The organism is Aquitalea sp. S1-19 (genome assembly GCF_024343515.1).
This window is the reverse complement of the sequence record NZ_RJTZ01000010.1, coordinates 1-51,529: the sequence shown is the minus strand read 5'-3', so window position 1 is coordinate 51,529 and position 51,529 is coordinate 1. Positions and strand designations below refer to the sequence as shown.

Here is a 51,529-nt window from a genome sequence, read left to right as displayed (position 1 = left end):
TTTCAGCCAGCATACGGCGCTGGGCAGCGCGTGGACGGAATCCGGGCAGGTTGTCGGACAAGGTTTTGTAGTGGTCGCGGATCGCGTCTTTTTCGGCATCGGTAAGCATGGCGCGATTGTAACGTATGGGGGCTATGTGCGGTCGCAAAATGACGGCGCCCCCACAACTGGATACGATAGCCAAACGGCATTGATTGTCACAATAATGAAGCTGGACGAGATGGTGCGGTTGCTGCCGCCTACGTTCGCAGGAGAACCAGAATGAATCCTGTAAGTCGCGTGTTGATCGTCAGTCACGATGCGGTGCTGGCCCGCGCCATGAGCAAGGGGCTGCAACTGGCCGCACAGACGCTTCCCAACCTTTTTGGCCTGTGTTTTTCCACGGCGGCGTCGCCACAAAATGCGCTGGCGGATATTGCCGCAGATGGCGAGCTGCAGATGGTGCTGGTTGACCGTTATTTGCAGAGCGGCGGCTCCTATGGTGATGTGGTGGCGCTGCTTAATGCGATCGGCGAGTACCGCCCGGAGTTGTCGTGTTATGTCTTGCTGGGGGACGAGGACGAAAAGCTGCAGATAGACGAGCTGGCCAGTCATGCGCTGAGCGGCTATTTCTATCGGGACGAGGCGGATTATCCGGGGTGGTTTCGCATTCTGAGTGCCGAGCTTGCCGAGAAGTCGGCAACGCCTTTTTACGACGCTTTACGGCGCTATGTTTCCATGGCCAAGGATTCCTGGCATACGCCGGGCCACTGTGGCGGCGAGTCCTTGCGCGGCAGTCCGTGGGTCGGAGATTTTCACGAGTTTGTCGGCGAGAACATGCTGCGTGCCGATTTGTCGGTGTCGGTGCCCATGCTGGACTCGCTGATGCACCCGACCGGGGTGATTGCCGAAGCGCAAGCGCTGGCGGCCAAGGCGTTTGGTGCGCGCGAAACCTATTTCGCCACCAATGGCACGTCGACTTCGAATAAGGTCATCTTCCAGACGTTGCTGGCACCGGGTGACAAACTGCTGCTGGACCGTAACTGCCACAAATCGGTACACCACGGCGTCATCCTGTCCGGCGCACGACCGGTTTATCTCGATTCTTCAGTCAATCGCCAGTACGGCATCTTCGGGCCCGTGCCCAAGGCCACCATTTTTCAGGCGATGGCCGACAATCCGGATGCGCGGGTACTGATCCTGACTTCATGTACCTACGACGGTCTGCGTTATGACCTGGCACCCATCATCGAGGCCGCACACGCGGCTGGCATCAAGGTGATTATCGATGAAGCCTGGTACGGCCATGCGCGTTTTCACCCCGCTTTGCGTCCGACCGCGATGGAGGCGGGGGCCGATTACGCGACGCAAAGTACGCACAAGGTCCTGTCGGCGTTTTCGCAGGCCAGCATGATCCATGTCAACGACCCGGACTTTGATGCACATCTGTTTCGCGAAAACTTCAATATGCACGCTTCGACCAGCCCGCAGTACAACCTGATTGCCAGTCTGGATGTGGCGCGTAAGCAGGCGCAGATGGAGGGCTACCGCCTGCTGGCGCGCACGCTGAAGCTGGCGGAAGAGCTGCGCCTTAAAATTGATGCCACGGGCGTGTTCCGGGTGCTGGGGCTGGACGAGTTGCTGCCGGAGGAGGTGAAGGGTGATGGTGTCCGGCTGGATCCGACCAAGCTGACCATCGATATCTCGCGCTCGGGTTATGGTGCAGGGGAATTGCAGCGCGAATTATTCGAGCGTTTCAATATTCAGGTTGAAAAATCGACGTTCAACACCCTGACGCTCTTGCTGACCATAGGGACGACCAAGAGCAAGGTGTCGCGCCTGATGGATGCCATGCTGCGTCTGGCGCGCGCACAAAAACCGCCGCGCCCGCTGGTGCGCCTGCCCGAGATGCCGCGTTTTACCCGTCTGGCCTGCTTGCCGCGCGAGGCCTATTACGAAGCCGGAGAGCGTCTGGCGCTGTTTGACGACGAGGGTCGTCCGAATGGTGCCTTGATCGGTCGTGTCGCCTGCGACCAGATCGTGCCTTATCCACCGGGTATACCGGTGCTGGTGCCCGGCCAGCTGATAGATGAAAGCGTGCTGACCTACCTTGCGCGCCTGATGAAGGCACAAAAAGGGATAGAAATGCATGGACTCGCTGATTTGCAAGGGGAAATGGCCATCCGCGTGCTCGGTGAGGAAGAGCTTTCCAGGGTGCACTGCAATATAAATATGTCATGAGTGCTTGCCACGCCTTATGAATTGGGATACATATATAACTGTCGCAATTCTATAAAACATGCCGATGCATTGTTTGGGATTGTCGGCATCTGGACGTGAACAACTTGAATCTTGCGTATCGCAAAGTGCCGTCGTGACCTGCCGCGTGCTGGCATGACTGCCGTTTTTTGGAAGATCTGATGAAAGAGCCATGGCAGTACCTGAAATCCAGTACCCCTTTATCTGCCGCAGGCCTTGGTGCTTGCGAACGGGTCGGGCTGCTGCGACGACGAAGCATCGCGGGCGAACTCTATCGTCCGCTGCCGGGTCAGGGTGCGCCCATGGTATTCGGCAAAAATTCGGCCTGACACCTTGCGTGACCGGTAAGTCGCCCATGCGACTGCCGGGACACAGGGAATAGCTTCATCCAACCGGGTTTTGTTTGCCTGCCGCACAAGGCGCAAACAGCCAAGACTTCTGAAAGACAAGACAATGAACAGCATCAAAAAAGTGGTACTCGCTTACTCCGGCGGCCTGGATACCTCCGTTATCCTGAAATGGCTGCAGGATACCTACCAGTGTGAAGTCGTCACCTTTACCGCCGACATCGGCCAGGGCGAGGAAGTTGAACCGGCACGCCAGAAAGCCATTGCGCTGGGGATCAAGCCGGAGAACATCTATATCGATGATCTGCGCGAAGAGTTCGTACGCGACTTTGTGTTCCCGATGTTCCGTGCCAATACCGTCTATGAAGGCGAGTATCTGCTGGGCACGTCTATAGCCCGCCCGCTGATCGCTAAACGCCAGATCGAAATTGCGCGTGCGGTGGGGGCCGATTCGGTCAGCCATGGTGCCACCGGCAAGGGCAATGATCAGGTGCGTTTCGAGCTGGGCTACTACGCGCTGCAGCCCAATATCCATGTGATCGCCCCGTGGCGCGAATGGGATCTGCTCTCGCGTGAAAAGCTGCTGGCCTACGCCGAAACCCACGGTATCGATATCAGCAAGCGCAAGAGCGGTGCCAGCCCCTACTCGATGGATGCCAACTTGCTGCATATCTCCTATGAGGGCTTGGCGCTGGAAAACCCGGCTGCCGAGCCGGAAGAAGATATGTGGCTGTGGTCCAACTCGCCGGAGAGTGCACCGGATCAGGCAGAATATCTGGAGCTTGAATACCTGCACGGCGATATCGTCGCGATTAACGGCGTCGCCATGAGCCCGGCTCAGGTGCTGACTATGCTGAACCAGATCGGCGGCAAGCACGGCATCGGCCGCCTGGACATCGTCGAAAACCGTTATGTCGGCATGAAGTCGCGTGGCTGCTACGAAACCCCGGGCGGCACCATCATGCTCAAAGCGCACCGCGCCATCGAGTCGATCACGCTGGATCGTGAAGTGGCGCATCTGAAGGACGAGTTGATGCCCAAGTACGCCAAGCTGATTTACACCGGCTACTGGTGGAGTCCTGAGCGCGCGATGATGCAAACCATGATTGATGCGTCGCAGGCGACGGTAAACGGCTGGGTACGCCTGAAACTGTACAAGGGCAATGTGATGGTGGTCGGGCGCGAGTCCAAGACTGACTCCTTGTTCGACCCGAATATCGCGACTTTCGATGAAGACGGCGGTGCTTACAATCACGCCGATGCAGCCGGCTTCATTCGCCTGAATGCACTGCGGATGCGTATCGCGGCCAACGCCAAACTCAAGCGCGGCTAAGACTTAAGCGCAGAAACAACAAAGCCCCGTACGCTGCAAGGCGTACGGGGCTTTCGTATGGGCAGGCTTAGTTGTGATAAGCAGTCACGCGCGCGACTTCTTCTTTCGAGCCTAAGAATACCGCGACGCGTTCATGCAGGGCGGCCGGCTGAATGTCCAGAATACGCTGGTGGCCGTTGGTCGCCATGCCTCCGGCTTGCTCGACGATAAAGGCCATCGGGTTGCCTTCATACATCAGGCGCAGTTTGCCCGGCTTGGCCGGATCGCGCGCATCTTTCGGATACATAAATACGCCGCCGCGAACCAGGATGCGGTGAACTTCGGCCACCATGGATGCAACCCAGCGCATATTGTAATCCTTGGCCAAAGGCCCGGTCTTGCCGGCCAGGAGCTCGCTCACATAGCGTTGCACCGGTGCTTCCCAGTGACGCATGTTCGACATATTGATGGCGAACTCGCCGGTTGCTTGCGGGATCTTCATCTCGGGGTGGGTCAATACGAAGCTGCCGTTTTCTCTGTCCAGGGTAAAGCCGTATACGCCGTTGCCGAAAGTCAGCACCAGCATGGTCTGCGGGCCGTAGACGGTGTAGCCGGCGGCAACTTGGCGTGTGCCCGGTTGCAGGAAGTCGGCTTCGGTCGGGTGGCCGGTGACCGATTCGTCGCATTCCAGTACCGAGAAGATGGTGCCGACCGAGATGTTGACGTCGATATTGGACGAGCCATCCAGCGGGTCGAACAGCATCAGATAGCGTCCGCGCGGCAGACCGTCCGGAATCGAGTACGGCAACTCCATCTCTTCGGAGGCCATTGCTGCCAGATTGCCGCCCCATTCATTGGCCTCCAGCAAGACATCGTTGGCGATCACATCCAGCTTTTTCTGCGCTTCGCCTTGTACATTGCCGGTGCCGGCTTCGCCCAGGATGCCAGCCAGCGCACCTTTGTTGACCGAGTGCGAGATCGCCTTGCAGGCGCGGGCGACGGTTTCTATCAGGTGACGCAGATCCGGCGGCAGCGTGCCGGCCTTGCGTTGCTGTTCAATCAGGAAGCGGGAAAGGGAGGTGCGGCTCATGAAAACCTCGGGTGTTTTAACGATGACAGGTTAGCTTTGCGCGGGATTATACCCGTGCGGGATGATGGCTGTCTTGCAGTGAAGCCGCGCCGGCTGCCGTAGCTATTGAAGTCGGCACGCTTAAGACCCAGAGACAGTAGGTATTGCCCGGCGGGCGTGGTTTCGCCGAATGAACCGGCCGGCGAGATATGGTCGGTGGTGACCGAGTCGCCCAGCAGCAGCAGGGTGCGGGCGTCCCGAATGTCGGTGATGGGTTTTTCTTGCATGGAAAAGCCGTCGAAAAAAGGCGGGCGGGCGATATAACTGCTGACAGGCCAAGGATAGGTTTCGCCTTGCGGCGCGCTGATTTCATTCCATAAGTCGTGGTCGCGGGTGAAATCGGCGTACAGCCGGCGGAAGGTGTCCGGGTCGAAGGCGGTGGCCATCAATGCCGCAATTTCGCCCGATTCCGGCCAGATGTCCCTGAGGTAAACCGGTTGGCCATCCTTGCCTGTGCCCAAGGGATCGCGCGTGAGGTCGATATTGACGCGCCCGGCGATGGCGAAAGCGACCACCAGAGGCGGCGAGGTCAGATAGTTGGCGCGCAAATTGGGGTGGATGCGTGCTTCAAAATTGCGGTTGCCGGACAATACTGCCGCGCATACCAGATCATGCCGGGTAATGGTGTTGTTGAGTTCGGGGGAAAGGTCCCCGGCGTTGCCTATGCAGGTGGTGCAGCCATAGGCCGCCAGCGCAAAGCCCAGCTTGGCCAGAGGCGCAAGCAGGCCGGCCGCTTCCAGATAGGCGGTGACGACGCGAGAGCCCGGCGCCAGGCTGGTCTTGATGCGCGGATGAACCTGCAGGCCCTTGGCCACCGCTTTTTGCGCCAACAAGCCGGCGGCCAGCATTACGCCGGGGTTGGAGGTGTTGGTGCAGCTGGTAATGGCGGCAATCAGGATGTCGCCATGCCCCAGATCACCTTGCCCGTTTGCGTAGGGGGTATGGTCCGGGGTCGGGCGGTTGTCGACCATTTCCACAACATCGCGCGCCAGGCTTTTGCCTTGCAGGCGCTGGCCATTGTCTGTGCTTTGCTCGCTTCCTTGTTGTGACAGCGGGTAGCGTCTGGCGAGATCGGCCGGTGCTTTGTTAAAGCCGTTTTCCGATGTTGGCATAGAAAACAAGAGGGTGAAATTGTCCTTCATCGCGGCAAGGCCGATACGGTCTTGCGGGCGCTTGGGGCCGGCAAGGCTGGGCGTGACGCTTGCCAGATCCAGTTGCAGGGTGCGGCTGTAAGCGATATCACCGGATTTGGGCATGCCGAATAGCCCTTGTGCCTTGAAGTAGCTTTCGAAAGCCAGAATGTCGGCCTCGCGGCGACCGGTGCCGCGCATATAGGTCAGCGTATTGTCGTCTACCGGAAAGAAGCCCATGGTGGCGCCGTACTCCGGTGCCATATTGGCGATGGTGGCGCGGTCGGTGACGGACAGGCTGGCGCTACCCGCGCCAAAAAACTCGACAAAGCAGCCGACGACTTTTTCGTGGCGCAGCATCTGGGTCAGGGTGAGCACCAGGTCGGTGGCAGTGATGCCTTCGGCTAACTGGCCATCAAGCTCGACGCCGACCACGTCGGGTGTCAATAAATAGACCGGTTGTCCCAGCATGGCCGCTTCGGCCTCTATCCCGCCTACGCCCCAGCCGACTACGCCCGCGCCATTGATCATGGTGGTATGGCTGTCGGTGCCGACCAGGGTATCGGGAAAGACCACGCCATCTTGCTCGCGCAAACCGTGAAACAGATACTCAAGATTGACCTGGTGCACGATGCCTATGCCCGGCGGCACAACCTTGAAGGTATCGAAGGCCTGCATGCCCCACTTCATAAACTGGTAGCGCTCGCGGTTGCGGGCAAACTCGTGTTCCATATTGTGTCTGAGCGCTTGGGGGCTGGCGAACTCGTCAACCATCACCGAATGATCCACCACCAGGTCGACCGGCACCAAAGGCTCGATGCGCCTGGGGTCTAGCCCCATTTCGATGGCGACGCTACGCATGGCGGCCAGATCTGCCAGAAGCGGCACGCCGGTAAAATCCTGCAAAATAACGCGCGCCACGGTAAACGGAATCTCGCCGTGACGCTCGGCCCCTGGCTGCCAGTTGGCCAGCGCCCTGACGTGCTCGGGCGTGACTTTCAGACCGTCGCAGTGGCGCAGCACCGATTCCAGCACGATGCGGATGGAAATTGGCAGGGTGGATACCGACCCGATGCCGGCAGCTTCCAGTGAGGGCAGGCTGAAATAGTCGAGAGCCCGTCCATCACTCAGGGACAGGGTTTGGCGGGTCGCAGCGTAGGGGTGGTGCATGGCAGGCTCCTGGGGACGGTCGATCTGGACGCGATCACTCAAGTCTAGAGCGCCAAGGCGCCTGCTGCGCCAAAGATCAGGGGCTTGGTGTTTGCGCTTCCTGTTCCAGCCACTGGCAGAAGGCGTTGATGGCCATGTCGCTGATGGCGGCGCGCGGAGCGACCCAGCAGTAACCGCGTACCGGTACGGCGGGGCCATTAAGCGGGGCGATCAGCGTGCCTTGCGCGATCAGCCGCTCGGCCATCGGGCGTGGCCCAAGTACAATGCCTAGGCCCTCTGCGGCCGCTTGCAGTGCAAAAGAAAAGCGGTCGAAGTGCAAGGTATGGGCAGCTTTAAGCTCGGGTACGCCGGCAAGGGTCAGCCAGCGCTGCCAGGCGGTCGGACGGGTGTCGGCATAAAGCAGGGTGTGGCGGGCCAGATCGGCCGGGCTGTGGATGGCATGGCTGCCTAACAGGTCGGGATGGCACAAGGGCAACTCCCATTCGTCCAGAAAAGGCTTGGCAATATGGCCGGGCCAGTCGCCGGGCCCGCGCCGGATGGCGATATCGAATGGGGTATCCAGCCGGCTGATGTCGCGGTCCGAGTTGACCAGATGCAACTCGATATCGGGGCAGGCGGCACGAAAGCGCTTGAGTCTGGGCAGTAGCCAGTACATGGCGAAAGTCGGCGTCGCGTTGATGGTCAGGCGGCGCAAGCGGTCGGCCTGCATCAACTGGCTGGTGGCGTTGGCAATCAGGTCCAGGCCGTCCTGTACCTGAATCAGGTAGCGCCAGCCGGCATCGCTTAAGCGCACACGACCACCGCTGCGCGTAAATAGTGTAACGCCCAGCCAGGCTTCCAGTTGCTTGATCTGCTTGCTCACAGCGCCATGCGTGACAAACAGCTCTTCGGCGGCGGCAGAAAAGCTCTCCAGCCTTGCTGCCGCCTCGAAAATACGCAGTGCATTCAGGGGTGGGTAGGTGTTCATGCTGTGATTTTATCTCACAAACACTGTGGCGAATAATCCTTTGTATCTGTGAGGCATAGCGCGTACGCTAACGCCATCTCGGTGTAATGGGTTTTCCCCGTGCGCCGGAGGCTGGACGCCCCGTGTGCCAGCATTATCTGCAAATACAATTAAGCAAAAAGGTCAGAAGCCATGCTCGTAGCCTACCGTCAGCACGTTGCCGAGCGCGCCGCGCTGGGTATTCCGCCCCTCGCACTTTCCGCCTCCCAGGTTGAAGAACTGGTCGAGCTGCTGAAAGCCCCGCCTGCAGGCGAAGAAGATTTTCTGGTTGAACTGATTACCCACCGTGTACCGCCCGGTGTGGATGATGCGGCCAAGGTCAAGGCCTCCTTCCTCGCGGCCGTAGCCGAAGGGTCGGTCGTGTCGCCTTTGCTGTCGCGCGCGATGGCAACCGAACTGCTGGGCACCATGCTCGGCGGCTACAACGTCAAGCCTTTGATTGATCTTCTGGACGATGAGGCCGTGGCCGAAGTTGCCGCGGCCGGCCTGAAGAAAACTCTGCTGGTGTTCGATTACTTCCACGACGTCAAGGTCAAGGCCGACGCTGGCAATGCCTACGCCAAGGCCGTGCTGCAAAGCTGGGCCGACGCCGAGTGGTTCACTTCGCGCCCTGAAGTCGCACAAAAAATCACCGTGACCGTATTCAAGGTGCCGGGCGAAACCAATACCGACGATCTGTCGCCGGCGCCGGATGCGACCACCCGTCCTGACATCCCGATGCACTATCTGGCGATGCTGAAGAACACCCGTCCGGATGCGGCGTTCAAGCCGGAAGAAGACGGCAAGCGCGGCCCGATGCAGTTTATCGAAGACCTGAAGAAAAAAGGCCATCTGGTTGCTTATGTTGGCGACGTGGTCGGCACCGGCTCTTCGCGCAAATCCGCCACCAACTCGGTGGTGTGGGCGACCGGTCAGGATATTCCGTTTGTACCGAACAAGCGTTTCGGCGGCGTGACCCTGGGCGGGAAAATTGCGCCTATCTTCTTTAATACCCAGGAAGACTCCGGCTCGTTGCCGATTGAAGTCGACGTTTCCAAGCTGGAAATGGGTGACGTGATCGATATCTACCCGTACGACGGCAAGATCGAGAAAGACGGCGTCGTACTCGCCGAATTCGCACTCAAGAGCCAGGTGCTGCTGGACGAAGTGCGCGCCGGTGGCCGTATTAACCTGATTATCGGTCGTGGCCTGACCTCCAAGGCACGCGAAGCGCTGGGTCTGCCGGCGTCGACCGAATTCCGCCTGCCAAAAGATCCGGCCGGCTCGAGCAAGGGCTTTAGCCTGGCGCAGAAGATGGTTGGCCGCGCCTGCGGTCTGGCCGAAGGGCAGGGTGTGCGTCCGGGCACCTACTGCGAACCTAAAATGACCACCGTCGGTTCGCAGGATACCACCGGCCCGATGACCCGTGATGAGCTGAAAGACCTGGCTTGCCTGGGCTTCTCCGCCGATCTGGTGATGCAGTCTTTCTGCCATACCGCCGCTTATCCAAAGCCTGTGGATGTGCGCATGCACAAGGAACTGCCGGCCTTTATCAGTACCCGTGGCGGTGTATCCCTGCGTCCAGGCGATGGCGTGATCCACTCCTGGCTTAACCGCCTGCTGCTGCCGGACACCGTCGGCACCGGTGGCGATAGCCACACACGCTTCCCGATCGGTATTTCCTTCCCGGCCGGCTCCGGTCTGGTCGCCTTTGCCGCAGCCACCGGCGTGATGCCGCTGGATATGCCGGAATCGGTACTGGTGCGCTTCAAGGGCGAACTGCAGCCTGGCGTCACTCTGCGTGACCTCGTGGGTGCGATTCCGCTGTATGCGATCAAGGCCGGCTTGTTGACCGTGGCCAAGGCAGGCAAGAAAAACGTGTTCTCCGGCCGTATCCTGGAGATTGAAGGCTTGCCGAATCTGAAGGTCGAGCAGGCGTTCGAATTGTCCGACGCCGCGGCCGAGCGTTCGGCTGCTGCTTGTGCCATTGCACTGGACAAGGCACCTATCGCCGAGTACATGCAGTCCAACATCACGCTGATGAAGTGGATGATCGCCGAAGGCTATCAGGATGCGCGCACGCTGGAGCGCCGCATCCAGGCGATGGAAGAGTGGATTGCCAATGGCGAACTCCTGAAGCGCGACGAAGATGCCGAGTACGCCGCCGTGATCGAAATCGATCTGGCTGACATCAAAGAGCCTATCGTGGCCTGCCCGAACGACCCGGATGACGTGAAGTTCATGTCCGAAGTGGCTGGCACCCAAATCGATGAAGTGTTCATCGGTTCGTGCATGACCAATATCGGTCACTTCCGCGCCGCCTCCAAGCTGTTGGAAGGCAAGCAGGACATTCCGGTGAAATTGTGGGTGGCTCCGCCGACCAAGATGGACGCCAAGCAGCTGACCGAAGAAGGCCACTACGGCGTGCTGGGTCGTGCCGGCGCGCGCATGGAAATGCCGGGCTGCTCCTTGTGCATGGGTAACCAGGCGCAGGTGCGCGAGGGCGCAACCGTGATGTCGACTTCGACCCGTAACTTCCCGAACCGTCTGGGTAAAAATACCAATGTGTTCCTGGGTTCGGCCGAACTGGCTGCGGTATGCTCCAAGCTGGGCAAGATCCCGACGGTGGAAGAGTATCTGTCCAATGTCGGTATCTTGAACGCCAGCAGTGCCGAGGTGTACAAGTACCTGAACTTCAACCAGATCAAGGATTATCAGGATGTCGCCGACGGCGTGTCTGCCTGATTCTGTGATGGTCTAAGCGAAACGGCCCCTTGCGAGGGGCCGTTTTTTTACTGGAGAATCCTATGTTTGGCAAATTGACTGTTGTGTGCCTAGCGCTGGGCCTTGCTGGCTGTGCCGGTACGATGCCCGGCCATCTTGGCGTAAAGGATGGCAAGCTGGCCGCTTGTCCGGCTTCGCCCAACTGCGTGTCCAGTCAGGCGCTGCAAAGTGACGGCCAGCACCATATCACGGCGCTGGATTTACGTGCAGCCGGTGTGCGTTGGCAGGAGGTGGTGGCGATCGCGGCGGCCTTGCCGCGTACCCGGGTGATCCGGCAGCAGGAAGGCTATCTGCATGCCGAGAGCCGTAGTGCGTTGCTGGGCTTTGTCGATGATGTGGAGTTGTACCGGGCGCCCGGCGCGAACCGCCTGGAGTTGAGATCGGCGTCGCGCCTGGGGTATAGCGATCTGGGTGTCAATCGCTCGCGTATGGATGCGCTGCGTTCAGCTCTGGATAGGGCCGGTCTGTTGCAGGAGTAAGTGGTTTTTCCTGATCGTGGCCGGCGGGAATCGGTTATGATCCTGATCAAATTTTGTCGGAATAATGCAAGCCATGGATCTGTCACATTTGAGCGAAGAGCAGTTTACCAATCTTTCCATGATCGTCTTTTTGGGCGGCCTGATCCTGTTCATGGGGTTTATCATCTGGGATCTGGGCAAGAAATCCAAGGCCGGCAAGTTCGGCACCTTTGTCCTGTTTCTGGCACTGGGTACCGGCGTCGCCGGTTTTGTATTCAAGAATGCGCTGGTCGAATTTATCCTGCTCAAATAGGTGCTAGCCTAGGGGCTTAGCCGGTCAGCGTTGATAGCAGTTGCGACAGCGTCTGCAGCAGGCCGCTGTCGCCGATCAGGTCGAAAACCAGTTGCACCAGCCAGGCCAGCAGCAGAGCCAGCCCCAACCCGGTGACGAACAGGGTGGCCAGCAAGGCCAGCCCCAGCTTGATCCATGTACCGCGCTGTATCGCGGTCACGCGTGGCAGCACTTTAGCCAGGTAGGGTGCATAGCGCAGCAAAAAGCTGGCGGCAGTCAGTATTTTCATTTCTTTACTTCCGGTTTCAATGTTCAGCCGAGTGACGCCAGCAGGGCGCTTGCACTACTGATGGTGCCCAGGCTGCCCAGCAGCACTGCATCGCGCCGGTTGTCATCACGAAATTCACGCCAGGCTGCGATCAGCAGCGGGGGTGACAGCAGCGCGGCCATGATGGCGAATTCAGTCATGCAACCTGCCTCCCTGTTGCCTGCCTGCCTGTGTATCCTGATCGGCAAGGCACTCCCCAGCGTGCGAGCACGGAAGTCAGCAGTTCGCAGTCCGCATCGGCAATGTGCCGGTCCGCTTCGATGACTTGGGCGCATAGCTGCAGTACGGTCAGGCGCAAGTCTGCGTCGTCGACCTCGGCCAGATAGCTGTTAAGTGCCTGCGGGCTGAATGAACGGGCATCCGCCCAGCTAAGGGATGGCAGCATATCCTCGCAGAAGGTGTGCAGCAGCGTATGCAGTTCGGTGCGGCTCAGGCCCAGCCGCGGGTAGGCATCCATCTTTTCCAGTACATCCAGTTCGGCCTGGGATAGGTGACCATCGGCCAGCATGGCCAGAATGACGATGCGGGCAGCAGATTGCGGGCTGTTGTTTGGGTAGGTGCGCATGGTGTACTCCTCGCTGTTAACCCGCATCAATTTGTGTGGGCAAGCAGAATATAGGGTGTTGTATTTGTATAAAAAAGCAGACAATAACGAAACAATAGTTCTGGAAAACAGAAAATGAGCCTGGATTTCAGTTACCGCCATCTTTACTATTTCTGGGTGGTGGGCAAGGAGGGTGGGATGTCCCGTGCGGCAGAGCGCCTGGGGATGGCGGTACAGACCGTGAGTACGCAGGTGCGCGAGCTGGAGCGCAGTCTGGGTGTTGAGTTGCTGAAGCCTGCCGGACGCAAACTGGTATTGACCGAGGCTGGGGTTGCCGCATTGCAGCAGGCGGATCTGATTTTCCAGTTGGGTGAGCAATTGCCGGCGCTTGTTCGTGATGCAGTGAGTGTGCCTGTGTTGCGCTTATCCATCGGTACATCGGATGGCTTGTCCAAGCTGATGGTACACCGGCTATTGCAGCCGGTGATGGGTGTGCCGGGTATGCGTCTGCATTGTCACGAAGGCGAGTTTGACGACTTGTTGGCTGATCTGGCTTTGCATCGGCTGGATTTGGTGCTGGCGGACAGGCCTGCTCCTGCCAACCCCAATATCAAGGTGTATAGCCATGCTTTGGCGGTGTCTGCGCTGGCCTGGTATGGCACGCCGGCCTTGGCCGCCGAGGCCAGTGCGGATTTTCCGCACTCACTGGCGCGGGTGCCGGTGCTGCTGCCCAGTGCTCACAGCGCCGTGCGTGCCCGGCTAGAGCTATGGTTCGAGCGTGAGGGTGTCAAGCCTTGCGTGGTGGGCGAGTTTGAGGATAGTGCCTTGCTCAATACCTTTGCCGCCGGCGGAATGGGAGTATTTCCTGCGCCGGAGCGGGTGCATGAGGAGTTGACACGCAGTGTCGGTGTTGAACGTATCGCGACCTGCCACGGGGTGGAGGAGTGTTTTTTTGCCATCGGCAATGAAAAAAAGGTGCAGCATCCTTTGCTGCAGCGGATTTTGCAAAAAGAAAGTTAACCGTTTTTACTCAGCCACGGTGTATGCGTGGCGCTGACAAGTACAGGGGCGGGCGCTAGAATGTGCAGCCTCATTATGAAGGAAGCCATCATGCCATCGTTTGATATTGTCTCGGAAGTGAATCTGGTTGAAGTGCGCAATGCGGTTGATCAGGCCAGCAAGGAAGTCGCCACCCGTTATGACTTCAAGGGCTCCAGTGCGCGTCTTGAACTGACGGAAAAGGTCGTAACCTTGTATGGCGACTCCGAGTTCCAGATCGAGCAGGTCAAGGATATTCTGGTTAATAAACTGGCCAAACGCGGTCTGGATGTACGCTGCCTCGATTACGGCAAGCTGGAAAGCGTGGGTGGCAACAAGGCCAAGCAGGTGATCACGGTCAAGGAAGGCATAGAAACTGAACTGGCCAAGAAAATCACCCGCATGATCAAGGACTCCAAGGTCAAAGTGCAGGCCAGTATTCAGGGCGAGTCCGTGCGCGTCAGCGGTGCCAAGCGCGATGTTCTGCAAGAGGTCATTGCCATGATGAAAAAGGAAGTGACTGATTTCCCCTTGCAGTTCAATAATTTCCGTGACTAAATCAGACTGACCCATCAGATTTTATTGTAGATTGTATACAATATTGCGCGAGATCAAGGTCGTTTGCGATAGCGGATTTTACTATCCGCTATCGCCTTTTGTTTGTTTGGTTTCAACCATGGATTCCCGTTCTTCCAGCAGCACCGCGCATGCGGTGCTGCTTGTCATTTGTGCCATTGTGTTCTGGGCCAGTAATGTGGTGATTGCGCGCGCCTTTCGCGCCGAATTAACCCCTTTCTGGCTGGCATTCTGGCGCTGGTCCTGCGCGACACTGGTATTGTTTCCCTTTGTCCTCAAGCCCTTGTGGCGGGAGCGTGCGCTGCTGTGGGCGGTGCGCGGGCGGCTGTTCTGGCTGGCACTGTTCGGCATTATGGGTAACAACGCCTTTATCTATCTTGGGGTCGCCAGTGCCAGTGCTACGAGCGCGGCCGCCTTGCAGACCTTTACTCCGGTGTGGATTATGCTGCTTGGCGCACTGGTACTGAGGCGGCGTCTGCCTTTACTGGCATGGGCCGGGGTGGTGTGTGCGGTAATGGGGGCGTTGACCATTGCCTCCGAAGGAAATCTGGCTGCTATTGTGGCGCTGCAGATGGGGGCAGGAGAGGCCTGGCTGATTGCGGCTAGCCTGTGCTGGGCGATTTACACACTGATTGTGATGACCCTGCCACGCGAACTGAATGCCGGTGCCTTGCTGGCTATTCAGATGGCGCTGGGGTCTTTGCTTTTGCTGCCCTTGGCGCTTGTGTTCGAGCCGGCGACGTTGGCACCGGCCTTGTGGAGTAGCGAAACCATGGTGGCCGTGCTGTATCTGGGCGTCTTCCCTTCGGTTCTGGCCTATGTGTTCTACAACCGTGCGGTTAAGGTGCTGGGCGGCGAGCGTACCGGCAACTTTATGAATCTGTTGCCGGCAGCCTCAAGCTTGCTGTCGTTTGTTTTTTTGGGTGAGATGTTGCAAGGTTTTCACCTGCTGGGCTTTGCCGGAATTATGGGCGGGATCGTCTTGTCGGCAGGTGTTAAGCCCAGTTTTCCGCGCTGGCTGCGCGAACTGGTGCGCGGCGATATATTGCCGATGTCGCGTTAAGTTAAAAACCGGCGGCAGGACGCCGCCGGCTGGTATCAGCCTACGCGGCCAACAATGGCTGCGGTGGCAATCAGCTCTTCAAGCAGAGCCATCGAGGCCTTGCCGCTGACCACAAAAGGGTTCAGTTCGGGCTTTTCCGAGTACTTAAGCAAAGTGCCTGGATTGACCTTGGCCAGGTTGACCTGACCCATGGTCCAGTTGGCAAAGCGTCGCTCACTGATCTCTTCGAAATGCAGCAGTTCGACGCCATGATGGCGCGTGTCGGCAGAAATACGGCTGTAAAGTGCAGAAACCTCGGCACGGCCGCCCTCCAGAACCTGCATGAAAATATCCCCGCTAAAACACAAAATGCCGGTCAGGCCATTGGCCGGGTTGTGTGCATGCGACTGGGCCAGAATGGAGTCTAGCAGATCCTGAGTATGGGGCTGAACGGCACGACTAGCGTAAAGCAGGCGAACGAGCATGGAGTGGGTCCTCAGTTTTTATTGGGAAGCAGGGCAAGGAATTCACGGCGCAGGTCGGGATTCTTCAGGAAAGAGCCACGCATCACGCTATTGATCATCTTGGAATCCATATCTTTTACGCCGCGCCAGTGCATGCAGAAATGGTCCGCTTCCATCACGATAGCCAGCCCGTCCGGGCTCATCTTGTCTTGCAGTAAATTGGCCAGTTGGATAACAGCTTCTTCCTGTATCTGCGGACGGCTCATCGTCCACTCGGCCAGGCGCGCATACTTGGACAGGCCGATCAGGTTGGAATGCTCGTTGGGCATGATGCCTATCCACAGACGGCCGATAATCGGACAGAAGTGGTGCGAGCAGGCGCTACGCACGGTGATCGGGCCGACTATCATCAGCTCGTTCAGGTGCTCGGCATTGGGGAACTCGGTCACCGGCGGCTGCTCGACATAGCGGCCTTTGAATACCTCGTTCAGGTACATCTTGGCCACGCGCCGTGCCGTGTCCTGCGTGTTGTGGTCGCTCTCGGTATCGATTACCAGGCTTTCCAGAACGCCCTTCATCTTGAGTTGAACCTCATCCAGCAGCTCTGCCATTTCACCCTGCTCGATAAAGGCAGAAATATTGTCGTTGGCGTGAAAACGCTGACCGCTACGACGGATGCGTTCGCGGATGCGGCTGGAGACAGGTGTTTTGTATTCAGTGTTGCCGTTTGCTTCCGGCTTGATGTCAGTGCTCACGCGCAAGGTCCTGTTCAGATGTCGCTAACTACGGCAGGGCTGGAGTAGACCGTGCCGAACGGATGACAGCGAGTGTAGGGCAAATGCCGCATGCCGTCGATTAGCAGGGTGGGGGCTTACTTTAAGAACACAATATGGGGTATGGATTGCTTGGTATTCAGCGTAGCCAGTATTGGAAGGGCTGCTTGCACGAATTCGCACGGCAAATTTTTTATTTATCGGTGGACGTCACTGAGGGGGGAGCTTATCGGTATGCATTCTGCATGCTTTTGTAGCGGGTGAACTGCTCTTTAGTATCTGCAATGTCCAGGCTCATGCATGCCAGCGGGCCAATATGGTGGTGCTGGCTATGCCTGTTTTCGTACTTACTGTGTTCAGCCCCAGTGCAGACAGTTGCGCCCCGCATGCTTGGCTCGATAAAGCGCATCGTCAGCCCGTTTGTAAGCCGCCTCAATCGTATCGTCATGATGCAATATGGTTGCACCGACAGAGCAGGTGTAAAACCAGTCAGGATATTCCGGAAAGTAGCGTTGTGAACGCAATTGTCCAAGCACACGTTCTAGCAACTCGTTTGCGGCCTTTGATCTGGCACCTCTCAATACCAGCATGAATTCTTCCCCGCCCAAGCGTCCGAAGCCATCTGATCGGCGCACCATACTCTGCAGGAGGGTGGCAAACTGACGCAGTACGCGATCTCCAAAAGGATGGCCATAGACATCATTGACTCGTTTGAAGTGGTCCAGATCAAAAATGGCGATACAACTTCCTTCTGGGTGAGGGGCGCGTAACTGGTGTGTCATAACTTCTAGAATATGCCGCCGGTTACTGACTCCGGTCAGTTCGTCGGTCTGGGAAACGCGGATGGCAATATCTCGCTCAGCTCGCAGTACCCGGCCCTGGGTTTGCCATGCTGAAATGTCGACACCACAACACAGCATCCAGCCCTCGGCATCTACACTCTCGGTCATCATGATCCAGCGGCCGTCATACATCTCGACCTCAAAGGCGCGATATGGAAGTTTGCCACGACGAGACAGTGCGGAAGCAAGCCAAGCTTCAAAATTTTCCGTTACTATCGCAGTGCCTGTGCCAGCCCGATAGTTATCACGTATTAACTGTACCCAAGTCGGAAAGTCGTGATCGGCTAGAGAGAGTGATTGGCGAAATGCGGGATTGGCATAGCGCAAACGATCAGTTGCGTCGAAGAGCGCAATCATCAAGGGACTGGTGTAGTACAGCAACTCAAGTTGCGAGGTCATGCCAGATAAAACATACCCTTTAGGTATTGCTTCGTGCTCAACACTGGAATCAGTCCACATAGATATACGAATCTCCTGAGGCCAAAAGCTTAGCGTGCCCGTCCCGTAAAAAAGCGGGTCTGCTCGAGGCTTGGCAGATAGTGTGTATCGATGTGCTTGGCTGGGCGGTGCAAGCAATTTTTCAGTCTCGTTTTGCAAATAATACCCTTGCTTGACGAACTGAGCCTCTTATCAGCCGGGCTGATGCGGTTGCTGTAGATGGCCTTTACCCATGCCGTTGCATGGTTGAGGGCGTAGCTTGCAACTATTTTTAATGACATTAGTATATATACTATATCTTGGTTAAAATTCTTGCCTGAAAATTTTGACCGTCAAGCCGTCCGAGCAGCAGGCAATGTCGGCGTTGCTCCGGTTGCGCGAGGCGTGCATCGGCGAGCGCACGCAGGCGGGCAACCAGATCTACGTGCTCTTGCTCGAACTCGGCGTGGCCTTGCCGCTTGGCGTGCGTGGCATCAAGCAGGTTCCAGCTTGGCTGGCAGGAGGAAAGCGGTTTGCCGGCCTTGGTGTGGCGAGTGCTGGAGCGTCACTTCGATCATTGGAGCTACCTGAACCGGCAGATTGCCGAACTGGACGTCGAGATCGTGGTCTAGGCCAAGTCCGACGATGTCGCCAGCCGGCTGATGACGATGCCAGGCATCGGCCCGATCACCGCCAGTCTACTGGCGGCAGATGCGGGCAACGCTAAGGGTTAAGGCTCGGCACGCGACTTCGCCGCCTCTTTGGGGCTGGTGCCGCGACGCCACAGCAACATCGTGCCTGTGCGCTGGCGAACAAGCTGGTGCGGGTGGTGTGGGCGATTCTCGCCAAAGGCGGCGAGTATCGCCCCTAGCCCCGCGCCTTGAATTGAAACCAAACCGCCGGAAGAATCCCGGCGGTGAAGGGAAGCCTGCTTTTGCTTGCGACAGACACTGATGACGACAACCGACCCACGGCCTGACGGACAACCTGGCACAACAAACAGTCTTCTAGACTGAGGTTTTTTTGAGGACCGTCAGGAGCGGCTTACACCATGGATCGAGCTTAGCTGCCCATCAGAAATCCGGAGAGATTAGAGCAAGCCTTCCTTGTCATTGTTCATCACGATTCTGTCCTTGCAAAGTTCAGGCTGACCATAGATTGCGGATACGGCTGTTTTACAGGCCGGCTTCGATCAGGTCTTCGCGCGTCAACAGGAAGACAAAGCCATCGCCGCCACTGGTTTCCAGCCAGACAAATGGCAGCTGTGGGTAGGCGGCTTCCAGTACGTCGCGGTTGTGGCCGATTTCGACCAGCAGTACACCCTTGGGGTTAAGCAGGCGGCTGGCTTCGGCCAGAATGACGCGGGTTGCATCCAGCCCGTCACGGCCGGAGCCCAATGCCAGTTCCGGTTCGTGCAGATACTCTTCCGGCAGTTCGTCTACCGACTCCTGATCGACGTAAGGCGGGTTGGAGATGATCAGGTCGTAAGGCTCTTCCAGTCCTTCGGTCATGTCGGAGTGGATGAGCTGGATGCGTTCTTGCAAGCCGTAGTTTTCGATATTGATGGATGCCACTTCTAGCGCGTCCAGCGAGATATCGACGGCATCGACTTGTGCGTCCGGATAATGGTGTGCCAGCTGGATGGCTAGGCAGCCCGAACCGGTGCACAGATCCAGCGCGCGATGCACCAGTTCCGGGTGTTCGATCCACGGCTCAAGCGGTTCGCCCATTAGCTCGTAGATAAAGGAGCGCGGTACCAGTACGCGCTCGTCCACATAGAAATTGAACTCACCCTGCCAGGCTTCGTGGGTCAGATAGGCCGCCGGTACGCGCTCGACGGCGCGTCGCGCAATGATGTCCAGCACGGCTTCGACTTCGCCCTGCAATAGTCGTGCGTCCAGATAAGGGTCCAGTGTGTCGATAGGCAACTTGAGGGTGGACAAAATCAGGTAGGCGGCCTCGTCATGTGCATTGCTACTGCCGTGTCCATAGGACAATTCTGCTTCGTTGAAGCGGGAGATGGCAAAGCGCAACAGGTCGCGGATAGTCAGCAAGGTGCTGGCGGCTTGTGTGTACATAATGGTGTTCCGGCTAGGGCTTAATAGGGAAGGGCGTGCATCGCGCACGCCCTGTCATTCAAGCGGATAAAAATCAGAATGGAAGCGCAGCCTCGGTGACGGCAGAAAGCGTGCGGCGGAAATCCGCCTTGATGCGCTCCAGCGCCTCTTCGCTGTCGGCTTCGAAGCGCAATACGATAACCGGCGTGGTGTTGGATGCGCGCGCCAGACCGAAACCATCGCGGTATTCGACGCGCAGGCCGTCCATGGTGATGATTTCTTCGGCGCCATCAAAGACGGCCGTTTCCTGCAGCCTGGCGATGAGTGCATGATTTTCGCCCTCGGCCGCGAGCTTGATATTCAGCTCAGGGGTAGAGATGGCGTTAGGCAGAGCATTCAAAAGCGCGCTAGGGTCATCGACGCGCGACAGGATTTCCAGCAGGCGGGCACCGGCATAGAGACCATCGTCAAAACCGTACCAGCGCTCTTTGAAGAACACATGGCCGCTCATTTCGCCGGCCATCAGCGCGCCGGTTTCCTTGATCTTGGCTTTGATAAAGCTGTGGCCGGTACGCGCCATTACCGGAATGCCGCCATTGTCGCGTATCCACGGCGCAAGCAGGCGGGTGGACTTGACGTCGTAAATGACCTTGGCGCCTTGGTTGCGCTCCAGCACGTCGGCGGCAAACAGCATCAGCTGGCGGTCCGGCCAGATGATATTGCCTTCCTTGGTGACGACGCCGAGGCGATCGCCATCGCCATCGAAGGCCAGACCGATTTCGGCATCCGTCTTGTTCAGCGCCGTGACCACATCGGCCAGGTTTTCCGGTTTGGCCGGGTCGGGGTGATGGTTGGGGAAGGTGCCATCCACATCGCAAAACAGCTCGCGCACCTTGCAGCCCAGGCGGCGATATAAGGTGGGCGCAAAAGCACCGGCTACGCCGTTGCCGCAGTCGATGACGATATTCATCGGACGCGACAGCTTGATATCGCCGGTGATGCGCTCAAGATAGGCATCGGCAATATCGTGTTCGCGATAGCTGCCTTCGCCACTGGCCAGATCCTTGGTCACAATGCGCTGGTACAAGGCCTGAATGTCTTCGCCGGACAGGGTGTCACCGGCGAGCATCATCTTGAAACCATTGTATTCCGGTGGGTTATGGCTGCCGGTGACCATCACGCCGGACAGCGTGCCCAGTTCGTAAGCGGCGAAATACAGCATGGGCGTGGCCACCATGCCGACATCGATGACATCGATACCGGCCGAGCGTATCCCTTTGGCAATGGCTGCGGCCAGATCCGGGCCGGACAGACGTCCATCACGACCGACCACCATGGCCTTGACGTGACGGGCGCGGGCTTCCGAACCCAGTGCCTGGCCAATCAGCTGGGCGGTCTCCTGGGTCAGCGTCTTGCCGACTACACCGCGAATATCGTAGGCCTTGAAAATTTCCTTGGAAAGTTTGGTCATTCCGGGCTCTTTCAGGTACATAAAGCCGCCCACAGGCAGCAATTGAAGGGTTAGTTGGCTAATCGGGTGCTCAATTGTACCAGTTCGGTCAGCTTTTCATGTGCCCGGCCGCTGTCTATTGCCCTGCGTGCGTCGGCGATGCCTTCTGCCAGCGTAGGAGACACGCCGGCGCAGTAAATGGCGGCGCCGGCATTGATTAAAACGATATCGCGCGCCGCGCCGCTTTTGCCTTCCAGTACCGATAGCAGCAAGGCTTTGGATTGTGCAGCATTATCGGCACGGATCTGCGCCGGATTGATGTAATCAAGACCGTAGTCGCGCGGGTCCAGTTCGTATTCGGTGATGTGGCCGTCTTTCAGCTCAGCGACCAGGGTCGTGCCGGCCAGGCTGATCTCGTCCAGCCCGTCCCGGCCATGCACCACCATCACATGGCGGCTGCCCAGTTGCTGCAGTACGCGCGCCTGAATGCCGACCAGATCGGGGTGGAAGACCCCCATTACCTGATTGTCGGCGCAGGCGGGGTTGGTGAGCGGGCCCAGAATATTGAAAATGGTGCGCACCCCCAGCTCTTTGCGGATGGGTGCGACATGGCGCATGGCCGAGTGATGGTTGGGCGCAAACATAAAGCCGAGGCCGACTTCATCGATGCAGCGCCCCACGGCGGCGGCATCCAGCTGCAGGCTGACGCCTAGTGCTTCAAGCACATCGGCACTGCCCGAGCTTGAGCTGACCGAGCGGCCGCCATGTTTGGCAACGCGCGCACCGGCCGCTGCCGCAACAAAAGCGGAAGTGGTCGAGATATTGAAGGTATGCGATTTATCGCCACCGGTGCCGCAAGTGTCGACCAGAAAATTTCGTTCCTTGACCGGAACCGGCGTGGCAAACTCGCGCATTACCGTAGCGGCGGCGGCAATTTCGGATACGTTTTCCACCTTGACCCTAAGACCGATCAGAATGGCGGCGGTCAGCGCCGGCGAGATTTCGCCGCGCATGATCTGGCGCATCAGGTCCAGCATTTCGTCGTAGAACAGCTCGTTCTGGTCTATCAGGCGGTTAAGGGCGGCTTGCGCGGTAATCATGATGGTTTCTCCGGTTTGTTATTGTTGTGTTGCACGCAGTTGTGCCGGGGCTCAGGCGAATTCCTTGAGGAAATTGTCCAGCATGCGGTGGCCATGTTGCGTCAGGATGGCCTCGGGGTGGAACTGCACGCCTTCGATAGGCAGCGCTTTGTGACGCACGCCCATGATCTCGCCATCGGCTGTCCAGGCGGTGATTTCCAGGCAGTCGGGCAGCGTTTCGCGTTCGATCACCAGCGAGTGATAGCGGGTACAGACCACCGGGTCGGGCAGCTCGCGGAACATGCCGGTATTGTTGTGAAATACGTCGGACACTTTGCCGTGCATCAGTTGCTTGGCGTGTACGATTTTGCCGCCAAACGCCTGCCCTATACTCTGGTGCCCCAGGCAAACGCCCAGAATAGGCAGCTTGCCGGCAAAGTGATGGATGGCGGCAACCGAAATGCCGGCCTCGTTGGGAGAGCAAGGGCCGGGAGAAATCACCAGAAACTGCGGTGCCAGTTCTTCGATTTGCTCCAGCGTGATCTCGTCGTTGCGGAAAATTTTGACCTCTTGCCCCAGCTCGCCAAAATACTGGACGAGGTTGTAGGTGAATGAGTCGTAATTGTCGATCATAAGCAGCATGGTCGTGTCCTCTGTATAAAAGGTTGACGGTGTTTAGTCTTTTTTATGCGCTCTGGGGTGCGCCTTGTCGTAGACCTGTGCCAGATGCTGGAAGTCCAGCGCAGTATAAATCTGGGTGCTACTGAGGTTGGCGTGGCCCAGCATTTCCTGTACGGCGCGCAGGTCGCCCGATGATTGCAGGATATGGCTGGCAAACGAGTGGCGCAGCATATGCGGGTGGACGCGCCGGTCCATACCGGCTTGTGCTGCCCAGCTGGCGAGGCGGTTTTGCACCTGGCGCGCGCCAAGCCGGGTGCCGCGCAGGCTGACAAACAAAGCTTCTCCTGCATTCATGCTTTGGCGTGCTTCAAGCCAGGCGCAGATGGCTTGTGCCGCCTGGCTGCCGACCTGACACAAACGTGCCTTATTGCCCTTTCCCATGACACGAACCAGCCCTTCATTCAGGCTGAGGTCGCTAAGATCCAGTGCACACAATTCGGCCAGTCGCAATCCGCCCGAATACATCAGCTCGAACATGGCCTGGTCACGCATGATCAGGCGTGCATCACCTTGCCCGGGGCTTTCGTCCAGCAGGTGCATGGTTTTATCGACTGGCAAGGCCTTCGGTAGGCGCTTGGCAGACTTTGGCGCTTTCAGCCCTAGAAAGAGGGCGTCGCTGATGGCCTCTTTCTGGCTGATGAAGCTGAAAAATCGTCGCCATGCCGACAGTGCGCGTGATAGCGATTTGCCATTTAGGCCACGTGCGGCCAGGCGTGCCAGTTCGCGGGCGAGTTGTTCCCGCGTCAGGCTGGCGGGCGGCTGTGCCGGATAGCTTTGTTGCAAAATGGCAAGATCGCGCTTGTAATCCGCGACAGTGTGGCTACTGAGTCCTTCCAGTTGCAGGTGCGAAACAAAGGCGGCACGCGCGACTTGCCAGTCCATGTCAGGCACCACGGCGCAAGCGCGCCATCTGCATCAGGCGCTCGAACAACTGTATGTCCTGCTCGCTTTTAAGCAAGGCACCGGCCATGGGCGGCAGTGTTTGTGCGGCATGCTGGGCGCGCAAGGTTGCGGGGGCGACCGATTCGGCTGCCAGCAGGCGTATCCAGTCCAGCAGTTCTGAGGTAGATGGCTTTTTTTTCAGGCCGGGCAAGTCGCGTACCGAAAAAAATACATTCATCGCTTCTTGCACCAGTTGCTGCTGCAACTGCGGATAATGCACATCAATAATGGCCTGCATGGTGTCCCGTTCGGGAAAGCGGATGTAATGGAAGAAGCAACGGCGCAGGAAAGCGTCCGGCAGTTCCTTTTCATTATTGGAGGTGATCAGAATGATGGGGCGGTGACGCGCCCGCACGAATTCCTGCGTCTCATGCACAAAAAATTCCATCTGGTCCAGTTCACGCAGCAAATCGTTCGGGAACTCAATATCGGCCTTGTCTATTTCATCAATCAGCAATACTGGTGCGACTTCCGCATCAAAAGCCTGCCACAGCTTGCCTTTAACGATGTAATTGCGGATGTCGCTGACCTTGGCGTCTCCCAGTTGCGAGTCGCGCAGGCGGGAAACCGCATCGTATTCATACAGACCGTGTTGTGCCTTGGTGGTGGATTTGATGGGCCAGACGATCAGTTCGCGCCCCAGACTCTTGGCAACCTGCTCTGCCAGCATGGTTTTGCCGGTGCCGGGCTCACCCTTGATCAGCAAGGGGCGCTCCAGAGTGATGGCTGCGTTGACCGCCATCATCAGGTCATCGGTGGCGACATAATCATGGGTGCCGGCAAAGCGTGGTTTCATCTCGTGGTTTCCTGTTGTTTTTTGATAAGGAAAGAGCCGCTCTTTGGCGGCTCTTGGCTGGACGCGGAAGTGGGCTAGCGGCGAATCAGCTCGGCCTCTACATCGTCCAGCGTAATGCGCCAGGCTCCAAGCATATAGCGCAGCAGGGCCATCTCGGCATCGCTGATCACACCGTCCGATTTGCAGACGTCAATCGCCAACGCTGCGGTCAGCAGGCGTTTTTGCCGGTCGGTAATGGCATCCAGGTAGCCATCGATCCGGTCTTTGTCGAACATGCTGATGAGGCCATCATCCTGGGCTTCATCCGAAATTTCGTCGCAGAGCTGGGTAAGGGTGGCGACAAAACGCTTGCGTGACAGCCCGAGCAGGGAATACACATGCAGGTTTTCCAGTGCGTCGAGCTCTCTTTCATCCATATTGCCATCGGTAATCATGAACATGGCAAGCAGTCTTGCCATGGACTCCGGACTGTTGGGCGCGTAACGGTTCAAGACATGTCTCCTGTATCTATACCGAATCGCCGGGCAAAAGCCTCAGGCATACGGGCTACTTTTTGTTGCGGATAATCAAAAAACACAATACCTGTCTTCAATCTTGCCACTTCCTTACCAGTATTGTCATCGTTTACTTGGTAAAGAATGTCACAGCCATAGCGATTGAAGTCGGTCAGTCCGATGGAAAAGGATAGCGTGTCGCCGTGGAAGGCCTGGCTTTTGTAGCAAATGGCCGCATCCGTCATGATAATGCCCAGCCCTTCCGTGTCCATTTCGCTATGGCCTAGCGATTTGAGGAACTGCAGCCTTGCTTCATGTGCCAGCGATAAAACAGCGTCGTTGGCCAGATGTGCGCCGTAGTTGATGTCACCGATACGAACCGTGATCCGGGTGTTGAAAAGGATAGGGTCGGGGAGGGGTAACTGCAGGCGGGCCATGTCGAACTTTCGTTTGCTTATCGGCTGCAGAATAATGATCTATTTAATTTGAATCAAGTCTCGGGCGTGCCGCTTTGTTAGACTAGGCTCATAACATGACAAACCCCGTATGGAGAACAGCATGTACAAACGTATCTATGTCCCGGTTGATGATAGCCAGACGTCCAACCTGGCCTTGAATGAGGCTTGCCGCTTGGCGAAGGAAATGTCGGCTGCTGTCAGGCTGGTACATGTGGTTGATCTGGCACAGTTTGGCTGGGGTGGTACCGAGTTTCTGGATGCCAGCGAGTTGCAGCAGTCAATCAAGCAGGCTGGTTCTCAGGTGTTGGCGCAGTCGGAAAGCCTGGCCGCAGGGCTGGGTGTGGTGGCGGAAACGCAGATACTGGAAAGCTGGGGCGACAAGATTTCGTCAGTGCTTATGGATGATGCGGGCGAGTGGGGGGCAGATTTGATTGTGATGGGCACCCACGGTTACAGCGGGTTGATGCATATTCTGATGGGGAGTGTTGCCGAGGGCCTGCTTAAGCTGGCGGATGTGCCGGTACTCTTGGTGCGAAACAGCGAGCAGGAATAACAGGACTTGATGTTGTGTGCTACCGCTATGGCCGGCAGAGCCGTCATGACGGTAGCGCAGGAAAAGCCGAACCTGTTTCACCATGAAACAACACGCTTGGTTCGGCTTCTTTGCTTTAAATATCAGCTATGGGCAGCTGCAGCATCGCCGCCTTCGCCTTCCAGCGCTTCAATACGAGCGCGTACAGCCTTGCGCAGGCTCTTGTACAGGTCGGGATGGGTCTCTTTCAAGTACTCGACGATCTCGAAGTCTTCGCGCTTGACCTTGGCAAGATCAATCTGTTCGATATGAACCAGACGCAGCAGCTCGCGTACAGGCTTAGGCATATTGCGGCCGCTTTCGTAGCGGGAGCCGCCGGACTGGGTGACGCCGATACGGCTCCAGAATTCCTGCTGGTTCAGGCCGAGCTTGCGGCGGATTTCGCGTGGGTTGGCGATTTTTTCGAAGAGTTTCATGGTGATTTCCTCAGCTTATGAAAAGGTAATTATCGTTATGGGCGTTGCACACCCTGTACCATAGCAAAAAACTACATTCCACCAAGTCAAATGCAGGTGGATTTGTTTTTATATTGTATAAGTCTTATTTTAGCGCTAGCTAATACAGAAGTACAGCGGTATATGCTGAATGTGTCGCAAATGAAAATGCGTCTGTCGCCATGACGAAAGAATTGGGGGCATATCTGGAAAAACAAGAGGGAGGGGTGGCGAGCCCGACCCCCGGCACTTGCACTAAATAGCTGTGGCTGCTTCCTTCCGGACCTGACCAGGTTCACTACCGTGCAATGCGGGGAGGCCCGCCATAGAAACTACGGGGCGGACTATAGCGGGAATTCATCGCCAAGGCAAGCCTCGTCGATGTCTTCATGCTAGCCTGTGCTTTGTTTCTATCTTTTTATCCTAGCTTGTGCCGGTTAGCGGAGGTGGTGTACTCGCAATGACGTGTCATGCGTTTACGCCATGTGCGTGCTCAAGCACAATAGAAGGGACGGCGTGCCGGGCAAAAGTCGGCATGTTTATATTTGGATCAACGACAAGAGCGATCATGACGCAACAGAACACAACCACAAGTAGTGCCAAGCTGGCCCGGGACGGTTTTACCTCCAGCTTCGGTGTATTGGCCGCCACGCTGGGCTCGGCGGTGGGTTTGGGCAATATCTGGAAGTTTCCTTATCTGACCGGTGCGAACGGTGGTGCGGGCTTCCTGCTGGTTTATTTGCTGGCGACCTTGCTGGTTGGCCTGCCGGTTATGATCTCGGAAATTATGCTGGGGCGAGCGGCCAAGCGTGATGCGGTGTCCAGCCTGAAAATGCTGGCGCCAGCCGGGCAGCCATGGTGGCTGATCGGCGCATTCGGCGTATTGGCCGCCTTTCTGATCATGTCGTTTTATTCGGAAGTGGCAGCATGGGTATTTGCCTATGTATTTAAGGCCATGGGGGGCAGCATCCTGTCCAGTGACCCCGCCGTGACATCGGCCGCTTTTGCTGCTTTGGTGGCTGACCCGGTCCAGTCGCTGTTGTGGCAATGGGGGGTGTTGCTGTTTATTGGTGGTATTTTGCTGCTGGGCGTGTCCAAGGGGATTGAAGCTGTCACCAAAAAGCTGATGCCGGTTCTGTTCCTGTTGTTGATTGTGCTGGGTGTGCGCAGCCTGATGTTGCCAGGTGCCGCCCAAGGCTTGAGTTTCCTGTTTACGCCGGACTTCTCCAAGATCACCGCCGGTGTGGTACTGACGGCAATGGGTTTGGCTTTCTTTAAGTTGTCCATCGGTATGGGTACCATGATTACCTATGGCAGCTACTTCAAGGATGACCAGAATATCCCGCTGACCACCTTGCGTGTGATGGGCGCCGACCTGTTTGTCTCCATGCTGGCTGGTATTGCCATTTTCCCTGCCGTGTTCTCGTTCGGCTTCGAGCCTGCCGCCGGCCCTTCGTTGGTGTTCATAACCATCCCTGCCGTGTTTGCCAGCATGCCGTTCGGCCATGTGTTTATGGTGCTGTTTTTCGTCCTGACGGCTATCGCCGCGACCGGTGCCATGCTGTCCATTCTGGAGGTGCCGGTATCGGTCATGGTTGGGCGCTTTGGTGTCAGCCGGCCGCGTGCTGTGCTGTTTACCCTGTTGCTGCTGGCGGCAATCGGTTCGACCTGCGCGCTGTCCGGCAGTCTGCTGGCAGACTTCAAGCTGTTCGGCCTGAATATGTTTGATCTGTTTGACGAGGTGAGCTCCAAACTGATCATGCCGGCTGGTGGTATTGCCTTGTGCCTGTTTGTGGGTTGGGTATGGGGTTTTGACCGTATGCGTGATGCGCTGAGCAACCATGGCCAATTGCAGAACGAGGGCTTGCTGCGTGCGCTGTTCTTTGTTATCCGCTACGTCACGCCTTTGCTGGTGCTGTTGGTGATGTTGAGTGGTCTGGGGGTGTTCTGATTATCTGCTTGCTTCCGCTTTGATTGATGCCCGCGCTTGCGCGGGCATTTTCTTTGGGCGGAGCGGAGACCTTGCTGCCTGTGTTTAATGATAAAAGTGGAGTTGTTTTATTTTGCTTATATAGCATGCCTTGTGGATTTTGTGCTTCTTGTGGCAAGAGTGGGCAGATAGAAAATAAGCTGGCGTGCCGGTCGTGATGGCCTGCGTTTGCTGTGAAAAATCAGGCTGGATGGTCTGTGTGTGGTGCGGCTTGCGTAGCAGGAATGCCACACTGCAAAAAATCTGCTGGAACCTTGGTTTTACCTGCATTCAGGGGGTATTCACACTGTATAAAATGCGCTACAGTTCGCGTGTCGGTCATTCAAACGACCGTTTAGAACGATCAATCTAAAAAGTGGTGGAAATACTCTAGCGCTCTGGTAGTATCTCGGATGACTGCAGTTTGCAGTTCAAATAGGCAAACAACATTAAAGCTGCAAAGCATAAGAGGGACACATAATGAAGCTCAAACACCTCAGCCTGTCCGTGATGCTCATCGGCGCCGTTTCCACCGTGCATGCTTCCGGCTACCACTTCGGTACCCAGTCGGTTAGCTCGCAGTCGACGGCCAACGCAAGCGCTGCCGAAGCGTCCGATGCATCGACCATCTTCTATAACGCAGCCGGTATGACCAAGCTGCAAGGCACCAATTTCTCCGGCGCACTGAATCTGGTGGCACCGAGTGTAAAGTATGAAAATGCCAAGGGTTATTACTCTAATGGTCAAGTTGCCAACGGACCAGGAATCACCAAAGGGCCGAACGGGGAGCCTGTACAGACCAGCGGCAAGATTACTGACGATGTGATCGCCGTGCCGCATTTGTACATGACGCACCAGTTGAATGACAAGGTGACCGCCGGTCTGGGTATCTATGTGCCGTTCGCATCAAAGACCGAATACGACCGTAACTCGGTGCTGCGTTACAACCTGAACGCGACTGAACTGACCACGGTCGACATCAATCCGACCATCGCGTTCAAACTTAACGAACAGCATTCGGTCGCTGTCGGCGTGATTGCCCAGCATGCTGAAGCCAAGCTGCGCCAGTATGCCAACTTTGGCGTCAGGGTTGGTCAGCCTAATGGCAGCTATGATGGCTATTCCGAGGTAGAGGGAGATGACTGGGGGTTCGGTTTCAACCTGGCCTGGCTGTGGGACATCAATGATCAGGGGACGATCGGCTTAAATTATCGTTCTTCGGTTAAGCATTCCCTCGAGGGGACCGCAAAGTGGACGCGTGGCACAGACGTATTTTTGACTAGTACCAATCCACTGCTTGCTGGGGCAGCCGCCAATTTGAAAAAGCAATATGCGGACAATGAAAGCGCCAAAGTCGATATCAAGACTCCGGAGTCGCTGTCCTTGCACGGCATGTACAAGTTTGACCCACTGTGGACTGGTTTTGCGGACCTGACCTGGACGCGGCACTCTCAGTTTGACCGTGCCGAGGTTGTCTACGGCAATGCAAAGCCGGGCCTTCCAGGGCAGCCACTGACGAATAAGACCATCCTCAGTCCTTCATGGAAAAATACTTATAAGCTGGCCTTGGGTGCGTCGTACCAGTACAGCGAACCGCTGCAATTGCGTGGTGGCGTCGCGTACGACAAGTCGCCGGTTCCATCGGAAGACAAGCGCCTGGCGACCATGCCGGATAACGATCGTATCTGGTTCTCGTTCGGTGGCAATTACAAACTGAACAAGCAGTCTTCAATTGATGCGGCTTACAGCTTCATCAAGATTCGCGATGGTTCGGCTAATGTCAATGGCTATTGTGGCGGTGCAAAGCCGGTAGCTCCATCCTATGCGGGCGCAGTTAACTGCGTCTCTAGTTACACCAACGCCTCCGCCGACTACAAGGCCTACGCCAACTTGCTGGGCGTGCAGTACAACTACCGCTTCTGATCACCCTTTGATGGGTTTGGGAGCGTGAGTTCTCGGGGCGGGTGGCCGGTTGACCGGTGCCTGCCCCTATGAAAACAAGGTGGCGCATAATGCGCGCACCTGATGATTGTGTGTTTCAACCAACGAGGAAACCATGTCTCAATCCAAATTCATCGTACGCAAGGTCGCCGTGCTCGGCGCAGGCGTGATGGGTGCGCAGATCGCAGCCCATCTTGTGAATGCCAAGGTCCCGACGGTATTGTTCGATCTGCCGGCAAAAGAAGGCGATAAAAACGGTATCGTACTCAAGGCGCTCGAAGGCTTGAAAAAGCTCAAGCCGTCGCCGGTTTCCAGCAAGGAAGCCATCCAGTACATTACTCCTGCCAATTACGAAGACCATCTGCACCTGTTGAAGGATTGCGATGTGGTGATCGAAGCGATCGCCGAGCGCGCCGACTGGAAAGCCGACCTGTATCACAAGGTGGCACCGTTCCTCGGCGAGCAGACCATTTTCGCGACCAATACCTCCGGCCTGTCGATCAACAAGCTGGCCGAAGCCTGTCCGGATTCGGTGCGCCCGCGCTTCTGCGGCGTGCACTTCTTTAATCCGCCGCGCTATATGCATCTGGTGGAAATCATCCCATGCGTCACCAGCGACGCAGCCATGCTCGACAATCTCGAGCGCTTCCTGGTCACCACACTGGGCAAGGGCGTGATTCGTGCCAAAGATACGCCTAACTTTGTGGCTAACCGCATTGGCGTGTTCTCGATGCTGGCGACCATCGCCAACGCCGAAAAATTCGGCATCCGCTTTGATGTGGTCGACGATCTGACCGGCCCGCGTCTGGGCCGTCCGAAATCCGCGACCTTCCGTACTGCCGATGTAGTGGGTCTGGACACCTTCGCCCATGTGGTTAAGACCATGGACGACACGCTGCCGGAAGACCCGTGGCACGCGTACTTCAAGTCGCCGGAGTGGCTGCAAAAGCTGATCGCTGCCGGTGCGCTAGGTGCCAAGACCCGCGCCGGTATCTACAAAAAAGACGGCAAGATGATGACCGTGTTCGACCCGGCAAGCGGCGCCTATGTGGCCGGCGGCCAGAAGGGTGACGATGCGGTCAAGGACATCCTCAAGATTGCCAATCCGGCAGAAAAATTCAAGAAACTGCGCGAGAGCAGCCATCCGCAGGCCCAGTTCCTGTGGGCATGCTTCCGCGACGTATTCCACTATATTGGCTTCCATCTGGGCGATATCGCCAACTGCGCGCGCGACGTCGACTTCGCCATCCGCTGGGGCTTTGGCTGGTCTACCGGGCCGTTCGAGACTTGGCAGTCGGCCGGCTGGCAGCAAGTCGCCAGCTGGATCGCCGAAGACATCGCCGCCGGCAAGGGCTTGTCTTCTGCCGCGCTGCCAGCCTGGGTGCTGGAAGAAGATCGTGCGGGCGTGCATTTTGACGCTGGCTCGTTCGATGCGGCCAGCGGCAAGCTGATTGGCCGCTCGACGCTGGACGTTTACCAGCGCCAGCTGGCACCGGCCAAAGTGCTGGGCGAAACCAGTGCCCCTCTGGGTGAAACCGTATTTGAAAACGCAGGCGTGCGAGCCTTCACCACCGGTGACGACGTACTGGTGGTGTCGTTCAAGTCCAAGGCGCATGCCATTGGCCCGGACGTGCTGGAAGGGCTGAACACCGCGCTGGATATCGCCGAGTCCCGCTTCAAGGGTCTGGTGATCTGGCAGACCGAAGAGCCGTTCTCGGTGGGGGCTGACCTCTCATCGATGATGCCGGCCTTCATGACTGGCGATTGGGAAGCGATTGATGCCGCTGTTTGCCGCTTCCAGGCTATGTCGATGCGCCTGAAGTACAGCCAGATTCCGGTGGTGGCAGCTACGCAGGGTTACGCCTTTGGTGGCGGCTGCGAGTTCGTGCTGCACGCCGACCGCGTCGTTGCGCATCTGGAAAGCTATATCGGTCTGGTTGAGGTGGGCGTTGGCTTGCTGCCGGCCGGTGGCGGTTGCAAGGAGTTTGCCCTGCGTGCATCGCAAGAAGCGCGTGGCGACATTCTGGCCGCACTCAAAGACTACTTCATGACAGTGGCTATGGCCAAGGTCGCCACCAGCGCGGTTGAAGCGCAGGAAATGGGCTTCCTGAAAAAGTCCGACGTGGTGGTGTTCAATGCTTATGAGCTGTTGTGCGTCGCCAAGAGCGAAGCACTGGCCATGGCTAATGCCGGCTACCGTCCGCCGCTCAAGGTCAAGGGCTTCCCGGTAGCGGGTCGCGCCGGTGCCGCTTCGATCAAGGGTCAGCTGGTGAATATGCTGGCGGGCCGCTTTATCTCCGAGCATGACTACTATATCTCCGGTCTGGTTGCCGATGTGATGTGCGGCGGTGATGTCGAGCAAGGTACGCTGGTGGACGAGCACTGGATCCTGACGCTGGAGCGCAAGGCATTCATCACCTTGCTGCAAAACCCGAAGAGCCAGGCGCGTATCGCCAATATGCTGACCACCGGCAAGCCGCTGCGTAACTGATAGGGCAGGGTGTCATGGGGTGCGAGGCACACGTTTGTCTTTCGCCCTGTTGCATTCCCTCAATAGACGACTATGGAGTCAATCGGGTGTGGGTGATGGCTTGTCAGCCGGGTGTAGCATGGCCCGCGGCCGGCGCCCCATTCCCGAAGTGGAGTAAAAAAAGATGACCAAACAAGTTCAAGAAGCTTACATCGTTGCGACGACCCGTACGCCGGTAGGCAAGGCACCGCGCGGCATGATGCGCAATGTGCGCCCGGACGACATGCTGGCGCATGTGATCCGTAGCGCGATGGCTCAAGTGCCTAACCTTGATCCATCGCTGATTTCGGATGTGGTGACCGGCTGCGCCTTCCCCGAAGCCGAGCAGGGCCTGAACATGGCGCGTATCGGCGCCTTGCTTGCCGGCCTGCCGGAAACGGTTGGCGGCATCACCATCAACCGCTACTGCTCGTCCGGCATCAACGCCGTGCAGATGGCTGCTGACCGTATCCGTCTGGGCGAAGCCGATATCTGTATCGCTTCGGGTTCGGAGTCGATGTCCATGGTGCCGATGATGGGCAACAAGGTGTCGCTGAATCCGGAAATCTTCGCCAAGGATGAAAACCTGGCTATCGCCTACGGCATGGGCCTGACCGCCGAGAAAGTCGCCCAGCAGTGGGGCATCTCGCGTGAAGACCAGGATGCATTCGCGGTCGAGTCCAACCGTCGCGCCATTGCCGCGATCGACTCGGGCGCGTTCAAGGCGGAAATCAGCCCGCTGGAAGCTATCTACCGTACGCCGAATCTGGAAACCGGCGAAGTCGTGATCCGCAAGAAACTGCTGGAAAACGATGAAGGCCCGCGTCGCGAAACCACCATGGAAGGCCTGGCCAAGCTGCGCACCGTGTTCGACGCCAAGGGTTCGGTGACGGCAGGTAATAGCTCGCAGATGTCGGACGGTGCCGCTGCCGTGATTCTGGTATCGGAAAAAATCCTCAAGATGTTCAACCTAGTACCACTGGCGCGTTATGTGACTTTTGCAGTCAAGGGCGTGCCGCCGGAAATCATGGGGATTGGCCCGAAAGAAGCGATCCCGCTTGCATTGCGTCAGGCCGGTATCAGCCAGTCCGACATCAAGTGGATGGAGCTGAACGAAGCCTTTGCCGCGCAGGCGCTGGCTGTGGCCCGTGATCTGGAACTGGACCTGAATCTGGTCAACCCGAATGGTGGCGCCATTGCTTTGGGTCACCCGCTGGGCGCTACCGGCGCGATCCGTACCGCTACGCTGGTGCATGGCATGCGTAATCGTGGCGAAAAAGGTTACGGCATGGTGACGATGTGTATCGGTACCGGCATGGGTGCGGCAGGGATTCTGGAAATCCTGTAATGCCTATGTAAACCGGCCAGGCAGCATGCTGGCCGGAAATGGAAAACGCCAGTCTCTGTGACTGGCGTTTTTATCTGTGGGCACGTGCTTTTGTCAGGTATTGACGCGTTCCAGTGTTTCGAAGTCGACTTGTGCGGTTTCTTCCAGCTTTGCCAGGCATGCCTTGATACGGATTTGATAGGCTTTGGCATTGGCGGAAAAGATCAGTGTGCGCCCGGCCTCAGCCAGCCGTTGTGGTATCAGCAGCATGCGCTCACCGCACTTGGCATTGGCCTGGGTTACGTAAAGTGCCGCCAGCGGATTGGATGTGTCGGTATGCGTTTCCGACAGGCCGACTACCAGCGGACTGTAGGCAATGACCTCCACGCCGACTTTCGTTCCGCCCTCGGACAGGCGCTGGATGCGGCGGATAATGCCCAATGTACTGTTCTGACTTTCCGTCGAGACCCAGATCAGGCGTCCAAGCTTAAGGCCGTCCACATTACGGCCCAGATAGACCAGCCCCATGCCGGTATCGCTGATGTCGTTCACTTTCCAGTTGTCGCCCCGCTCTTCGCTGCTGCGGCTGAGCTTGATGGCCAAGGCAATACGTTCCAGCCCGACTTCGACCAGACTGTTGGCGAATGTGATGGTACGTTCGTGGCGGCGCATGGATTTGCCGCCATCCTGTGACCAGCGGGTGGCCAGTTTGTCCAGCAGGTTCTGCCATGCCTGGCGGTCCAGTGCCGGCAGGGCACGGGTCAGATTTTCCGGTGTCTGCTGGTCAAATGCCAGCATCAGGTCGGCCAGACGGTTAAGGACAGACTCACCGGACCAATAGCGGCAACCCTTGCCAATCGTGCCGCGACGTAATAGTTGTGGGGCCTGTGCTTGATTCAGGTTCAATACATATTGAAACTCGCTCGCAGCAGGCTCCTCTTGTAGCTTGACATCACGCACCATGCCGATTAGCAGGTGGCTGACCCCTTCTATTTCCTGAGGTAACAGATTGTCGGTTTGGGCCAGATGCAGCATGGCTGCGGCAATCAGCAGGCCTTCGGCGGAGGCCGCTTCGTGCTTAGGATAGATGCGCAGCATTTCACGCTGAAAATGCTGTGCTTCAGTGAACGCATAAATGTGATAAGCCTGTTGCCAGATCGAGGCATCGGCGGTGAGGTAGCGCAAGGCGCTCCACTTTACCAACCCCAGTTGGTGATGCAGGGCGCGCAAGGTGGCCAGTTTGATGTCGTCGTCTAGCGGGGTGTTTTTGCTGCGCTGGAACTGGCGGATACATAGCTGGTATCCGTTGGACAGTTCACTCCAGTAAGACAGAATACTGGGCAGGTAGGATTGCGATCTGGCATTATTGTCCAGCAATTCAGCGCAAATTTTTTCATGGAATGTGTAGGATGCCTCGTCGACATAGAGCAAGGCCTGCAAGCGCTCTTTGAGCGGCACATCCATATCGCTGTTGAGGCGGCTGATCGCCTTGATGATATCAATGAAAGCACTGTGAAATTCGGCTTCTGGCAGGTTCTGCGCCAGTTGGGTGACCGTTGCGGCGCTCGCATGCTGCGATCCGTTACGCCCCATTACCGAGCCGATAAAAGCTTTAAGATCAAACATGTCGCGCTGTACCCGCTGCGTTGTATTGTTTAATTTTCATAATTTTAATTTTTCAGCTATGCCAGTGAAAATGTAAAACCAGTACCAAAAAGCCCAATGAAACTGTGTCGGATATTGCTCACTTCTATTTTCTTCGCGATTGCCGCCCATCCTGCTCTGGCCAATTTGTCGACACCACCCCGTATTGGTGTCGTACTGGGCGGCGGCGGAGCACGTGGTTTTGCCCACCTTGGTGCGTTACAGGAACTGGAAAAACTGAAAATCCCCATCAGTTGCATTGCTGGCACCAGCGCGGGCTCGCTGATTGGCGGTATCTATGCAAGTGGTGTGCCATTGTCGCAGCTTGCAGAGACCTTTGCCAGAACAGACTGGGATCTGTTGACATCGGGCAAGCCGCCCCGCGCCGATGTACCTTATATCCGCAAGCGTGAAGACACCCGCAACTATCTTGATCTGACGCTAGGCGTAGCCGATGGCAAGCTGCGCCTGCCGCGCGGCGCCATCAATTCGCAGTCCATAGATCTTTATATACGCTACCTGACCCGCGATGCGGCACCTGGCAGTTTTGATGAGCTTCCCATCCCGTTTCGGGCATTAGCCACCGATCTGGAAACCGGGGACGCCGTGGTATTTGACAAGGGCGATCTGTCTACGGCGCTACGCGCCAGTATGGCGGTGCCCGGTGTGTTTGATGCTGTTAATGTCGATGGCCGTGTTCTGGTCGATGGGATGCTGGCGCGCAACCTGCCAGTGTCCGATATCAAGGGGCGTTGTGCCGATGTGGTGATTGCCATTGATGTGGGAGAGCCTTTGAAGAAAAGCAAGGATATCGAGAGCTGGCTGGATGTCTTGAGTCAAAGTATCAACTTGGGTGTCAATCGCAATGTGCGCGAGCAATTGGCCTTGCTTGGTCCGGATGATGTGCTGTTGCGGCCCAAGCTGGGGAACACTTCTGCCACCGCGTTTTCCGACAGTATGGCCATTGCGGAAACCGGGCGCCAGGCGGTGCGTGAGCATGCGGCATTATTGTCCCGTTTCTCTCGCTCGGATCAGGATTATCAGGTCTGGCGTGCCAGTTTAAAGCGTAAGGCAGCACCACATATCAACGAGGTACAGCTCAAGGAAACCAGTACGGTCAATCGGCAGGCCTTGCAGGAAAAGCTGGCCATTCCAGCAGGCGAAGTGTCGCAGAAAGATTTTCTCGACCGGCTGCAATCGGTATTTGCCGAGGGAGATTACGACAGCCTCTCTTATACCTTGCAGCATGTCGACGGGCGCAATGTCGCTGCAGTCATGCCGGTCGAGCGCAATAGCGGCCCCAATACGCTACGTTTTGGCCTGAGCCTGGAAGGGGCGAGTGATGGGGATGCCACGTTTGCCTTGCTGGCCAGCCAGCGCCGTGTATGGATGAATGCAGCGGGCGGCACCTGGTTTAACGAGGCGCGGGTTGGCGAGAATCTGTATTTCGGCAGCGAGTTTTATCAGCCCCTGACGGCCACATCGCCCTTTTTTGTTTCGGCGCGGGCTTTTGTGCGTGACGATATATATTCGCTCTATGACGGCTCGCATAAACGGCTGGCCGATTTTAATCTGCGCGAGCGCCAGATAGGCTTGGCTGGCGGGCTTGCGCTGGGCAAGTATGGCGAGTGGCGACTGGGGCTATTTCGCGGTGATCTCGACTCAGGCGTCAAGGTTGGCGATCCTGCCTTGCTGTCCGACACCCGCTACCATATCGGCGGCATCGAGTCCTCGCTCACCATTGATCAGTTCGACAATCCACGCTGGCCGCGCAAGGGCTACGCCATGCAGTTGAAGGTGCAAAAAGCCATCGAGGCCTGGACGGATCCGGCCTTTGACCAACTCACCACTTTCGACGGCAGTTTTGATTATGTCACCACCACCGCGCAGGACCTGACCTTGCGCCTGACCGGCAAGTTTAATGGAGGCACTGACGAAGGCCGCTATATTGCGCCCTTGGGCGGTTTCCTTAACTTGTCCGGCTACCAGAAGGATGAGTTGCTAGGCCAGCGCGCGGCACTGGCCAGGGTGATGGGCTACTGGCGTGTGGCTTCCTTGCCCTCGGCGCTGGGTACCGGGGTGTATCTGGGCGGCTCGCTTGAGGCCGGGCGGGTATGGGGCGGGCTGTGGCAAGAGAAGCGCAGTAGCTGGCTACCTGCAGGCTCGGTGTTTATCGGTGCCGACTCCCTGATTGGCCCTTTGTTTGTCGGTGCCGGTTATGGTGAAGGCGGGCGCTTGATCGGCTATTTCTATCTGGGTGCGGATTACTGATTAGCGAGGGGATGCTCTGCTTAGCCTTGCCATCAGGTAATGTTATACAGTAACATCCGCGATCTTGAAAATGGTCGGGGATGGCGTGCGATGGATACGCAACATTATCTGCAAGCGGCAGAGCGGCTTTGCGCTGCCAATGGCGGCAAGCTGACCGAACTCAGGCGCCAGGTGCTAGAGCTGGTGCTGGGCTACCCCGGTGTGGTCAAGGCGTATCAGGTGCTGGCCGATTTACAGCGCGACCGCGGCGCGGCTGCGCCGCCTACCGTCTACCGCGCACTGGACTATCTGGCTCAGTACGGCATGTTGCATCGTGTCGATGCCTTGAATGGCTATATTGTCTGCCACCATTTCGAGTGCAGCCATCAAGCCCTGATTCTGGCCTGCGAACAGTGTGGCGGAGTCGAAGAACTCGATGCCGACGCGACTTTTCAGTCTCTTTCCCAAACAACGGCCCGTGCCGGTTTTGTGCCGCGTGCACAAAGTCTGGTGCTGACCGGCAGTTGCAAACATTGCCTCCCATGAAAAAAACCATAGTCAATCTGCTCAGCGGCTTTCTCGGCGTCGGCAAGACGACCGTATTGCGGCACCTGATCGCACATAAGCCGGCACACGAGCGCTGGGCCATTATCGTCAACGAATTCGGCGAGATCGGTATCGATGGCGCCGTGCTCTCCGATGGCGAGGTGCCGGTGGCCGAAATTGCCGGCGGTTGCCTGTGTTGTGTGGCGGGGCCGCAAATGACTGTGACCGTTGCCACTTTGCTGCGCCGCGAACGCCCTGACCGGCTGATTATCGAAGCCAGCGGCCTTGCCCACGCCGCCAGCGTGATCGACGAATTGCGCGCCAAGCCCTTGGGTGATGCGTTGGAAATAGGCGCGGTGCTGACGCTGGTGGATCCGCGCCAGTTTGTGAATCCCGATTACGCCTTGCAGCCGCTCTATCGTGATCAGGTTGCCATTGCCGATGTGTTGCTGGCGACCAAGCTGGATTTGTGCGACAGCGCGACGCTGGGCACATTCCGCGATAAGGCTGCGGCATTATTCCCGGCCAAAATACTGGTAGCTGAGGTTGCACAAGGTGCGGCGGATCCTGTCTGGCTGAGTCTGATGCCTGCGGCCAAGCCGCGCTATCGCCCGGCGCTGGTCAAAGGAGCCGATGGTGGCTGGCAGTCTCAGGGCTGGACCTTCCCACCTGAGCGAGACTTTGACGGCGAGCGTCTGACCCGCCTGTTCGATGATCTGCCTCGCCTCGTGCCCGGCCTTGTGCGGGCCAAAGGGGTATTTCGTGTGCTGGGCAGCTGGGTGTGGCTGAACTGGAGCGAAGGGCAGTGGGGGGCGGCACAGGTTGCCTGGCGGCGTGACAGCCGTTTTGAAGTGATTGCGCCTGAAATAGATGCCGCAGTACTCGAGTCGGCGCTCAATGCCTGTCTGGAGTCTGTCTGATGCATGCGCATACGCACGAAAAACCGCGCCGCCTGCGCCTTAGCCTGATCACGATGTCGGCACTGGACCGTTTGCTGGGCGTGGCCGTCTTGCTGATTATCCTGTGGGGCTTGGTGGCCTGGGCGCTGGGGACGAATTCATGAAAATAGCCCTCAAAAACCTGACGGTTTCCTATCAGCGCCACCCTGCAGTACATCACGCATCGGGCGAGTTTGCCTTGGGTGACGCGACGGCGATTTTTGGGCCGAATGGCGCGGGTAAAAGCACGCTGCTTAAGGCGATGATGGGTGCGCTCAAGCCGGATGCGGGGTCGGTTGAGCTATCGGGTCTGGCGGTGCGGGACATCGCCTATTTGCCACAACAGTCGGAAATAGACCGCTCTTTGCCTGTGTCAGTGACCGACCTGGTCGCGACCGGTTTATGGCATGAGTCCGGTGCTTTTGGCCGCATGGGGCGGACTGGTTTGGCGCGTGTGGCCCATGCGCTCGAGCAGGTGGGGCTCGCCGGTTTTGCCGCTCGCCCGATCAGTGCCTTGTCCAGCGGGCAATTCCAGCGTGTCTTGTTTGCGCGCATTCTGGTGCAGGACGCGCGCCTGATTCTGCTGGATGAGCCTTTTAACGCGGTAGATGCCAAGACGACCTTCGATCTGCTGGAACTGGTACGGCAATGGAAAGAGGAGGGCAGAACGGTGATTGCCGTGCTGCACGACTATGAGCAGGTGCGCGCCTATTTCCCGTATACCTTGCTGATGGGGCGTGAAGTCATCGCCTGGGGTGGGACCGAAACGGTGTTGACCGATGCCAATTTGCGCCGTGCAGTCGACCGCACCGCCAGTTGGCACGACAAGGCGCCGGTGTGTCACACCGATGAGGAGGCCGCATGATCTGGCAGACTATCTATGATTTTGCCTTTGCGCCCTTTATCGAGTTCAGCTTTATGCGCCGCGCGCTGGTGGCCTGTATCGCGCTGGCGCTGGGCTCGGCGCCTATCGGGCTATTGCTGGTCATGCGGCGCATGAGTCTGATGGGGGACGCCATGAGTCATGCCGTGCTGCCAGGGGCTGCCATCGGCTTTATGCTGGCTGGTCTGTCCTTGCCAGCGATGAGTCTGGGCGGCTTTGTGGCCGGTGTGCTGGTTGCCATATTGGCGGGGCTGGCGACGCGCTACACCTCGGTCAAGGAAGACGCGAGCTTTGCCGCGTTTTACCTCTTGTCGCTTGCCGCCGGTGTGTTGCTGGTTTCCGTGAGTGGCAGCAATGTCGATCTGATGCACATCCTGTTCGGCTCGGTTCTTGCGGTGGATGACATGGCCTTGCTGCTGGTCGCCGGCGTGGCCTCCGTAACCTTGACCATGCTGGCGATTATCTGGCGCCCGCTGTTGCTGGAATGTCTGGATCCGGTGTTTTTGTCGGCGGTGCGCGGTGGCGGGCAATGGTGGCACCAGTTGTTTTTGTTACTGGTCGTACTGAATCTGGTCGCCGGTTTTCAGGCGCTGGGCACCTTGATGGCGGTGGGGCTGATGATGCTGCCGGCGATTACTGCGCGTTTGTGGGCGCAAAGTGTCGGCGGCATGCTGCTCTGGTCGGTGAGTGTGGCCATGGTTTCCGGTTTTGGCGGACTGTTGCTGTCTTATCATGTGGAGCTGCCGTCCGGTCCTTCCATCATCCTGCTGGCCGGCCTGTTTTATCTGGTTTCCTTGTTGTTCGGGTCGCAAGGCGGCGCGCTCCCGCGCTACATCCGTGCCCGGCATTTTGAAGAGTAAAATATGAAAAAAGTAGCCATGTTGCTGCTGATGGCAGCTTTCCCACTTTCTGTCTGGGCCAAAATGCCTGTTGTCGCCAGTTTTAGTATTGTCGCCGACATGACGCGTGAAATCGGTGGCGACCGGGTCGAGGTCGTGTCGCTGGTTGGGCCTGATCAGGATGCGCATGTATTTCAACCTAAGCCGGCCGACGTCAAGCGCGTGGGTGAGGCTAAGGTTTTTGTGGTCAATGGTTTGGGTTACGAAGGCTGGATGGGGCGCCTGACGCGTGCTGCCAATTTTAAGGGAGTTGTCGTTTCGGCGGCGTCTGGTGTTTCAGCTCTCAAAGTGGCGAGTGATGATCACGGTCATGGTCATGGTGCTGTTGATCCTCATGCCTGGCATGATCCGGCACGGGTACAAAACTACATCCATAATATCGAGGCGGGTTTGACGAAGGCCGATCCTGCTGGTCGCGATATCTACCGCCAGCGTGCGGCGGCTTATTCGGCCAAGGTCAAGGCGATGGATACATGGGCTGTCCAGCAGTTTTCTACCATACCGCTAGCGCAGCGCAAGGTATTGAGCTCGCACAATGCCTTTGCCTATCTGGGGGCACGTTACCAGATCAGCTTTCTGGCACCGCAAGGGGTTAGTACCGATGCTGAAGCTTCGGCCAAATCGGTAGCCCGGTTGGTGCGTCAGGTGAGGCAGGACAAAATACGTGCTGTATTTGCCGAAAATATGGCCAGCCAGCGCCTGATGGATCAGCTCTCGCGTGAAGCTGGCGTCAAGGTCGGTGGCAAACTGTATTCGGATGCCTTGTCACCTTCGGGTGGCCCGGCGGACACCTATCTTGCACTGTTTCGCCATAATGTTTCGGCCATCGTGTCGGCGCTTAAATAAGCGCCAGGCGTAACAAGGGAATAATGCCGGTCAGCGTCACCAGCAGACCGGCTCCCAGCCGGACATAGCGTTGCTGTAGTAACTGTTTAAGCCGCGTGGCAAACATCCCCATTAGCAGCAAATTGGGCAAAGTGCCCAGTGCAAAGGCCAGCATCAGCAGGGCGCCATGGCTGGCACTTGCGCTAGCCAGCGCCGACAGGCTGGCGCTATACACCAGGCCGCAAGGCAGCCAGCCCCAGAGCGCGCCGACAGCCAGTGCTTGTGGCAGCGTCCTGATTGGCAACAGGCGCCGTGATAGTGGCTGCAGGCGACGCCATAGCGGGCGACCAATCGCCTCTATGCGGGTCAATAAACCGGACAGGCCCGCCAGATACAAGCCCATCAGGATCAGAATCAGATTGGCCGCAATATAAAGTAGCTGCTGCACCTTTGCCAGATGTCCGCCGGACAAGGCAAAACCGCTGATGCCGCCGGCTAATGCCCCGATCAGTACATAGCTTGCTATACGGCCGGTGTTGTAGCCGGCGAGAAGCAGCCAGTTGGCTTGATGCTTGCCGTGTTGTGGTGACAAGGCTGTCACAATGCCGCCGCACATGCCCAGGCAATGTCCCCCGCCGAGCAAACCTGCAACAAAAAGAGAAAACAGACTGGTTTCCAGCATGGTGGCCTGTAAAAAATTCAGATTTTAACAGGCTCTGCTTAGATATACGGCTGATGCTTGTCTATAAAGCATGAGTTATCTATCTGTGTCATGCCAGTGTCGAATTGTACGCACGGGTAAGAAAGCCTGAGAACAGGCTACCAGGTTGCTATCGATCTGGTTTTAAAGAACTGCAGGATTGTATTTTAAGTAGCCAGGGCAAGGCCTTGCGCCTATAGCAGATTTTATGCAGAACAAGATTAAAGGAGTGGAAATGAAATTCATCGTAGTAGAAAAACTGGGGCAGTCTGCCATTGTCACCATTGACAATGCCCCTGCCAATACACTTGGGCTGGATGTCCTCGCTGAGCTGGAGTCTACGGTAAAAAGCTTGTCGAATGATGAAAACATTCGCGCATTAGTGGTGACAGGTGCGGGGGATCGGTTTTTTTGCTCGGGAGCCGATCTCAATATGTTTACCTCGGGAGACAAAGAGAAGGCTGCGCAAGTCATTGATGCCTTTGATCGCTCATTTGCGGCTATCCGCAACTTTGACGGGGTGACCGTCGCGGCCATCAATGGCTATGCACTGGGCGGCGGGCTGGAGCTTGCATTGTGCTGTGATTATATGGTTGCAGAGCAAGGGGCACTGATGGGGCTGCCCGAGGCGCGGGTTGGTCTGATTCCGTGCGCCGGCGGTACCAAAATGCTGGCGGACAAAGTCGGCAAAGCTTGGGCTAAGCGTATTGTCTTGGGTGGCGAGACCGTGGATGCCCGTAAAGGTTTTGACATTGGCCTGCTGGAGGAGATTGTTGACCCCGGTTTTGCAAAAATTGTTGCGGTTAGCCTGGCTGAAAAAGTCGGAGGGCAAGGTACGTCCGCCGTGGCAGCGGCACGACAGCTGATTGACAATTCAAGTGACGTGACGCTGACGAGCCAGTTGGAGGCGGAACGATCGGCATTTCTTCAGCTGATCGGTAGTGCGGAACAATTGGAGGGCGTGCAGGCTTTTATTGAAAAGCGCAAGCCGATCTGGTGTACAGAAGATGAGGACTAAGGTTGCCCAAGTATATAGCTAAGCGGAACCAGCAGTTGGCGCGCCAGATTGAGCAAAATGGGGCTGGTGATGGCAAGCAGCACAAAAATAGACCAATGAGTCTGTCCGTTATGCTTGGCCTCTGCCAGAAATACGCGGTAAGCCACATAGATCAGCAGCACCATTAGGCTGGGTAGCAATAGATAGGCGGTCAGGATCTCTGGTGCTTTTAATGATGCCAAAAGTATGCCGCTATGCACGGCCAAGTGGGCGTTGTAGTAAGCAGCAAGTTTGCGGCTTTTTTCCGGGTAGTACAGACCTTTGCTCGTCCAGCATGCACTGCTAAGTGACCATAAGGCAGAGGCAATGCCTGTCACTGCGTAGAAATACGCTAGCGGCAGGTAAAGCGCCCAGAGCTTGAGTGAGGGGAGCGTCAGTTTGGTCAGAATGGCGGCAATAAAGTAGGCTGCAAGCAGCGCCGCCATGCCGGTGGCGCTGCGGCTACGACAAATCAGCCAAAGGCCATGTAGCAGATAAAGCAGTAGCATCAACGCAAGGCCGATGTTTGCCGCTGTCACTAGCATGTGCCCATGCTGTGCCATAAGGCATGCGATAAGACTGTACCGATCTGTGCCAGATAGTGCGTATCCAGTTCGGGATTAAAGCGGTCTGCATCTTCGCTTGCAATCACTAATAAGCCGAAGGCCTCTCCGTCGGGGCTACGCAGGGATAGCTTGGCAAAGGATTGCAGTACGGGCTCGGGCACAAAGCATGCAATAAGCTCTTCGCTTGCATAGTGGCCACAGCTAGGGGCATGCAGTTTGTGCGCCTGCTGCTGTAACACTGCCGAAGCGCGAAGGTTGGGGGCTAATTGACTGCTGCCCCATAAACGGATCAGTACCCGATTCAGGCCGAATTGCTGTTCAAAACAATCAAGTGCCGCCTGTACGCAGGCACTGGTTGAATGCCTTGGCAGCAGGCTCAGCGTCAGTTGGTGCATGCGGTCAAGCAATACTGCATTTTCCCGCGCTTGTTGCTGCCATTGCGCCAGTTGTCGCTGAATCTCGGTATTTTTTAACTGAAGCTGGCGGATTTTCTGCTCGGCAAAAGGAATGATGACCCGATCTTTTGGATGCAGCCAGCCAAATTCTTCGGCTTTCTGGCGGATAAACTCCGGGTTGTTTAGCAGAAAATACAGCACCTCCTCGCTTTGCATCAGCTAGCCTCTCCGGTTTCTATTTCACCGGTAAAGACCGTAACGGCAGGCCCGCTCATCATGACCGCATGACCTTCTCCTAGCCAGCGTATCGTCAGATCCCCTCCGCGTGCATGCACCAAGACTTCATGGTCCAGCCAGCCTTGACGGATGCCGGCAACTACGGCTGCACAGGCACCCGTGCCGCAGGCTAGCGTTTCGCCGGCACCGCGTTCGTATACACGCAGGGCGATTTCATTGCGTTTGATAACTTGCATAAAGCCGGCATTAACCCGCTCGGGAAAGCTCGGATGTGATTCAAGTACTGGTCCCAGCGTCGCAACTTCTGCCGTTGCCAGATCTTCAACCCGTAACACCGCGTGCGGGTTTCCCATGGATAGGGCGGCTATCTGGTACGGCTTGCCAGAGAGCATGACGGGATAGGCTAGTGCGGCAGTGTCGGCAAGAAAAGGAATCTCTTGCGGGGTGAAGCGGGGAGTGCCCATATTGACGACGATGCGCCCTGTCAGATCCATTTCCGGGACGATGACACCGCGCGCGGTTTCGACGCGGATAGCCCGCTTAGCGGTCAACTGCTGTTCAATCACAAACTTGACGAAACAGCGTGCGCCATTGCCGCATTGCTGGACTTCGCTGCCATCGTTGTTGTAGATGCGGTAGCGAAAATCGTTTTCCGGCTGATGGGCGGGTTCGACCAATAGCAACTGGTCAAAGCCGATGCCGAAGTGGCGGTCGCCCAGTTCGCGTATATGTTCCGGAGAGAGGCTGACTGTCTGGCGCACACCGTCTATCACCATGAAATCATTGCCAAGGCCGTGCATCTTGCTGAATTTTAGTTTCATGTGAACGCAGAGTGTGCAAAAGGGTAAGGCATATCATAAACGATATGCGTGCTACTTAATACCGGGTAAGACATGGGCATTGACAGCTTACTAACCGGTAAGTAGAGTCAGATCCATGAAAATGGAATCTGCCGTCAAAGGGGAAACCCGCAAGAAAATCCTCGATTTAGCCGAGGCTTTGCTGCTGAGCCATGGCTACCATGGTTTCAGTTATCAGCAAATCAGCAAGGTATTGGGCGTGCGCAATGCAGCCATCCACTACCATTTCCCGCATAAGACCGATCTGGGTGTGGCGCTGATACAGCGCTACCGCCGGCGCTTTGCCCGCTTTACCGATTCCCAGCAGCTATTGAGCGGACGGGAGCAACTGGAGCGTTATTTTGAGCTCAGTGAAACCTATTTCGCTAAAGACAGGCAGATTTGTCCAAGTGGCGTCCTGTCTACCGAGTTTCCGCGCCTGCCTGAAATCATGCAGGCAGAAGCATCGGCATTTATTGACGAGATGCGAAACTGGGCTGTGCTCATCGCCTCGAAGGGGAGAACAGAAGCCACGATGACTTATGCTGGCGAGCCTGGAGCTATCGGAGCTGTCCTGTTTTCGACATTACAAGGCGCATTGCAACTGGCACGCATAGACGAAAACATACTGGTGACTGTCAAAAACCAGATTAGAGCCATGTTGGGCATCAACATGGCCGGTTCACACGAGAAGGTGGATAAATAGCATGACGTATAAAAAAAACAGGATGAGCCGTATTGCGGACAAGACCTTATGCTTGCCCGCTGGCATGCGTAGTATGGTTCTGAGCCGGATTTTTGGCCGTGTTGTTCCCTTTCTGGCCACATCCGGGCTGCGTTTTGACGAGGTCTCACCACAGAAAATGGTCGTTTCCCTGCGCAATCAGCGCAAGATCCAAAACCATATCAAGGGTGTGCACGCGGCGGCGATGGCATTACTGGCGGAAACCGCGACTGGTTTTGTTGTCGGCATGAATATGCCGGACAATAAGCTGATGCTGCTCAAGTCCATGCATGTCGATTATTTGAAGCGTGCGCAGGGCGGAATGTGTGCCGAGGCAACACTATCTGCCGAACAGATAAGGAGCATGCATGAACAGGATAAGGGGGATGTCACGGTTAGCGTACGCGTGACGGATGAATCAGGGGAAGAGCCCGTCCATTGTGAAATGATCTGGGCCTGGGTGCCCCAAAAGCGTCAGCAAACCCCATCGCAATAATACATCAGGAGAGTCAGAGATGAATTTCAGTACCCTTACGCTAAGCGTCACCGATCACGTTGCCCATGTCAGATTCAATCGAGCCGACAAGGCTAATGCGCTAAATGAAGAGATGTGGCGTGAGCTGAAAGCGGCTTTCGAGTGGTGTGATGAAAATGCCGAAGTGCGCGCTGCCGTATTATCCGGGGAAGGTAAACATTTTTGTTCCGGTATCGACCTGTCCATGCTCATGGGAGTGCAGGCGGCCGTTGCCGATAAGTGCGATACGCGCAAGCGTGAAAAGCTGCGCAAATTGATTCTGGAGCTGCAAGCTTGCGTATCCAGCCTGGAGAACTGCAGCAAGCCGGTCATTGCTGCCATTCATGGGGCTTGCGTAGGTGGTGGACTGGATATCGCGCTGGCCGCCGATTTCCGTTACGCCAGCCAGGATGCGGTTTTCAGCGTGCGTGAAGTCGATATGGGAATGGTGGCCGATGTGGGCACTTTGCAGCGTTTGCATCATGTGGTTGGTCAGGGTGTATGCCGGGAAATGGCGCTAACGGGTTGTGATGTCAAAGCGGAACAGGCTCAGGCGTGGCAGCTGGTCAATCAGCTATTCGATGATGCAGCTTCCGTTGTCGATGGCGCATTGAGCGTAGCTCGTGCTATCGCGGGCAAAAGTCCGGTCGCAGTGCGCGGGAGTAAGCATGTTATCAACTACAGCCGCGACCATAGTGTGGCTGATGGTTTGCAGTATATTGCGACCTGGAATGCGGGGATGTTGATGTCGGAAGACATCCAGAAAGCGGTGATGGCCAGCATGACTAGGCAGCAGGCCGAGTTTCGTGATTGATTACTGGTAAGCCCTTACCAGCACAGCGCGGGCGCTCGTGGCGGTCAATGGCTACGGCCGCGAACGCATTTTGACGCAATCGGGCCCCGAGGGGCCCGAGCCTGGCTGAAACTGTACCGGGCAGTAGCATTTTGCTATGACAAGCTGAAGCGAAATTACGAAAGCATGGCCGCTATGGCCTGTGCGTTTTTATGGCTGCCGATGTGAAACGTCAACAGATCCTAATACTGGCGGTAAATTTTCGTGAGAGAATAAGCGATGCTTACCACCTTGATGCTTTTTACCAGCAAAGTATTTTTTGTCATGGCCGCCTTGCTGCCGATCATGAACCCGCCGGGCATGGTGCCCATCTTCCTGGCCCAAACTGCGCGTAATAGCAAAGCACAGCGCCATTATCTGGCACGGCGCATCGCGATCAGCAGCTTTGTTCTGTTATTGGGCAGTATGTATATCGGCAGCTTCGTACTGGAGTTTTTTGGTGTTTCCCTGCCGGTGGTGCAGCTCAGCGGCGGCTTGCTGATTACCTTCTCGGCCTGGCGTTTGCTGAACGATACGCCGGCCGATGCCAGCCCGACTGGCATGCAAGGTGGTGAGCATATTAGTAAGGAAGAGCTTAAGCAGCGAGCTTTTTATCCGCTGGCATTTCCCTTGACCGTAGGTCCCGGCTCGGTTTCGGTGGCCATTACGCTGGGCGCCTCCATGACCCAGGCCGAGCATGGCCTGCTCAAATATACGCTGGCCCCGGCTGCCAGTCTGGTTGGTGTGGCGCTGGTCAGCCTGATTGTGTTTTTGTGTTACCGCCATGGCGAGAAGCTACTGCGTTATCTGGGCGAAACCGGCGAACTGGTCTTTATGCGCCTGACGGCGTTTATATTGCTGTGTCTGGGGGTACAGATTATGTGGGATGGCTTCAGTCAGCTGGCAGGCAGCCTGCTTAAGAATCCGCTCTGAGTCGCAGTGGCCTTGTTCGCCATAGGGCAGGGGGCGAAGATTTAGTCTTCGGCCAGTACTGCCTGATTGCGGCCCTTGTTTTTCGCCAGATAAAGTGCCTGATCCGCGGACTTGATCAGTTGGTCCAAACTAATGTGCTGGCCACAGGGGCTGCCGGCTATGCCTGCACTCAATGTGAGCGGGATGGTGGCGTCCCCCAGAGGCAAACCTTGGCGCTCGACCTTGAACAGCATACGGCGCGCGGCTTCCAGAGCCTGATCTGTTGTCGTGTTCGGCATCAACATAATGAATTCTTCGCCGCCATAGCGCCCGAAAAGGTCTTCGCGGCGCGTGCTATCCAGCAGGTTCAGGCTGATAGCCTGCAAGGCCTGATCTCCGACGGCATGCCCCCAGGTATCGTTTATCTGCTTGAAATGGTCGGCATCAAACAGAATCAGACTAAGTGGCATTCCCTTTTGCAAGGCTTCCTGCTGCAACTGTTCCGCACAATGACGAAAATGGCGTCGATTGTACAAACCGGTTAAGGAATCAATACGTGCCAGCTTTTCGGCTTTTCTTTGTAGTGCAGTACGCTGTCTGACTTCTTCTTCCAGCGTTTTATTGCGCTTGAGCGCCGCATGCTTGGCATCTTCGGCAGCATGGATGCGGTGACGGATTTCCAGATATTGCAGGCGGCGCTCTGCAGCCTCACCCAGCAAGGCTTCCTTTTTTACATGGAAGCCCTGATAGTGCAACAGCGCCTCGCGATAGCGTTCTTGTTGCTGCAACAGCATGGAAAGCTGCTGATGGGCAAGATAAACCAGCCGGCTGTCACCTGTCTTGCTGGCAAGGGCTAATGCATTACTAAGTAGCTCTTCAGCCTCATTGTGTTGCCCTAATCTGACTTGACGTAGCCCCATATAATAGAGTGTCTGGGCTTCGTGCCGCGGCAGTTGCAGGCGTCTTGCCAGCGTCAGTGCCTCATGCAAGCTGGCGCTGCCGTCTTCACCCACGCCATCCTCTGCCTTGGCCAGTGTAACGAGGTACTCTGCCAGATATTCTGCATGGCCCAAACTACGTAGCAGTAAAATGCTGCGGCGGATATAGACCAGCGCCTCGCGCTCTTGCCCCATGGCAAGTTTGCTATTGGCCAGACTGTCTAAAGCCAGACTTTCTACCATTAGGTCGCCTGTTTCCCGGGCAAGCTGTATGCTGCGCTCCAAATAGGAGACCGCCTTGCCGTGCTGTCCGAGAAAATGGTAGGTAAAACCCAGGCTATTCAGTGCGCGTGCCAGCCATGTACTGGTCTCACCGCTTTCCAGGGTATGGACAGCATCCAGCAAAATGCCCATCGCATCCGGATACAAGCCTTGCAGGATGTAGATATTGCCGATCAGACACAGTAGCTGGGCTTCGGCCTGATTGTCTGCGGCCTGTACTGCCAGCTGCTGGGCGCGTACCAGATCTTCCATGGCCACCATAAAGTGGCCTTGCGCCGTCCGTATCTGGCCGCGCAACTGCAAGGCTTGTAAGAGGCGCGGCGCATCCTGCGCCTCTTTCCGGGCCAGCAAATGTTCAAGACAGACAAGCGCGTCCCCCAGATTGATGGCGTAGTGCATTTGCGCTTCATCTAGTTTGGCATTGAAGTCTTTAAAACGGTCTGCGGGCATGGAGTCGATTTATTTGTAAACGAAGTATTTGATGCGATCGAACAATATATAATTTAATCATTATAATGTCGAGGCTAGTGTCCCTAGCCGGGAGTTGTCATGTCAGAAGATATCCGCCTGAGTCGCCGCCTGACCGAACTGGGTCTGGTCGCATCGCGACGCGAAGCCGATGAATGCATAGAAATGGGTTTTGTCCGCGTAGATGGTGAAACGGTACAAGCCCTGGGAAGTCGCATCAGCGCCACCCAAACCATTACGCTGGAGCGCAGCAAGATTCAGCCGCCGCCTTCCCGTGTAACCCTGCTGCTGAATAAGCCCGCCGGCGTCGCCAATCCTTTACCTTTATTGCAAGCTGCGACACGCTGCGACAAAGACCGCAGCGGCTGGGCCTGGCTTTCCCGTTGTAGCACCCATTTGCAAGAAGCTGGCTGGCTGGATGCGGACAGCAGCGGCTTGATGGTGCTAACGCAGGACGATGCGTTGGCTAACCGCTTAACGCGGGATGCGCGCGATTACGAGCA

The 51,529-nt window shown here is 56.9% G+C and carries 52 protein-coding genes, 1 other RNA gene and 2 pseudogenes; 30 read left to right on the top strand and 25 right to left on the bottom strand.

Annotated features, from left to right (window positions below):
• The 4 genes from EGI20_RS02940 to EGI20_RS02925 all read left to right on the top strand — a co-directional run.
• The coding region (locus EGI20_RS02940) for a hypothetical protein (protein WP_498629488.1) at positions 1-265 on the top strand (265 nt) is incomplete at its 5' end.
• On the top strand, positions 262-2,220 hold the full coding sequence (locus EGI20_RS02935) for an aminotransferase class I/II-fold pyridoxal phosphate-dependent enzyme (RefSeq protein ID WP_498629484.1): 1,959 nt from the start codon (positions 262-264) through the stop codon (positions 2,218-2,220). The genes EGI20_RS02940 and EGI20_RS02935, both read left to right, overlap by 4 nt.
• 179 nt (positions 2,221-2,399) lie before the next feature.
• Complete coding sequence (locus tag EGI20_RS02930; protein WP_160797647.1) at positions 2,400-2,567, top strand: hypothetical protein; 168 nt, start codon at positions 2,400-2,402, stop codon at positions 2,565-2,567.
• 124 nt (positions 2,568-2,691) lie between these two features.
• Positions 2,692-3,918: an argininosuccinate synthase gene (locus tag EGI20_RS02925; protein ID WP_498629482.1), complete on the top strand. Its 1,227-nt coding sequence runs from the start codon at positions 2,692-2,694 to the stop codon at positions 3,916-3,918.
• Positions 3,919-3,985: 67 nt separating this feature from the next.
• On the opposite strand, the gene EGI20_RS02920 is transcribed toward EGI20_RS02925, so the two are convergent.
• The 3 genes from EGI20_RS02920 to gcvA form a co-directional block, all read right to left on the bottom strand.
• Entirely contained in the window at positions 3,986-4,987 is a 1,002-nt protein-coding gene (locus EGI20_RS02920) for a class 1 fructose-bisphosphatase (RefSeq protein ID WP_498629480.1), read from the bottom strand.
• A complete protein-coding gene (acnA, locus tag EGI20_RS02915; RefSeq protein WP_498629478.1) occupies positions 4,984-7,326 on the bottom strand; it encodes an aconitate hydratase AcnA in 2,343 nt (780 codons plus the stop codon). The genes EGI20_RS02920 and acnA overlap by 4 nt, the downstream gene beginning before the upstream one ends.
• A 76-nt stretch (positions 7,327-7,402) precedes the next feature.
• Positions 7,403-8,293 (bottom strand): transcriptional regulator GcvA, encoded by an 891-nt coding sequence (gcvA, locus tag EGI20_RS02910; protein WP_498629476.1) that lies wholly within the window; start codon positions 8,291-8,293, stop codon positions 7,403-7,405.
• Between the two features lie 171 nt (positions 8,294-8,464).
• Here gcvA and acnB point away from each other — a divergent pair, with 171 nt between their 5' ends.
• From acnB to EGI20_RS02895, 3 genes are all read left to right on the top strand, one after another.
• Positions 8,465-11,056, top strand: a complete 2,592-nt coding sequence (gene acnB / locus EGI20_RS02905) for a bifunctional aconitate hydratase 2/2-methylisocitrate dehydratase (protein ID WP_498629474.1) — start codon at positions 8,465-8,467, stop codon at positions 11,054-11,056.
• A gap of 62 nt (positions 11,057-11,118) precedes the next feature.
• Positions 11,119-11,574, top strand: coding sequence for a DUF1499 domain-containing protein (locus EGI20_RS02900; RefSeq protein WP_498629473.1), 456 nt, complete (start codon positions 11,119-11,121; stop codon positions 11,572-11,574).
• Positions 11,575-11,662: 88 nt separating this feature from the next.
• The gene (locus EGI20_RS02895; protein ID WP_124736183.1) at positions 11,663-11,866 is read left to right on the top strand and encodes a DUF2788 domain-containing protein; all 204 of its coding nucleotides are present in this window, start codon (positions 11,663-11,665) and stop codon (positions 11,864-11,866) included.
• Positions 11,867-11,882: 16 nt separating this feature from the next.
• On the opposite strand, the gene EGI20_RS02890 is transcribed toward EGI20_RS02895, so the two are convergent.
• The 3 genes from EGI20_RS02890 to EGI20_RS02880 are packed head-to-tail and all read right to left on the bottom strand — an operon-like array spanning position 11,883 to position 12,738.
• Positions 11,883-12,134: a hypothetical protein gene (locus tag EGI20_RS02890; protein ID WP_498629471.1), complete on the bottom strand. Its 252-nt coding sequence runs from the start codon at positions 12,132-12,134 to the stop codon at positions 11,883-11,885.
• A 23-nt stretch (positions 12,135-12,157) separates the two neighbouring features.
• Positions 12,158-12,313: a hypothetical protein gene (locus EGI20_RS02885; protein WP_498629470.1), complete on the bottom strand. Its 156-nt coding sequence runs from the start codon at positions 12,311-12,313 to the stop codon at positions 12,158-12,160.
• Entirely contained in the window at positions 12,310-12,738 is a 429-nt protein-coding gene (locus EGI20_RS02880; protein ID WP_498629468.1) for a tellurite resistance TerB family protein, read from the bottom strand. The genes EGI20_RS02885 and EGI20_RS02880 overlap by 4 nt, the downstream gene beginning before the upstream one ends.
• Positions 12,739-12,852: 114 nt before the next feature.
• Between EGI20_RS02880 and EGI20_RS02875 the strand changes: the two genes are divergently transcribed.
• The 3 genes from EGI20_RS02875 to EGI20_RS02865 all read left to right on the top strand — a co-directional run bounded on the left by EGI20_RS02875 (position 12,853) and on the right by EGI20_RS02865 (position 15,394).
• Positions 12,853-13,737 carry a LysR family transcriptional regulator gene (locus EGI20_RS02875; protein WP_498629466.1) on the top strand — a complete coding sequence of 295 codons (885 nt, stop codon included), beginning with the start codon at positions 12,853-12,855 and terminating at the stop codon, positions 13,735-13,737.
• A 90-nt stretch (positions 13,738-13,827) separates the two neighbouring features.
• Positions 13,828-14,313: a YajQ family cyclic di-GMP-binding protein gene (locus EGI20_RS02870; RefSeq protein WP_124736177.1), complete on the top strand. Its 486-nt coding sequence runs from the start codon at positions 13,828-13,830 to the stop codon at positions 14,311-14,313.
• Positions 14,314-14,431: 118 nt separating this feature from the next.
• A complete protein-coding gene (locus EGI20_RS02865) occupies positions 14,432-15,394 on the top strand; it encodes a DMT family transporter (RefSeq protein WP_498629464.1) in 963 nt (320 codons plus the stop codon).
• A 35-nt stretch (positions 15,395-15,429) separates the two neighbouring features.
• On the opposite strand, the gene EGI20_RS02860 is transcribed toward EGI20_RS02865, so the two are convergent.
• The 3 genes from EGI20_RS02860 to EGI20_RS02850 form a co-directional block, all read right to left on the bottom strand.
• Complete coding sequence (locus tag EGI20_RS02860; protein ID WP_124736179.1) at positions 15,430-15,858, bottom strand: BLUF domain-containing protein; 429 nt, start codon at positions 15,856-15,858, stop codon at positions 15,430-15,432.
• 11 nt (positions 15,859-15,869) lie between these two features.
• The gene (gene folE, locus EGI20_RS02855) at positions 15,870-16,592 is read right to left on the bottom strand and encodes a GTP cyclohydrolase I (RefSeq protein ID WP_328698621.1); all 723 of its coding nucleotides are present in this window, start codon (positions 16,590-16,592) and stop codon (positions 15,870-15,872) included.
• Between the two features lie 374 nt (positions 16,593-16,966).
• Positions 16,967-17,911: a sensor domain-containing diguanylate cyclase gene (locus tag EGI20_RS02850; RefSeq protein WP_498629461.1), complete on the bottom strand. Its 945-nt coding sequence runs from the start codon at positions 17,909-17,911 to the stop codon at positions 16,967-16,969.
• Positions 17,912-18,206: 295 nt separating this feature from the next.
• Here EGI20_RS02850 and EGI20_RS02845 point away from each other — a divergent pair.
• Positions 18,207-18,740, top strand: a pseudogene (locus EGI20_RS02845) (transposase); the annotation flags it as partial.
• 304 nt (positions 18,741-19,044) lie between these two features.
• On the opposite strand, the gene prmB reads toward EGI20_RS02845, so the two are convergent.
• From prmB to EGI20_RS02805, 8 genes are all read right to left on the bottom strand, one after another.
• Positions 19,045-19,947, bottom strand: coding sequence for a 50S ribosomal protein L3 N(5)-glutamine methyltransferase (prmB, locus tag EGI20_RS02840; RefSeq protein WP_498629459.1), 903 nt, complete (start codon positions 19,945-19,947; stop codon positions 19,045-19,047).
• A gap of 73 nt (positions 19,948-20,020) precedes the next feature.
• Entirely contained in the window at positions 20,021-21,397 is a 1,377-nt protein-coding gene (locus EGI20_RS02835; RefSeq protein ID WP_498629457.1) for a phosphomannomutase/phosphoglucomutase, read from the bottom strand.
• Positions 21,398-21,447: 50 nt separating this feature from the next.
• Positions 21,448-22,476: an anthranilate phosphoribosyltransferase gene (gene trpD / locus EGI20_RS02830; RefSeq protein WP_498629455.1), complete on the bottom strand. Its 1,029-nt coding sequence runs from the start codon at positions 22,474-22,476 to the stop codon at positions 21,448-21,450.
• 51 nt (positions 22,477-22,527) lie between these two features.
• On the bottom strand, positions 22,528-23,097 hold the full coding sequence (locus EGI20_RS02825) for an aminodeoxychorismate/anthranilate synthase component II (protein WP_498629453.1): 570 nt from the start codon (positions 23,095-23,097) through the stop codon (positions 22,528-22,530).
• Positions 23,098-23,130: 33 nt separating this feature from the next.
• Positions 23,131-24,018, bottom strand: a complete 888-nt coding sequence (locus EGI20_RS02820) for a tyrosine-type recombinase/integrase (protein WP_498629451.1) — start codon at positions 24,016-24,018, stop codon at positions 23,131-23,133.
• A gap of 1 nt (position 24,019) precedes the next feature.
• Complete coding sequence (locus EGI20_RS02815; protein WP_498629449.1) at positions 24,020-24,874, bottom strand: AAA family ATPase; 855 nt, start codon at positions 24,872-24,874, stop codon at positions 24,020-24,022.
• Positions 24,875-24,948: 74 nt separating this feature from the next.
• Positions 24,949-25,332, bottom strand: coding sequence for a TerB family tellurite resistance protein (locus EGI20_RS02810; RefSeq protein ID WP_124734035.1), 384 nt, complete (start codon positions 25,330-25,332; stop codon positions 24,949-24,951).
• 29 nt (positions 25,333-25,361) lie between these two features.
• Positions 25,362-25,805: a thioesterase family protein gene (locus EGI20_RS02805; RefSeq protein WP_498629447.1), complete on the bottom strand. Its 444-nt coding sequence runs from the start codon at positions 25,803-25,805 to the stop codon at positions 25,362-25,364.
• Between the two features lie 121 nt (positions 25,806-25,926).
• On the opposite strand from EGI20_RS02805, the gene EGI20_RS02800 reads away from it, so the two are divergent.
• On the top strand, positions 25,927-26,379 hold the full coding sequence (locus tag EGI20_RS02800; protein WP_124734033.1) for a universal stress protein: 453 nt from the start codon (positions 25,927-25,929) through the stop codon (positions 26,377-26,379).
• Positions 26,380-26,501: 122 nt separating this feature from the next.
• On the opposite strand, the gene EGI20_RS02795 is transcribed toward EGI20_RS02800, so the two are convergent.
• Together EGI20_RS02795 and ffs are read right to left on the bottom strand one after the other, a co-directional pair.
• Complete coding sequence (locus EGI20_RS02795; protein WP_124734032.1) at positions 26,502-26,834, bottom strand: helix-turn-helix domain-containing protein; 333 nt, start codon at positions 26,832-26,834, stop codon at positions 26,502-26,504.
• Positions 26,835-27,078: 244 nt separating this feature from the next.
• Positions 27,079-27,177: signal recognition particle sRNA small type (gene ffs, locus EGI20_RS02790), an RNA gene on the bottom strand.
• 243 nt (positions 27,178-27,420) lie between these two features.
• On the opposite strand from ffs, the gene EGI20_RS02785 reads away from it, so the two are divergent.
• The 4 genes from EGI20_RS02785 (at position 27,421) to EGI20_RS02770 (ending at position 34,619) form a co-directional block, all read left to right on the top strand.
• The gene (locus EGI20_RS02785) at positions 27,421-28,803 is read left to right on the top strand and encodes a sodium-dependent transporter (protein ID WP_498629444.1); all 1,383 of its coding nucleotides are present in this window, start codon (positions 27,421-27,423) and stop codon (positions 28,801-28,803) included.
• A 498-nt stretch (positions 28,804-29,301) separates the two neighbouring features.
• Positions 29,302-30,744, top strand: a complete 1,443-nt coding sequence (locus EGI20_RS02780; RefSeq protein WP_498629442.1) for an OmpP1/FadL family transporter — start codon at positions 29,302-29,304, stop codon at positions 30,742-30,744.
• A 133-nt stretch (positions 30,745-30,877) separates the two neighbouring features.
• Positions 30,878-33,253, top strand: a complete 2,376-nt coding sequence (locus tag EGI20_RS02775; RefSeq protein WP_498629440.1) for a 3-hydroxyacyl-CoA dehydrogenase/enoyl-CoA hydratase family protein — start codon at positions 30,878-30,880, stop codon at positions 33,251-33,253.
• A gap of 163 nt (positions 33,254-33,416) precedes the next feature.
• A complete protein-coding gene (locus EGI20_RS02770) occupies positions 33,417-34,619 on the top strand; it encodes an acetyl-CoA C-acyltransferase (RefSeq protein WP_124734028.1) in 1,203 nt (400 codons plus the stop codon).
• A gap of 93 nt (positions 34,620-34,712) precedes the next feature.
• Here EGI20_RS02770 and EGI20_RS02765 read toward each other — a convergent pair whose 3' ends face one another.
• Positions 34,713-36,224: a cyclic-di-GMP receptor FimW-related protein gene (locus tag EGI20_RS02765; RefSeq protein ID WP_498629438.1), complete on the bottom strand. Its 1,512-nt coding sequence runs from the start codon at positions 36,222-36,224 to the stop codon at positions 34,713-34,715.
• 114 nt (positions 36,225-36,338) lie between these two features.
• Here EGI20_RS02765 and EGI20_RS02760 point away from each other — a divergent pair, with 114 nt between their 5' ends.
• The 7 genes from EGI20_RS02760 (at position 36,339) to EGI20_RS02730 (ending at position 42,604) form a co-directional block, all read left to right on the top strand.
• Positions 36,339-38,513 (top strand): patatin-like phospholipase family protein, encoded by a 2,175-nt coding sequence (locus EGI20_RS02760; protein WP_498629437.1) that lies wholly within the window; start codon positions 36,339-36,341, stop codon positions 38,511-38,513.
• A gap of 90 nt (positions 38,514-38,603) precedes the next feature.
• A complete protein-coding gene (locus EGI20_RS02755) occupies positions 38,604-39,038 on the top strand; it encodes a transcriptional repressor (protein ID WP_498629435.1) in 435 nt (144 codons plus the stop codon).
• Positions 39,026-39,958: a CobW family GTP-binding protein gene (locus tag EGI20_RS02750; protein ID WP_498629486.1), complete on the top strand. Its 933-nt coding sequence runs from the start codon at positions 39,026-39,028 to the stop codon at positions 39,956-39,958. Before EGI20_RS02755 ends, EGI20_RS02750 begins: the two co-directional genes overlap by 13 nt.
• Positions 39,958-40,101 carry a hypothetical protein gene (locus EGI20_RS02745; RefSeq protein WP_498629433.1) on the top strand — a complete coding sequence of 48 codons (144 nt, stop codon included), beginning with the start codon at positions 39,958-39,960 and terminating at the stop codon, positions 40,099-40,101. The genes EGI20_RS02750 and EGI20_RS02745 overlap by 1 nt, the downstream gene beginning before the upstream one ends.
• Positions 40,098-40,841 carry a metal ABC transporter ATP-binding protein gene (locus EGI20_RS02740; RefSeq protein ID WP_498629431.1) on the top strand — a complete coding sequence of 248 codons (744 nt, stop codon included), beginning with the start codon at positions 40,098-40,100 and terminating at the stop codon, positions 40,839-40,841. The genes EGI20_RS02745 and EGI20_RS02740 overlap by 4 nt, the downstream gene beginning before the upstream one ends.
• On the top strand, positions 40,838-41,719 hold the full coding sequence (locus EGI20_RS02735; protein WP_498629429.1) for a metal ABC transporter permease: 882 nt from the start codon (positions 40,838-40,840) through the stop codon (positions 41,717-41,719). The genes EGI20_RS02740 and EGI20_RS02735 overlap by 4 nt, the downstream gene beginning before the upstream one ends.
• Positions 41,720-41,722: 3 nt before the next feature.
• Entirely contained in the window at positions 41,723-42,604 is an 882-nt protein-coding gene (locus EGI20_RS02730) for a metal ABC transporter substrate-binding protein (RefSeq protein WP_498629427.1), read from the top strand.
• Here EGI20_RS02730 and EGI20_RS02725 read toward each other — a convergent pair.
• Positions 42,597-43,265 (bottom strand): sulfite exporter TauE/SafE family protein, encoded by a 669-nt coding sequence (locus EGI20_RS02725; RefSeq protein ID WP_498629425.1) that lies wholly within the window; start codon positions 43,263-43,265, stop codon positions 42,597-42,599. The genes EGI20_RS02730 and EGI20_RS02725 overlap by 8 nt on opposite strands.
• A gap of 253 nt (positions 43,266-43,518) precedes the next feature.
• Here EGI20_RS02725 and EGI20_RS02720 point away from each other — a divergent pair, with 253 nt between their 5' ends.
• Positions 43,519-44,301 (top strand): enoyl-CoA hydratase, encoded by a 783-nt coding sequence (locus EGI20_RS02720; RefSeq protein WP_124734019.1) that lies wholly within the window; start codon positions 43,519-43,521, stop codon positions 44,299-44,301.
• Here the strand turns inward: EGI20_RS02720 and EGI20_RS02715 are convergent.
• Genes EGI20_RS02715 through dapF form a run of 3 tightly spaced genes read right to left on the bottom strand, consistent with a single transcriptional unit; the run spans position 44,298 to position 46,338 of the window.
• Positions 44,298-44,864, bottom strand: coding sequence for a hypothetical protein (locus EGI20_RS02715; protein WP_498629423.1), 567 nt, complete (start codon positions 44,862-44,864; stop codon positions 44,298-44,300). The two genes, EGI20_RS02720 and EGI20_RS02715, sit on opposite strands and share 4 nt — an antisense overlap.
• A complete protein-coding gene (locus EGI20_RS02710) occupies positions 44,858-45,496 on the bottom strand; it encodes a DUF484 family protein (RefSeq protein WP_498629422.1) in 639 nt (212 codons plus the stop codon). The genes EGI20_RS02715 and EGI20_RS02710 overlap by 7 nt, the downstream gene beginning before the upstream one ends.
• Entirely contained in the window at positions 45,496-46,338 is an 843-nt protein-coding gene (gene dapF, locus EGI20_RS02705) for a diaminopimelate epimerase (protein WP_498629420.1), read from the bottom strand. The genes EGI20_RS02710 and dapF overlap by 1 nt, the downstream gene beginning before the upstream one ends.
• A gap of 115 nt (positions 46,339-46,453) precedes the next feature.
• Between dapF and EGI20_RS02700 the strand changes: the two genes are divergently transcribed.
• The 5 genes and pseudogenes from EGI20_RS02700 to EGI20_RS02680 all read left to right on the top strand — a co-directional run bounded on the left by EGI20_RS02700 (position 46,454) and on the right by EGI20_RS02680 (position 49,359).
• Positions 46,454-47,062: a TetR/AcrR family transcriptional regulator gene (locus EGI20_RS02700; RefSeq protein ID WP_498629419.1), complete on the top strand. Its 609-nt coding sequence runs from the start codon at positions 46,454-46,456 to the stop codon at positions 47,060-47,062.
• A gap of 1 nt (position 47,063) precedes the next feature.
• The gene (locus EGI20_RS02695) at positions 47,064-47,576 is read left to right on the top strand and encodes a DUF4442 domain-containing protein (RefSeq protein WP_498629417.1); all 513 of its coding nucleotides are present in this window, start codon (positions 47,064-47,066) and stop codon (positions 47,574-47,576) included.
• A gap of 19 nt (positions 47,577-47,595) precedes the next feature.
• Entirely contained in the window at positions 47,596-48,408 is an 813-nt protein-coding gene (locus EGI20_RS02690) for a crotonase/enoyl-CoA hydratase family protein (protein WP_498629415.1), read from the top strand.
• A 93-nt stretch (positions 48,409-48,501) separates the two neighbouring features.
• Positions 48,502-48,615: pseudogene (locus EGI20_RS02685) on the top strand (IS5/IS1182 family transposase); the annotation flags it as partial.
• 96 nt (positions 48,616-48,711) lie between these two features.
• On the top strand, positions 48,712-49,359 hold the full coding sequence (locus EGI20_RS02680) for a MarC family protein (RefSeq protein ID WP_498629413.1): 648 nt from the start codon (positions 48,712-48,714) through the stop codon (positions 49,357-49,359).
• 41 nt (positions 49,360-49,400) lie between these two features.
• Here the strand turns inward: EGI20_RS02680 and EGI20_RS02675 are convergent, their stop codons facing one another.
• The gene (locus EGI20_RS02675; RefSeq protein ID WP_498629411.1) at positions 49,401-51,008 is read right to left on the bottom strand and encodes a diguanylate cyclase; all 1,608 of its coding nucleotides are present in this window, start codon (positions 51,006-51,008) and stop codon (positions 49,401-49,403) included.
• A gap of 99 nt (positions 51,009-51,107) precedes the next feature.
• On the opposite strand from EGI20_RS02675, the gene EGI20_RS02670 reads away from it, so the two are divergent.
• On the top strand, positions 51,108-51,529 hold a 422-nt coding region (locus tag EGI20_RS02670; RefSeq protein WP_498629409.1), incomplete at its 3' end, for a S4 domain-containing protein.

Excerpts from the sequence above, each read along its gene's own strand:
- EGI20_RS02935 (WP_498629484.1), top strand. The coding sequence starts at position 262 with ATGAATCCTGTAAGTCGCGTGTTGATCGTCAGTCACGATGCGGTGCTG.
- EGI20_RS02930 (WP_160797647.1), top strand. The coding sequence starts at position 2,400 with ATGAAAGAGCCATGGCAGTACCTGAAATCCAGTACCCCTTTATCTGCC.
- EGI20_RS02925 (WP_498629482.1), top strand. The coding sequence starts at position 2,692 with ATGAACAGCATCAAAAAAGTGGTACTCGCTTACTCCGGCGGCCTGGAT.
- EGI20_RS02920 (WP_498629480.1), bottom strand. The coding sequence starts at position 4,987 with ATGAGCCGCACCTCCCTTTCCCGCTTCCTGATTGAACAGCAACGCAAG.
- acnA (WP_498629478.1), bottom strand. The coding sequence starts at position 7,326 with ATGCACCACCCCTACGCTGCGACCCGCCAAACCCTGTCCCTGAGTGAT.
- gcvA (WP_498629476.1), bottom strand. The coding sequence starts at position 8,293 with ATGAACACCTACCCACCCCTGAATGCACTGCGTATTTTCGAGGCGGCA.
- acnB (WP_498629474.1), top strand. The coding sequence starts at position 8,465 with ATGCTCGTAGCCTACCGTCAGCACGTTGCCGAGCGCGCCGCGCTGGGT.
- EGI20_RS02900 (WP_498629473.1), top strand. The coding sequence starts at position 11,119 with ATGTTTGGCAAATTGACTGTTGTGTGCCTAGCGCTGGGCCTTGCTGGC.
- EGI20_RS02890 (WP_498629471.1), bottom strand. The coding sequence starts at position 12,134 with ATGAAAATACTGACTGCCGCCAGCTTTTTGCTGCGCTATGCACCCTAC.
- EGI20_RS02885 (WP_498629470.1), bottom strand. The coding sequence starts at position 12,313 with ATGACTGAATTCGCCATCATGGCCGCGCTGCTGTCACCCCCGCTGCTG.
- EGI20_RS02880 (WP_498629468.1), bottom strand. The coding sequence starts at position 12,738 with ATGCGCACCTACCCAAACAACAGCCCGCAATCTGCTGCCCGCATCGTC.
- EGI20_RS02875 (WP_498629466.1), top strand. The coding sequence starts at position 12,853 with ATGAGCCTGGATTTCAGTTACCGCCATCTTTACTATTTCTGGGTGGTG.
- EGI20_RS02870 (WP_124736177.1), top strand. The coding sequence starts at position 13,828 with ATGCCATCGTTTGATATTGTCTCGGAAGTGAATCTGGTTGAAGTGCGC.
- EGI20_RS02865 (WP_498629464.1), top strand. The coding sequence starts at position 14,432 with ATGGATTCCCGTTCTTCCAGCAGCACCGCGCATGCGGTGCTGCTTGTC.
- EGI20_RS02860 (WP_124736179.1), bottom strand. The coding sequence starts at position 15,858 with ATGCTCGTTCGCCTGCTTTACGCTAGTCGTGCCGTTCAGCCCCATACT.
- EGI20_RS02850 (WP_498629461.1), bottom strand. The coding sequence starts at position 17,911 with ATGTGGACTGATTCCAGTGTTGAGCACGAAGCAATACCTAAAGGGTAT.
- prmB (WP_498629459.1), bottom strand. The coding sequence starts at position 19,947 with ATGTACACACAAGCCGCCAGCACCTTGCTGACTATCCGCGACCTGTTG.
- EGI20_RS02835 (WP_498629457.1), bottom strand. The coding sequence starts at position 21,397 with ATGACCAAACTTTCCAAGGAAATTTTCAAGGCCTACGATATTCGCGGT.
- trpD (WP_498629455.1), bottom strand. The coding sequence starts at position 22,476 with ATGATTACCGCGCAAGCCGCCCTTAACCGCCTGATAGACCAGAACGAG.
- EGI20_RS02825 (WP_498629453.1), bottom strand. The coding sequence starts at position 23,097 with ATGCTGCTTATGATCGACAATTACGACTCATTCACCTACAACCTCGTC.
- EGI20_RS02820 (WP_498629451.1), bottom strand. The coding sequence starts at position 24,018 with ATGGACTGGCAAGTCGCGCGTGCCGCCTTTGTTTCGCACCTGCAACTG.
- EGI20_RS02815 (WP_498629449.1), bottom strand. The coding sequence starts at position 24,874 with ATGAAACCACGCTTTGCCGGCACCCATGATTATGTCGCCACCGATGAC.
- EGI20_RS02810 (WP_124734035.1), bottom strand. The coding sequence starts at position 25,332 with ATGGCAAGACTGCTTGCCATGTTCATGATTACCGATGGCAATATGGAT.
- EGI20_RS02805 (WP_498629447.1), bottom strand. The coding sequence starts at position 25,805 with ATGGCCCGCCTGCAGTTACCCCTCCCCGACCCTATCCTTTTCAACACC.
- EGI20_RS02800 (WP_124734033.1), top strand. The coding sequence starts at position 25,927 with ATGTACAAACGTATCTATGTCCCGGTTGATGATAGCCAGACGTCCAAC.
- EGI20_RS02795 (WP_124734032.1), bottom strand. The coding sequence starts at position 26,834 with ATGAAACTCTTCGAAAAAATCGCCAACCCACGCGAAATCCGCCGCAAG.
- EGI20_RS02785 (WP_498629444.1), top strand. The coding sequence starts at position 27,421 with ATGACGCAACAGAACACAACCACAAGTAGTGCCAAGCTGGCCCGGGAC.
- EGI20_RS02780 (WP_498629442.1), top strand. The coding sequence starts at position 29,302 with ATGAAGCTCAAACACCTCAGCCTGTCCGTGATGCTCATCGGCGCCGTT.
- EGI20_RS02775 (WP_498629440.1), top strand. The coding sequence starts at position 30,878 with ATGTCTCAATCCAAATTCATCGTACGCAAGGTCGCCGTGCTCGGCGCA.
- EGI20_RS02770 (WP_124734028.1), top strand. The coding sequence starts at position 33,417 with ATGACCAAACAAGTTCAAGAAGCTTACATCGTTGCGACGACCCGTACG.
- EGI20_RS02765 (WP_498629438.1), bottom strand. The coding sequence starts at position 36,224 with ATGTTTGATCTTAAAGCTTTTATCGGCTCGGTAATGGGGCGTAACGGA.
- EGI20_RS02755 (WP_498629435.1), top strand. The coding sequence starts at position 38,604 with ATGGATACGCAACATTATCTGCAAGCGGCAGAGCGGCTTTGCGCTGCC.
- EGI20_RS02745 (WP_498629433.1), top strand. The coding sequence starts at position 39,958 with ATGCATGCGCATACGCACGAAAAACCGCGCCGCCTGCGCCTTAGCCTG.
- EGI20_RS02740 (WP_498629431.1), top strand. The coding sequence starts at position 40,098 with ATGAAAATAGCCCTCAAAAACCTGACGGTTTCCTATCAGCGCCACCCT.
- EGI20_RS02735 (WP_498629429.1), top strand. The coding sequence starts at position 40,838 with ATGATCTGGCAGACTATCTATGATTTTGCCTTTGCGCCCTTTATCGAG.
- EGI20_RS02730 (WP_498629427.1), top strand. The coding sequence starts at position 41,723 with ATGAAAAAAGTAGCCATGTTGCTGCTGATGGCAGCTTTCCCACTTTCT.
- EGI20_RS02725 (WP_498629425.1), bottom strand. The coding sequence starts at position 43,265 with ATGCTGGAAACCAGTCTGTTTTCTCTTTTTGTTGCAGGTTTGCTCGGC.
- EGI20_RS02720 (WP_124734019.1), top strand. The coding sequence starts at position 43,519 with ATGAAATTCATCGTAGTAGAAAAACTGGGGCAGTCTGCCATTGTCACC.
- EGI20_RS02715 (WP_498629423.1), bottom strand. The coding sequence starts at position 44,864 with ATGCTAGTGACAGCGGCAAACATCGGCCTTGCGTTGATGCTACTGCTT.
- EGI20_RS02710 (WP_498629422.1), bottom strand. The coding sequence starts at position 45,496 with ATGCAAAGCGAGGAGGTGCTGTATTTTCTGCTAAACAACCCGGAGTTT.
- dapF (WP_498629420.1), bottom strand. The coding sequence starts at position 46,338 with ATGAAACTAAAATTCAGCAAGATGCACGGCCTTGGCAATGATTTCATG.
- EGI20_RS02700 (WP_498629419.1), top strand. The coding sequence starts at position 46,454 with ATGAAAATGGAATCTGCCGTCAAAGGGGAAACCCGCAAGAAAATCCTC.
- EGI20_RS02695 (WP_498629417.1), top strand. The coding sequence starts at position 47,064 with ATGACGTATAAAAAAAACAGGATGAGCCGTATTGCGGACAAGACCTTA.
- EGI20_RS02690 (WP_498629415.1), top strand. The coding sequence starts at position 47,596 with ATGAATTTCAGTACCCTTACGCTAAGCGTCACCGATCACGTTGCCCAT.
- EGI20_RS02680 (WP_498629413.1), top strand. The coding sequence starts at position 48,712 with ATGGCCGCCTTGCTGCCGATCATGAACCCGCCGGGCATGGTGCCCATC.
- EGI20_RS02675 (WP_498629411.1), bottom strand. The coding sequence starts at position 51,008 with ATGCCCGCAGACCGTTTTAAAGACTTCAATGCCAAACTAGATGAAGCG.